Genomic DNA, 56,005 nt, shown 5'->3' with positions numbered 1-56,005 from the left:
TGTCCGCGCTCTCCTGCCGCATCGTCTGCACCGCCCCCGATAGCGATCCGACGCGGGTGAGTGCGGCGTTGAGTCCGGGGGCCGCGATGTCGACATCGACGTCGTCAGGCGAGGCTGAGTACACACCGGTCGTGACCGGAGCGACGAGACGATCGCGCACCCTGGCTCCCATGCGCGACGACACCAGTCTGCCGAGGCTCTGACTGTGGCCGATCGTCAGCGGCGGGCGAACGCGATCCAGGTACGCACGCCATGCGCCCGACCACCCGATGATGCGGCGGACGTCCTCCTGGAACGGATTGCCGGGGATTCCGAGAATCCCGCCGACGGGCAGCGGTGCCGCGCCGATGCCGGGGATGCCAGCGAGCCAGGCGCTCCCTGCCGCGGGCGCGACGATGCGGTCGGCGAGGCCGAGCTCCTCGATCAGAGCGCGCACACGGCCGCCCCTCGTCGCGTAGCTCTCCGCGCCGGCATCCAGCACCACGCCGTCGAGCTCAGCGCGACGGATGGCGCCGCCGACGGCATCCGTCGCCTCGAGCAGGGTGACGCGCATGCCGACCTTGACGCACTCCCGGGCAGCGATCAGGCCGCCGATGCCCCCGCCGATGACGACGATGTGCCTCTCCGCCGCCCTCGCGGCGAGGTCGGCCGGTTCGGCGCGGGGCGTCTCACTGTTCGCTGGCTTCGACGTCATGCGTCAATCCTTCCATCCGCCGGGGAAACGGCTTCCAGCATTCGGCCGGACAAACCCGTCACGCCTCGGTCTGCACCGCGGATTCCCGCCCGGCGCCGCGCTTGCGCACCTCACGGAGCACGATCTGCTCGGGGCACACGGTCGACAGGAAGTCGCCTACGGAGAGGGCCAGCCGCTCGCCGACGAGGGAGTACAGGATGCGATTGGCATCACGACGCTCGCTCACGAGACCCGCCTGACGGAGAACGCCGAGGTGCCGCGAGATCGTCGGCCCGCTCGACGAGAACCGCGAGGCTATCTCACCCGCTGCGAGCTCGCCCTCTTTCAGATCCTGCAGGATCTGGCGCCTCGTCGGGTGCGCCAGAGCCGCGAAGACGTCCGACGCACTATCTGTCATGGGTGCAATCTAGCACTGACGCTATATTGCATCCTCGTGAAGCTCGGCCGTGAAGCGCCCTGGGACTCAGATCGAATGGACCAGCTCGACGATACGGGTGAGCTGATCGGGGTCCGCCTCGGGCGGCACGCCGTGCCCGAGGTTGACGATGTGTCCCCTGGCGGCACGCCCGCGCTCGACGACGTCGCGCACATGCGCCTCGAGCACCGGCCACGGAGCGGACAGCAGTGCCGGATCGATGTTGCCCTGCACCGAGACGTCGGGGCCGAGGATCGCGGCGGCCTCGTCGAGCGGCATCCGCCAGTCGACACCGACGCCGTCGGCGATGCCGTCCAGGCGCATGTCGGCGAGGAAGGGCCCGGTGCCCACGCCGAAGTGGATGCTCGGCACGCCGATGGCATCGAGGGCGACACGCGAATGCGGTGCCACGTACGCGCGATAGTCGGCGGTGCTCAGCGACCCGGCCCAGGAGTCGAACAACTGCACGACGGATGCTCCGGCATCCCGCTGGATCTCGAGGAACCGGCGTGAGACCTGCGCGAGCCAGCCCGCGAGGCGGTTCCACGACTCCGGATCGGCGTGCATCATGGCCCGCGCCCGCAGGTGTTCCTTCGACGGGCCGCCTTCGACGAGGTACGCGGCGAGAGTGAAGGGAGCACCCGCGAATCCGATCAGGGGGGTGTCGCCGAGCTCGGCCGTGACGATGCCGACGGCCTCGGCGATCGCGGTGCCGTCGAGCGACAGCGGGTCGATCGCTGTGATGCGATCGACATCGGCGGCAGACCGCACGGGGTCGGCGAACACGGGGCCGCGTCCGGGCTCGATCTCGACGTCCACCCCGGCGAGACGCAGCGGGATGACGATGTCACTGAAGAACACGGCGGCGTCCACGCCGTGACGACGCACGGGCTGCAGCGTGATCTCGGCCGCGAGATCGGGAGTCAGGCAGGCGTCCAGCATGCGCGTGCCGACGCGTAGCTCGCGGTACTCGGGCAGCGACCTGCCGGCCTGGCGCATGAACCACACGGGAGCATGTTCGGGGCGGGGGCCGGTGAGGGCGCGCAGCAGCGGAGCGTCGGAGAGGACCATGCGACCATCCTCCCATCCGCCGCCGGGCCGACCTGCATGAAGCCTCAGGTAGAATCGTCATGTGCTGCTGGTTGTCACGGCGAGTCACAAGACCGCCTCCTTCGAATTGCTCGAACGCCTGAGCCGCACCCCCGATGACGTCGCCTCCACGGTCGTGGACATGGCGTCCTGCGTGCAGGGTGCGGTCGTTCTTGCTACCTGCAACCGCTTCGAGGCCTACGTCGAGATGGACGAGCCCGTCACGGCAGCGGGTGCGATCGGTGTCGAGGCGGTGCTCGAGGCTGTCGAAGCATCGACCGGCATCCGCGCGTCTGAACTCGACGGCGCCTACGAGGTGCACTCCGGTCGTCGAGTGGCGGAGCACCTCTTCTCCGTCGCATCGGGACTCGAATCCGTCGTCTCCGGCGAAGGCGAGATCGCCGGTCAGGTGCGTCGCGCCCTCAAGTCCGCGCGCAAGGAGGGCACCACCTCGCCCGAGCTCGAGCGGCTTTTCCAGCGCGCGAGCCAGGCGCAGCGCAAGGTCAAGAACGTCACAGCCCTCGGCCGGGCCGGCCGCTCGCTCGTGCGCCTCGCCCTCGAACTCGCTGACAGCCGCATCGCCGACTGGTCGACGGAGCGCGTGCTGCTCGTCGGCACCGGTGCCTACGCAGCGGTCACCCTCGCGACACTGCGCGAACGGGGAGCCGTCAACATCTCGGTGTACTCACCCTCGGGCCGCGCCGAGAAGTTCGCCGCGAAGCACGGCATCCGCCCGGTCGCCGCAGAGGACTACGCGCGCGTCGCCTCGCGCTCGAGCCTGCTGATCACCTGCACGACGGCGACCGCTCCTGTGCTGACACCTGAGCACCTGCAGGCGCCGACCGGCATCGCACCCGAGGGATGCCCCGTCGCGTCGCACAGCCAGATGGTCGTCGACCTGGGCATGCCGCGCAACGTCGACCCCGCCGTCGCAGCGCTCGAAGGCGTCGCGCTGCTCGACCTCGAGACCATCAGCCTGCACGCACCGCTCGAAGAGCTGCAGGCGACGGATGCCGCACGCACCGTGGTGCGCGAAGCAGCTGACACGTTCCACGTCGTCGGCAGCCGACAGAGCGTCACGCCGTCGGTCGTCGCCCTGCGGTCGCATATGTTCGCGCTGCTCGAGGCCGAGATCGGCCGCGCTCGCGCACGCGGCGATGACGACGGCAGGGTCGAGCAGGCGCTTCGCCACCTGACCGGCGTGCTGCTGCACGTGCCGACCACCCGCGCCCACGAACTGGCCGCCGCCGGCCGCGCGGACGATTTCGCAACTGCGCTCTCGACGCTGTACGGCATCGAGCCGGTCGAGTCCGCGCTGTCGTCCGATACCGACGGCGCCGCTACCGCCTGAGCAGCGCTCCTTCTGCACGGGAGCCCTCTGCGGTGGTCTTTCCACAGCACTCGGGAGAAGCACGGCGGTCGCCCCGGCGGCCACTTCGATGCTTCATATCGTCGAACCCCTGACAGCGTCGATCACGCGGCGCAGACTGGGGGGATGCTCGTGGATCCGAACCTGATCGGCATCATCGTCGCCCTCTTCGGCGTCACCGCCACCGTGCTCGGCGGCGTCTCTCGGATGCTTGCAAAGCAGGCCAAAGGGCTCGAAGTACGGTTCGACAGGATCGACGATCGATTCGACAGGGTCGATGAACGGTTCGCGAGGGTCGAAGGCGACATCGCGGAGCTCCGCACCGAACTCAAGACCGACATCGCCGAACTCCGCACCGAACTCAAGGGCGACATCGCCGAACTCCGGTCGGAACTCAAGCAGGACATCTACGACGTCAAGACAGAGCTCAAGGCCGATATCGCCGATGTCCGAGTCTCGGTCGCGCGTCTCGAGGGCCCCCTTCCCAAGCTCCAGCGCATCTGACTCCGGCATCGGAGCGAGTCGGTGCCAGACTGGATGCATGGCCCTTCACATCACCGGAGACACCGCCGCAGACGCGCTGCTCACCGACAATCCGCTGGCCCTGCTGGTCGGGATGCTGCTCGATCAGCAGGTTCCGATGGAGACGGCCTTCGCCGGTCCTCTGAAGATCGAGCAGCGCACAGGCGCGTCCGACGCCACCACGATCGCGGCCATGGACCCGGACGAGTTCCTCGAGGCGTTCAAGACGACGCCCGCCGTGCACCGGTTCCCGGGTTCGATGGCGGCACGCGTGCAGACCCTGTGCCAGGAGATCGTCGATCAGTGGGACGGAGACGCCTCGGCGATCTGGACCGACGGTGATCCGTCGGGCGCCGAAGTCCTGAAGCGACTCAAGGCCCTTCCCGGCTTCGGCGAACAGAAGGCGAAGATCTTCCTGGCTCTGCTCGGCAAGCAGTACGGCTTCACCGGCGCGGGATGGCGGGAGGCCGCCGGCGACTACGGCACCGAGGGTTCGTACCGCAGCGTCGCCGACATCGTCTCGCCAGAATCGCTCACCAGAGTACGAGAGCACAAGAAGGCCATGAAAGCTGCGGCGAAGGCGAACGCATGAAGCCCACGGGCGATGACGTCGCAGGTCTCATCGCCCGCTCCACTCCGGCGGTCCGCCGCCGGGATGCCGAGACGCTGACCGCGATCATGCAGGAGATCACGGGCCGCGACCCTCAGACCTGGGGCACGATCATCGGATTCGGAAGCTGCCACTACCGGTACCCGACCGGCACCGAGGGCGACAGCGGCCTGCTCGGCTTCGCCCCGCGCAAAGCGGCGACCACCATCTATCTGTTCGACGGCGTCGATGCGCACTCGGGCGCGCTCGAGAACCTCGGCCCGCACAGCACCGGCGTCGGATGCCTCTACATCAAGGACCTGGAACAGATCGACCTCGACGTGCTCCGCGGCATCCTCGAGCGCTCGCTCGCCTGGGTAGAGGCGGGCGGCACCGATCAGGTGCAGCTGACCGTCACCGGCTGACGCGAGAGGACCGCCGTCCTCTCGGACAGCGGGCCTCTCGTTCTGGTGGTCCGCGCGTCAGGCGCCCTTGAGACGCTCGGCCAGGTACTCGTGCAGATCGTCGATCGAGACGCGCTCCTGCGCCATCGTGTCGCGGTCGCGCACGGTGACCGCACGGTCGTCGAGCGAGTCGAAGTCGATCGTGACGCAGAACGGTGTGCCGATCTCGTCCTGACGGCGGTAGCGACGGCCGATCGCGCCCGCGTCGTCGAAGTCGACGGCCCACGAGCTGCGCAGCGTGTCAGCGACCTCGCGCGCCAGCGGCGACAGGCGCTCGTTGCGGCTCAGCGGCAATACGGCGGCTTTGACAGGGGCGAGACGCGGGTCGAGCTTGAGCACGGTGCGCACATCGGTGCCGCCCTTGGCGTTCGGCACCTCTTCTTCGCGATACGCATCCACGAGGAACGCCATCATGGCGCGAGTGAGGCCGAACGAGGGCTCGATCACGTAGGGCGTGTAACGGTCGCCGGTGGCCTGGTCGAAGTAGGTCAGGCTCTGGCCCGAGGCTTCGCTGTGGCTCGACAGGTCGTAATCGGTGCGGTTCGCGACGCCCATGAGCTCACCCCACTCCTTGCCCGTGAACCCGAAGCGGTACTCGACGTCGATGGTGCCGGCCGAATAGTGCGCGCGGTCATCTTCGGGAACGTCGAACTGGCGCATGTTCTCGGGGTCGATGCCCAGATCGATGAACCAGTTCCAGCACGCCTCGACCCAGTGGTCGAACCACTCCTGAGCCTCTGCGGGCGGCGTGAAGAACTCGATCTCCATCTGCTCGAACTCACGGGTGCGGAAGATGAAGTTTCCGGGCGTGATCTCGTTGCGGAACGCCTTGCCGACCTGGCCGATGCCGAACGGCGGCTTCTTGCGGCTGGCGGTGAGCACGTTCGAGAAGTTCACGAAGATGCCCTGAGCCGTCTCGGGGCGCAGGAAGTGCAGCCCGGACTCGTCGTCGACGACTCCCAGGTAGGTCTTGACGAGACCCGAGAACGACTTGGGCTCGGTGTACTGTCCCTTCGTGCCGCAGTTCGGGCACGGCACATCGGCGAGGCCGTTCTCCGCCTTGCGGCCCTTGCGCGCCTCGAAGTCCTCGATCAGGTTGTCGGCACGGAAGCGCTTGTGGCAGCTGAGGCACTCGACCAGCGGATCGGTGAAGGTCGCGACGTGACCGGACGCCTCCCACACGCGCTTGGGCAGGATGATGCTCGAGTCGAGGCCGACCATATCGCCGCGGCCGCGCACGAACGTCTGCCACCACTGGCGGCGGATGTTCTCCTTGAGCTCGGTGCCGAGGGGCCCGTAATCCCACGCGGACCGCGAACCGCCGTAGATCTCACCCGCCTGGAAGACGAACCCGCGGTGGCGGGCAAGGGCGATGACCTTGTCTAGACGGGACTGTTCGGCCACGGTGGCTCCAATGGTCGGCGGTGGGAAAGCCCGTGATCACGGGCACCTCAATCTTATCCGCGACCGCTTCGCGTCAGGACCCCGGCGAGGCCAGGTGTGCGGCGCTCAGGCCGTGAAGAGGTAGCCCTTCTCGACATCGAACCCCGAGAGAGCGAGGCCGCTGCCCAGCAGCCCCTCCATCTGCGCGCGCAGCCGCGTACGCCACTCGTGCGCCGCCTCCGGATCCTCGATGCGCATGGTCTCGATGTCCGAAGGGATCTCCAGCGTCTCGACGATCGCGTCGGATGCCGGTGGCTTCGCGATGTCGGCGAGAGCCCACTCGACGTCGAGTCGGTCGCTCTCGTCCCCGGCATCCCCGCCGCCGAAGATGCCGTAGCGGTTGACGGAGTATCCGGTGACACGTGCGCCGAGAACGGTGAGGAAGAAGTGCGCGTTGCGGGCGACGAGCGGATCGAACGTCCAGGTGATGCGGCCGACATCGCGCGAGAACGCCCACTGGCGCTGGTGCTCCTTGAGCTCGCGCCCCCACCCGCGTCCGCGGTAGTCGGGCAGCAGTGCCGTGATGTGCGAGTGCATCGCCCGGCGTCCGGGTGCGCCGAAGAACGCGATCGACGCGCCCACCATCCGCTCTTCGCCGCTCTCGGCGTCGAAGAGGCCGACGACGTAGTTGCCGGATTGCTGCAGGGCGCGCAGCGTGCCGGCGTCGATCACGCGCTCGGGGCCCCGGATGGAGTCGAGCAGGCCCTGCGCGTCGATAATGAGTTCAACGGTGTCCAGATCACGGATGGTTCGCACGCCCCCAGTCTGCCCCTCCGGTCGCCGTTTTCGGAATCGAGCGACGCGAACGGTCTGGGAACCATGCCGCGAGCGGGCGTACCGTGGAGGGATGTCAACCAGCGATACGACCGCCGAGAAGTCCGACACCAGGTTCTTCGGGCAGCCCTGGGCGCTCGTCCACATCTTCGGTGTCGAGATGTGGGAGCGCTTCAGCTTCTACGGCATGCAGGGAATCCTGCTGATCTACCTGTACTTCTCGGTCACCGAGGGTGGCCTCGGACTCTCGCAGGCCGTCGCCGGCGGCATCGTCGGCGCCTATGGAGGGTCGGTCTACCTCTCGACCATCCTCGGCGCGTGGATCGCCGACCGGATGCTGGGGTCGGAGCGAGTGCTGTTCATCAGTGCGATCGTGATCGTCGGCGGGCACGTCGCCCTGGCCCTGCTTCCCGGGTTCATCGGAGTCGGCGTCGGGCTCGTGCTCGTCGCCCTCGGATCCGGTGGCCTCAAGGCGAACGCCACGTCGGTCGTCGGAACCCTCTACAGCGCCGACGACACCCGCCGGGATGCCGGATTCTCGCTGTTCTACCTCGGCATCAACCTCGGGGCCTTCCTGGGCCCGATCCTCACCGGCATCCTGCAGTCGTCGCTCGGATTCCACTATGGCTTCGGCCTCGCCGCGATCGGGATGACGCTGGGGCTGGTGCAGTACTCCTTCGGCCGCAAGGCGCTGCCGGACGAGGCGCGCCGCGTGCCGAACCCGCTCCCCCGGTCGCGCTATCCGCTGGTCGCGATCGTCGCGGTCGCAGCCGTCGCGCTCATCGCGGTGCTGGTGCTCATCGGCGTGATCCAGGCCGACAACCTGGCGGACATCGTCATCATCGGAACCATCATCGCGACGGTCGCGTACTTCGCCGTCATCCTCAGCAGTCGGCGGATCGACGGCACCGAGCGCTCCCGCGTGTGGGGATTCCTGCCGCTCTTCATCACGAGCGTCGCGTTCTGGTCGCTGTACCAGCAGCAGTTCACCGTGCTCACGGTCTATTCCGACGAGCGCCTCGACCGCAACATCTTCGGATTCGAGATGCCCGTCTCGTGGGTCCAGTCGATCAACCCCGTGTTCATCATCATCCTCTCCGGCGTCTTCGCGGCGATCTGGACGCGCCTCGGCCCGCGTCAGCCCTCCACCCCGGTGAAGTTCGCACTGGGAGCGATCATCATGGGTGCGGCGTTCCTGCTCTTCCTGCCGTTCGCAGGCGGCGGCGCCAACTCCACGCCCCTGCTCGCGATCGTCGGCATCCTCTTCGTGTTCACCGTGGCCGAGCTGCTCATCTCTCCCGTGGGGCTGTCGGTCACGACGAAGCTCGCGCCGAAGGTGTTCCACACCCAGATGGTGGCGCTGTTCTTCCTGTCGATCGCACTCGGCACCGCGATCTCGGGCTGGCTCGTGCAGTTCTACGACCCGAAGAACGAGGTGCCGTACTTCTCGATCCTCGGCGCGATAGCGATCGTGGTCGGCCTCGGCCTGCTGTTCGCCGTCAAGCCGGTGCTGCGACTGATGAAGGGCGTGAGCTGACGATCGCATCGTCCTCGCGCCTCCGGTGTCGCAGACGCCGATAGCCTGAAGCGATGGGAGAGAACGAAGATCGCGCGCGCAGAAGACTCTCCCGAACACCACCCAAGTGGGCCATCGTCGCCGTCCTGGCCTTCGCGGGCCTCTGCTCGTCGTTCATGTTCACGCTCGTCGTGCCCCTGCAGGCCGAGCTGCCGCGCCTGCTGAACGCGTCTCGCGAGGACACCACCTGGGTCGTCACGATCACGCTGCTCGTCGCCGCCGTCGCCACTCCGATCTCGGGCCGGCTCGGCGACATGTACGGCAAGCGCCGAGTGGTGATCGTGCTGCTCGGGCTGCTCATTCTCGGCTCCCTGATCGCCGCACTGTCGGGCTCGATCATCGGAGTCATCATCGGTCGAGCGCTCCAAGGCGCGGTGACGGGTGTGGTGCCGCTCGGCATCGCGATCATGCGCGACGTGCTGCCTCCCGAACGCCTGGGCACGGCCGTCGCCCTGATGAGCGCGACCATGGGCGTCGGAGGCGCGATCGGGATGCCGGTCGCCGCGCTGCTGGCCGTGAACGCGGACTGGCACTGGCTGTTCTGGCTCGCCGCGGCTCTCGGCGTCGTGGGTCTCGCACTGGTGCTGCTCGTGATCCCCGAGGATGTGCTGCGGTTCCCCGGACGCCTCGATGTGCTCGGCGCCATCGGACTCGCGATCGGACTCACCGGCATCCTGCTGTTCGTGTCTCGCGGTGCCGAGTGGGGCTGGACGGCACCGCTGACCCTCACCTGCATCATCGGCGGCGTGGGCGTGCTGCTCGTCTGGGGCTGGTATCAGCTGCGGACGAACGATCCGCTCCTCGATCTGCGGGTCGCCGCGCGCCCCGCCGTGCTCTTCACCAACATCGCCGCGATCGGGATGGGCTTCGCGCTGTTCGCGTCGAACGTGACGTTCCCGCAGCTGCTCGAGGGCCCCGCGGCCTCGGGTGCGGGCTTCGGGCTCGACATGGTCTCGGCGTCGCTGATCATCATGCCCGCCGGCCTCGTGATGATGGTGATCTCACCCTTGTCGGGATGGCTCGAGCGCACCGTCGGACCTCGTCCGCTGTTCACCGTCGGCGCGGGAGCCATCGTGCTCGCCTACGTCTTCGTGCTCCTGTGGTCGAGCGAGGTGTGGCACATCCTGGTGGGCAACCTGCTGATCGGCGTCGGCATCGGCTTCACATTCGCCGCCATGCCGATGATCATCATGCGGTCGGTGCCCGCGAACGAGACCGGCGCCTCGAACGGACTCAACGCCCTCTTCCGCTCGGTCGGCACGTCGAGCGCGTCTGCCGTGATGGGCGGCGTGCTGGCCGCGATGAGCATCGACGTCGGCGGGGTATCCGTGCCGACGAGGGCGGCGTTCGACGTGTGCTTCTGGCTCGCGATCGCCGCCGGAATCGTCGCTCTCGTCCTGTCGCTGTTCATCCCCCGCCAGCGCTCGTCCGAGCAGCACCCCTCGCTGCCGGGCTGACCGCGCACGCACACCGCGCTCGCCGGCGCCCGCAGTCCACGAACGGTCGGGTCAGAACGCCCGCGGATCGGGATCCGTCGGCGATGGCGTCCGCAGCCGATCAGGGGCGGGCCAGGAGAGCACGTACTGCTGCGTGGCGGGACGAGTGATGTCGCCGAAGTCGTCGACCTTCACCACGATGCGCCCCGATCTCCCCTCGCCATCGGGCGTGACCTCGACGATGCGCACGCGCAGGGGGCGCTCGGCCTCGCCCTCGAGCATCCACGGGTCGGCGAGCCACGCGATCCCGTGGTCCTCCAGGGCCGCCTCGGCGTCGAGCCACTCCGTCGGCCCGGACACCGCGCGCCCGAGCACATCGATCGCGACCCAGGCCTCGACTTCCGGATGGATCCAACCGAGCAGTTCTCCGTCATCACGACGATGCGGGGTCCAGTCTGTACGGGGCATTGCTCGATGCTAACCGCGGCCGACGTCGCGTCGGGCGTGGAATGCGATCAGTGGGTGTACTCCATGAGCTCGACCCCGAGGACGCGGAAGGCGTCGTGCGCGCGGAGTCGGTGCGCGATCGACAGATCGTCGAAGCAGACGATCAGGGAGTAGGCCACACCCGCGCGCGGCCCGGCGAGCACTCCCGCTTCGGCACGCACGCCGCGGTCGCGGCCGGTCTTGTTGATGAACAGCAGGCCGTGCGCGTCGTGGTCGTGTGCGAACGGGTCGAGGCCGGTCGCGGATGCCACCAGGCTCAGATCCTGATTGAGGCTCAGCCACTCGGACACCTGAGCGCTCACCGACGCCCCCACCACCTGGGAATTCACGAGCGCCGAGAAGAGACCCGCGAACTCGCGTGCAGAGCCCACGGCGACGTGCGGAGCATCATCGGGGCCTCGCTCGTCACGGAATCGGTCGAGAACGGCGGTGCGGCGCAGTCCGAGAGCCTCGATGCGCTCGCGCACCCGGTCGTGGCCGACCCGCTGCAGCAGAGCGTTGACCGCGATGGGGTCGCCGGCCGTGGCCGCGAGCACGGCGAGGTCTTCGAGTGGGAGGGCGGGCGCGTGCAGGTGGCGCCAGAGCCCCGGCGTCGACACCGGATCGACGGCGGTGCGCTCGACGATCTCGAGCGGATCGAGTGTGCCCGCCTCGAACGCGGCCGCCACCTCGATCAGCAGGGGCACGACACCGAGTCCGGCGACCGGCATGGTCACATGGTCGTCGCCCGCGAGGACGTGCGTGTGGTTGTCGAGATCGACGACATGCACCGATACCTGGGCCCCGGCATCCGCCAGCTGTTCGAGCGCCCGCAAGGTCGAGGTGAACGACCTGCGCCCTGCGGCAGCACGGCGCGGCAAGCGTCGGCTGGTCCGCTGAGAGCGGCGCAGCGAGGCCAGTGGCGGGCCGTCGGCAGGCTCGGAAGCACCCACGCGTGATCCTTAACAGGGGGGTTGGATTGGCGGGATGCTGCGGTGTCCATCCGCCGCAGCACGGATATCGTAACCCCGCCAGGTGAGGATGCCCTACATACTCCGGTATACGGTCATCAGAACGTCATCCGGCAGACAGCAGGGCACCCCGACCCGGCGCGATCGCCGAGGCCGGAGCGCTCACCAGATGGTCACGCGCGAGTCCTGCGGCAGCCACAGCGCATCGGTCTCGGTCACGTCGAACGCCTCGTAGAACGCATCGATGTTGCGGACGATCTGGTTGCACCGGAACTCGTTCGGAGAGTGCGGATCGATCGTGAGCAGGCGCAGCGTCTCGGCGTCGCGGCTCTTCTGCTGCCAGACCTGCGCCCACGACAGCAGGAGGCGCTGCACGCCGGTGTAGCCGTCGATGACCGGCGCCTCGGCGCCGTCGAGTGCGATCTCATACGCCTTGAGCGCGATGCCGAGACCGCCCAGGTCGCCGATGTTCTCACCGATCGTCAGCGCGCCGTTGACGTGGTGCTCGGCGGCGAGTCCCTCAGGCACGAGTTCGTCGTACTGCGCGATGAGGGCCTTGGTGCGCTGCTCGAACGCGGAGCGATCGGCATCCGTCCACCAGTCCTCGAGCTTGCCGTCACCGTCGTAACGGCTGCCCTGGTCGTCGAATCCGTGACCGATCTCGTGACCGATGACCGCGCCGATGCCGCCGTAGTTGGCGGCCGCGTCGCGCGACGCGTCGAAGAACGGGTACTGCAGGATCGCCGCCGGGAACACGATCTCGTTCATCGAGGGGTTGTAGTAGGCGTTGACCATCTGCGGCGGCATGTGCCATTCGTCACGGTCGATCGGCTTGCCGACCTTCGCGACGTTGCGGTCGTGCTCGAAGATCGCCGCACGGCGCACGTTGCCGAACAGGTCGGCGCGGTCGATCTCGAGGCTCGAGTAGTCGCGCCACACGGCAGGGTGCCCGATCTTCGGCGTGAAGGAGTCGAGCTTGGCGAGTGCGCGTTCGCGGGTCTCGGCCGTCATCCATTCGAGGTCGGTGATGCTCTGCCGGTAGGCCTCGATGAGGTTGCCGACGAGCTCATCCATCGCGGCCTTCGCCGTCGGCGGGTAGTGCCGCTCGACGTAGACCTTGCCGATCGCCTCGCTCAGCGCGCTCTCGGTCACCGAGACACCGCGCTTCCAGCGCTCGCGGATCGAGGGGACGCCGGTGAGCTCGGTGCCGTAGAACGAGAAGTTCTCCTGCACGAAGTCGTCGGTCAGATACGGAGCCGCGGCATGCACGACCTGGGCGCGCAGCCAGGCCTTCCACTCGTCGAGACGCTCGGCGGTCAGCAGCGACCCGAGGCCTTCGAGGAAGCTCGGCTGCGAGACCACGACCTCGGCGAACGCCTCGGGGTGGCCGGGAGCGACGGCATCGCGCCACGGCTCGAGGTCGACACCGGCGAGCTCCTGGATCTCGGCCCAGGTCTTCAGGTTGTACGTGGCGACGGCATCGCGGCTGCGCACGTTGTCCCAGTGGTGCCCGGCGAGCTCGGTCTCGAGGGCGATCGAGCGGTCGGCGGTGCCCGCGGCATCCGCGACTCCGGCGAGCGCGAGCAGTCGCTCGAGGTGCGCGCGGTACGCCGCCCGGGTCTCGGCGAAGGTGTCGAGCCGGAAGTAGCTCTCGTCCGGCAGCGACAGGCCCGACTGCACGACCACCGGGAGGTAGCGCTCCGGGTTGCCCGGGTCGCCGTCGACGTAGAACCCGATCAGGTGCGCCCGGCCGTCGCGATCGTAGGCGCCGACCGTGCGCAGGAACGCGGGGATGCCGTCGATCGCGTCGATCTCGGCGAGCGTCTCGGCGAGGGGCGTCGCCCCGGCCGCGGCGATGCGCTCGGTGTCCATGAAGCTGGCGAACAGGTCGCCGATCTTGCGGGCGAGAGTGCCGGGCTCGGCATCCTGCGACTCCTCGATGATCGCCCTGACGTCCTTCTCCGCCTGCTCGGCCAGCAGATGGAAGGACCCCCACCGCGCCTTGTCGCCGGGGATCTCGGTGCGGGAGAGCCAGGCGCCGTTGACATGGCGGTAGAGGTCGTCCTGCGGGCGGATGTCGGAGCTGAACTCGGAGGTCTCAAGGCCAGAGGGGAGCACGTCGGTCATGCCGACCAGCCTATGCGTCGCTCCGACATTCGGGGGGATGGGTCACGCCCTGCGCCGGAGGCCGAACCGTCGTCGCCGGGGCCGCTCCGGCGTCTCCGCAGCACGCGCCGCGAAGCGCGCCGCGCGTCGCTCGGCCCACGCCGCCACCTCGGCGTCGATGTCGCGTGGACTCGTCACGACAGGCGGACCGCCCTGCAGCTGGCGTCGGGCCTCGAGCACCCGACCGTTGAAGTCCTCGAGCACCGACCGCACGTCGGCCTCGCGACCGAGCAGGTCGAGCTGGTCGTCGAGCTCGCGATCCTCGGTGCGCAACAGGATCGCCGGCGGACCGAGACCCGTCAGGTTCTCCTGCTCGATCTTGCGTCGGATCCACCAGTCGGGGTCGTGGTGCGTTCCGAGTCCCTCGAGGGGCTTGCCCGCACCGGGGAGATCGTCGAAATCGCCCCGGCGGATCGCGACCTGGATCGCCGTCTCGATGAAGGCGGCTCGATCCGTCGCTGCGGCGATGCCCGGCTCTGCACCGGACTCGCTGTCGTCCTCGCCGTCCCCCCGGCTTCGCTGCCGCGCACGGTACCGCGCCGCGGCCTCCCGTGGATCCGTCATGATGCACCTCCGTCGCATCCTGGTCCTTCCAGGGTACGACCGCACCGGATCCGGAGGGCGGAGCGGGCGTGCTGCACCGCCTGCTGTCCGCGCCAGCCCATAGGCTCGGAGGATGACCGAGCGCACTCTCAACCGCGAGATCCTGCGCCTCGCCGTCCCCGCGCTCGGCGCCCTGATCGCAGAACCGGCGTTCCTCATCGTCGACGCGGCGCTGGTCGGACATCTCGGCACGACGCCGCTCGCGGGCCTGGGCATCGCGGGTGCGGTGCTGCAGACGATCGTCGGACTCATGGTCTTCCTCGCCTACTCGACGACCCCGGCGGTGGCCCGACTGTTCGGCGCCGGCAGACCGGGCGAGGCCGTCTCGGTCGGGATCAACGGCATGTGGCTCGCCCTCGCGATCGGGGCCGTGCTCGCCGCCGCAGGCGCGGCATCCTCCCCCTGGCTGGTCTCGCTGTTCGGCGCGAGCGACGCCGTGGCCGCCGATGCCAACGCCTATCTCGTCGTCTCGATGTGGGGGCTCCCGGCCATGCTCATCGTGTTCGCCGCGACCGGGCTGCTGCGCGGGATGCAGGACACCATGACTCCCCTGTGGATCGCCGGCCTCGGGTTCGGGGCCAACGCGCTGCTCAACGTGGTGTTCATCTACGGGCTGGGCTGGGGCATCGCCGGCTCGGCGGCCGGCACGGTCGTCGCCCAGTGGGGCATGGTCGGCGCATACGTCCTCGTGATCCGGCGGCTCGCGGCGAGGCATGACGCATCGTTGAAAGCCCGACGAGACGGCATGGGCAGCACAGCGCGCTCGGGCGGCTGGCTGTTCTTGCGCACCGTGAGCCTGCGCGTCGCTCTGCTCGCGACGGTCGCCGTCGCCACCGGCATCGGCACCGAGGAGCTCGCCGGATGGCAGATCGTCTTCACGATCTTCTCGGCGGCGGCATTCGCGCTCGACGCGCTGGCGATCGCCGCACAGGCGCTGATCGGCAAAGAGCTCGGTGCCGGCGACGAGCGACAGGTGCATCGGGTGCTGAAACGCACCGTGGCCTGGGGCGCGTGGTTCGGCGTCGTGGTCGGGGCTGTCATCGCTGCACTCTCCGGAGTCCTCGGGGTCGTGTTCACCGGCGACGCCGAGATCGCGGCGCTCGTGCAGCCGGCGCTGCTGATCCTCGCGCTCGCGCAGCCGATCGCCGGGGTGGTGTTCGTGCTCGACGGAGTGCTGATGGGGGCGAACGACGCGCGCTACCTCGCGATCGCCGGCGGGATCAATCTCGTGCCGTTCCTGCCGGCACTCTGGATCATCGCCGCGAGCGGAGTCGATGCGTCAGCGTGCCTCATCTGGCTCGCCATCGCCTTCTTCGGCATCTACCTGCTCGCTCGGCTGGGCACTCTCGGCTGGCGCGTGCGCTCGGGTCGCTGGGTCACCGCCGGCGTCTAGCACTGCACGATCGCCGCGACTCCGGACGTCTACACGTATCCCGGAATCTCGGGAACTGAGGATGCCGCGAGGGATCAGGCGTTCTCGAGCTCGGCGATCACGATCTTCTTCATGTGCATGAGCGCCTGAATCTGCTCTGGCCTCTGCTGGAGCAGATCCAGACCGGCCGGCACGACCTGCCAGCTCACTCCGAACCTGTCCTTGCACCAGCCGCAGGCCTCCGACTCCGGCACGGCCGAGAGGGCTTGCCAGTAGTGGTCGATCTCGGCCTGATCCTCGCACCCGATCACGAAGGAGATCGACTCGTTGAACGCGAACTCGGGGCCTCCGTCGAGGCAGCCGAACGGCGAGCCGTTCAGGGTGAAGTCGCCGTTGAGGACCTTGCCGCTCATGCCCTCGAAATGTCGATCGAGCGATTCGTCGGGGTACAGGACCACCTGGTCGATCGACGAGTTCGGGAACACCGAGACGTAGTACTCCATCGCCTCCTGCGCCCGCCCGTCGAACCAGAGAAACGGGCGGAGGGAACTGATCGCTGCCATGTCGACCTCCTCAGATCGGCACTCACGCTACGCCCGAGCAGGCATCGTGTCGAGAGGGTCCGACGCCGCCGTCAGCCCGCATGCCTCCGGCACCACTCGTACATGATCACCGCGGCGGCCGCGCTCGCGTTGATCGACCGGGTCGAGCCGTACTGCGTGATCTCGATGTGGGTGGATGCCGCGGCGAGCGCGGCATCCGAGAGACCCGGTCCCTCCTGACCGAACAGCAGCACGCAGCTCTGCGGCAGATCCGCGCGGTCGACGGGCACTGCGCCCTCGACGTTGTCGACGGCGACGATCGGCAGGCCTTCGGCGGTCGCCCAGGCGGTGAAGGCCTCGACGTCCTCATGGTGCACGACGTGCTGATAGCGGTCGGTGACCATGGCGCCCCGCTTGTTCCACCGGCGCCGGCCGATGATGTGCACGGTGTCGGCGAGGAACGCGTTGGCGCTGCGCACGATCGAGCCGATGTTCATGTCGTGCTGCCAGTTCTCGATGGCCACGTGGAACGGATGCCGCTTGGTGTCGAGGTCGGCGACGATCGCGTCCATCCGCCAGTAGCGGTAGCGATCGATCACGTTGCGCGTGTCTCCGACGGCCAGCAGCTCGGGGTCGTACTGCTCCCCCGCAGGCCACTCGACCTCGCCGCCGGGCCAGGGTCCGACCCCGTATCCGGGCTGGGCCGACGATCCGCCTGTCTCCGCTGCATCCGCGGGCGCCTGCTCATCCATCCAGCCAGGCTATCCGGCGCATCCGCAACAGCGATTTAGGTACACCGAAATATCCGCTAAGATTTCGGCATGCCGAAAAATGCTGTCGTCGAGAAGGGGCCGACGCCCACCCGCGCCACCGCGCCCCGCAGCCTCTGGCTCCTCGGACCCGCGCTGGTCGCCGGTGTCGCGTATCTCGATCCGGGCAACGTCGCGAGCAACATGACCGCCGGCGCGCAGTACGGGTACCTGCTGGTCTGGGTCGTGGTGGCGGGCAACGTGATGGCCTGGCTGATCCAGTACCTGTCGGCGAAGCTCGGCGTCGTCACGGGGCAGAGCCTCCCCGAGGTGCTGGGTGCGCGCCTCACGAAGCCGTGGGCCCGTAGGGCCTACTGGCTGCAGGCCGAGCTCGTCGCGATGGCGACAGATCTGGCCGAGGTCATCGGCGGCGCGGTCGCCCTCTACCTGCTGTTCGACATCCCGCTGCTGCTCGGAGGGATCATCACCGGCGCCGTGTCGATGGTCCTGCTGACGGTGCAGAGCCGCCGCGGCGCTCGGCCCTTCGAGTTCGTGATCATCGGGCTCATGGTGATCATCGCGGTCGGCTTCGTCGCCGGGCTCTTCATCGCACCGCCGGATGCCGCGAGCATCGTCGGTGGCCTGGTGCCCCGTTTCGAGGGCACCGGATCGGTGCTCCTCGCCGCCTCCATCCTCGGCGCGACGATCATGCCGCACGCGATCTACGCGCACTCCTCGCTCACTCGCGATCGGTTCGGTGCCGCCGCGGCGCACGGGCCGACGGAGACTGCGCGAACCGAGACCTCGCGCATCCGTCGCCTGCTCACGGCGACCCGCTGGGACGTCTCGATCGCGATGGTGATCGCGGGCACCGTCAACCTCGGCATCCTGCTGCTCGCGGCCGCCAACCTGGCCGGTGTCGAGGGGACGGATTCGCTCGAAGGCGCCCATGCCGCGCTCGCGGCGGGACTCGGGCCTGTCGTCGCGACCTTCTTCGCGGTCGGGCTGCTGGCCTCCGGTCTCGCCTCGACATCCGTCGGTGCATACGCGGGAGCGGAGATCATGCACGGCCTGTTGCACGTGCGCATCCCGCTTCTCGCGCGTCGACTCGTGACCCTGATCCCCGCGCTGGTGATCCTCGGCATCGGCTTCGATCCCACGCTGGCGCTGGTGCTCAGCCAGGTCGTCCTCTCATTCGGCATCCCGTTCGCGCTGATCCCCCTCGTCGCGCTCACCGCGCAGCGTCGCACGCTCGGCGTCTGGGCGAATCGCACCTGGACGACGGCGGCGGGCATCGTGGCATCCGTTCTGCTCATCGCGCTCAATGGCGCCCTGCTCTGGTTGGTGCTGACGGGCGCCTGAGCGACCGGCCTCGCGCGCGCAGCACGACCCTTGCGCGCAGAACCGCCCCGAGCCGGCACGGGAAGAGTCGACTCGGGGCGGCGTCCTGTCACCGCGCCGTCAGCGAGAGCGGAGAGTCTCGGTCCACTGCGAGGTCGCGCCGTCGGCGATGCGCCATCCGGGCTCGGGGACGGCGACGACGGTCACTTCTCCCGTCACCTTCACCTTGCCGCCCCGCGCCTCGACCCTCTCGCCGTTCACGTAGTAGCTGATGCCTGTCACGTTCTTCGGCACCTTCACCTCGTCGCGGGAGGTGCCCGGCTTGTCGGTGAAGGTCGGAGCCTTCGGAGTCGTCGGCGCGGTCACCACCGGCACCTGCGACCAGTCGATGTCGCTCGCCAGGTAGTACGAGGTGTACGCGGGCTGGTTGTAGGTGGTCTGCTGACGCGCGGTCTCGGCCCGGTACTGCACGTCGTGCATCAGGGTCGTGAGCTTGTGCGCCGTCGGCTCGGTCGTCGTGAAGAACCGCAGCGCGCTCGAGTCCACGGTGCGCACGAGCAGCTCCTCACGCCAGTCCCCCAGCACATCGGCGACGAGCGACGGGTTGCCTTTCGTGCCGTTGTTCGTGAGCGTTCCGGTCGCGGTGACGAGCGTCCCGCGGGTCCAGTCGTCGATGGTCGGCGTCTGGGCGCCGCTGCCGTTCACGAGCTGCGTCGTCAGGTCGCCCGCCCAGCGGATCGACATGTTGGTGCCTGGCGTCTCCGGCTGCAGCACCTCGCCGGTCGCGCTCAGGAGTCCGCTGCCCTCGGTGCCGCCTGGCATGCTCGACCACACCTCGATACCCGGCACGTCGGGACGCACGTCGCCGATCATGGCGCGACCGGTGTCGCGACCCGAGTACGCCCCGAACAGGGACTCTCCCGTCGCGGCATCACGCATCACCGACCCGTACGGTGCGCTCGTCGCACCCTCGTGGGCCGTCCAGATCTCGAGGCCGGGGCGGCTGGGGTCGATATCGGTCACGTGCATGGCGTCGCCATGGCCCAGGCGCACGGTCGCCCCGGGATCGGCGCTGCCCTCGGGGAGCACGTCGAACGAGCTGTACAGCAGGCTGCCGTCGTCGTCGATCGTCGCCGATCCGTAGACGAGCTCCTGCTTACCGTCGGCATCCACGTCGGCGAAGCTCAGCGAGTGATCGCCCTGCGTCGTGATCGTGCCGAACTCGGGGTCGGTGCCGTCCCGGCCGTGCGGGGAGTCGTTGAACGGGTTCGTCATCGGCACGTGGCCGCTGTCGACGTCCCACCGCTCCGTGAGGCGCTTGCCGTCCCAGTCGAAGGCCGTGACGGTCGTGCGCGTGTAGTACCCGCGAGCGAAGACGGCCGACGGATGCTGCCCGTCGAGGTATCCGACGCCGGCGAGGAAGCGGTCGACGCGGTTCGCCGGCTCGATGCGCGACATCGCGTAGTCACCCCACAGCAGTCCGTCGTCTCCTCGCTCGGTCGGATACGGGATGGTCTGCAGCTCCTTGCCGGTCGCGCTGTCGAAGACCGTGAGGTACTCGGGTCCGTCGACGATGAAGCCCTCGAACTCCCGCAGCAGGTTGCGCGCGCTGCGGCTCGGCGCGTACACGTCGATGAAGGTGGTCGCCAGTTCCTGCGCGGCCTCCGGCGAGAGCGGGTAGTCGTGCGTCACGGGCATGCCCCACGCCTCTTCGAGAGTGGCCGGCCACTGGCCCGACACGACCTCCTCGCGGTCACTCCAACCGAGGAACATCTCGACCAGACGCTGCTCGTAGTCCGCGGCACTCACGCGGTAGTCGTCGTCGTTCGAGTACCCGGCCTTGCGGTCGTCCTTGGGGAGAGTGATGTACGACTCGCTCGCGACCGAGCCGTCGTCGGCATACTGCACCGACTTCGTGCCGGGCGCCGTCTTCAGCATGGTCTCGGACCGGCCGTCGCCGTCGAAGTCGTAGACGAGGAACTGCGTGTAGTGCGCTCCGGCGCGGATGTTCACGCCGAGGTCCAGGCGATTCAGCAGCGTTCCGTCGAGCTCGTAGGTGTCGAGATAAACCGGCCCGGTGTAGCCGCGCTGCGAGACGTCCTTCGAGTTCGAGGGGTCCCACTTCACGACGTACTCGTACTGCCCGTCGCCGTCGACGTCGCCGACGGAGACATCGTTCGCCGAGTAGGTGTAGGCCTCGCCCTTCGGCGTCACCCCGTCGGCCGGCTTCTGCAGGGACAGGTCGTGGTGACCGTCGGCCCAGGCGGTGACGGATGCCGACGCGGATGCCGTCAGCTCGATGCCGCTCACGATCGGGACGACGGAGTACTCCGAGGTGGCGGAGCCGCCGGCATCCGCGTAGTTCGTGCTGTCGGTGACCGTGGCGACCTTCGCCCCGTCGCGATAGACGGCGAAGTCGGGGCCGGCGAGGCCGGTCTCGGTCGCGCCCGTCGTCTCGGTCGCAAGGAGTCGCCAACTGAGGAAGACGCCCTCGGCGGTCGAGACGGCGACGAGTCCGCGGTCGAGCGACTCGAGTTGCGGTGCCGGGGTGCCGTGATCGTGGCGACCCGCGGCCGGGGCTGCGGGTGACGCCGCTGCCGCGCTCTGCGCACCACCCGCGACGAGGCAGCCGGCGGCGGCCACCGCCACGACGGCGCGGAATGATCGGTGTCGGATGTTCATCATCGAAATCCATCTCTGGGCCTGCAGCCCGCTCGGATAGCGTTTTCCCGTGCCCGGTCGAAGCTACCCGCCGCGCTCCTCTCGCGTCAAGGAATCGGGCCCGATTGACACGATTCACAGCGTCCACGGCGCCCTCGCCAGGCGATTAGGCTCGAAGGATGTCTGCCGAACCCGCGCGCCGCACCGTCCGCATCCTCACGTGGACCGGCATCGCGACCGGCGTGATCGGAGGCCTCCTCGTCGCCTTCCCGACCGTGCTTCCGTTCGGCGGCCCGTGGGTGCAGCTGGCGCTGGGCATCGCGACGCTGGTGCTGGCCTTCCGCGCCCGCAAGATCGGCATCGCCGAGATCGAGGGGTTCGACGGCCGCCTCTCGCTCTTCGCCGCTCTGCTCGGCTTCCTCATCGTGTTCTTCGCCGGCCAGGTCGCCTTCGGCATCCTCGTCGACGTCGCGAACCCCTGATCTAGGCTGGACGAGTGGCATCCCCCGCAGCAGACGACTACCTGAAGACCGTCTACGCGCACACCGAGTGGCAGGACGCGCCGATCACCCCGTCGGTGCTCGCGGCGAAGCTCGGCATCGCTCCGTCTTCGGTGACCGAGATGGTCAAGAAGCTCGCCGCCGCGGGCCTCGTCTCGCACGTGCCCTACGGTGCGGTTCGGCTGACCGATGCCGGCACGCAGCGCGCCCTGGCCATGGTGCGACGCCACCGCCTGATCGAGACCTGGCTGGTGCAGGAGTTCGGCTACGGCTGGGACGAGGTGCACGACGAGGCCGAAGTGCTCGAGCACACGATCAGCGACCGCCTTCTCGAGGGCATCGACGCACGCCTCGGCCGGCCACGATTCGACCCGCACGGCGACGCGATCCCGGATGCCGCGGGCGTCGTCGAACGCGAGCCCTTCATCCTTCTCGCCGACGCGCCGGTGGGTCACGTCGGCCGCGTGCTGCGCGTCGACGACCGCGACCCCGAGCTGCTGCGCGCCCTCGAGGCGGCTGGCGTCGCCGTCGCGGCGAGCATCACGACCACGGACCGGGGCATCGAGCTAGACGGCGTCGAGACCACGCTTCCTGACGGCGCCGCAGAGGTGGTCTGGCTCAGCGCCTGACAGCCTCGCCACAACCTGACACCTGCCCGTAATCGCCGCCCCATAAGCTGTGCACATGGCACACCGCGACAACATCGAATGCTGGCTGACCGACATGGACGGCGTGCTCGTGCATGAGAACGACGCCATTCCCGGCGCGTCCGAGCTGCTCGCCGGGTGGGAGCAGAACGACATCCCGTACCTCGTGCTGACGAACAACTCGATCTTCACGGCACGAGACCTGTCGGCCCGCCTCCGCGCCAGCGGACTCGTCGTGCCCGAGGAACGGATCTGGACCTCGGCGCTGGCCACCGCGGACTTCCTCGCGCAGCAGCTGCCGGGCGGTTCAGCTTTCGTGATCGGCGAGGCGGGCATCCTCACGGCCCTGCACGAGGCCGGGTTCATCATGACCGAGACGAATCCCGACTTCGTGGTCGTCGGCGAGACTCGCAACTACTCGTTCGAGGCGATCACCAAGGCGATCCGACTCATCATCAAGGGCGCGCGCTTCATCGTGACGAACCCCGATGCGACGGGCCCCTCGGCCGACGGAGTCATGCCGGCGACCGGCGCGATCGCGGCGCTCATCACCAAGGCGACGGGCAAGGAGCCGTATGTCGTCGGCAAGCCGAATCCGATGATGTTCCGCTCGGCGCTCAACAAGATCGGCGCGCACTCGAAGAAGACCGGCATGATCGGCGACCGGATGGACACCGACATCATCGCCGGCATCGAGGCGGGGCTGCACACCGTGCTCGTGATGACCGGCATCAGCGACGAGGCCGAGGTCGAGAAGTATCCGTTCCGGCCCGACGAGATCGTCGACTCGGTCGCCGACCTGCTGCCCACCGTCACCGAGTCGATTCCGACGCTCGACGAGGACTGACGTGGGCGCGCTCGACGAAGGAGAGCGGGTCGTCGCAGCGGATGCGTCCGCGTGGCGCGCCTGGCTCGAGGAGCATCATGAGCGCATCGCGGGAGTCTGGCTGCTGAGCGTTCGCGGCAACCGGGGCGGAGGTGTCGGATACGACGATGCCGTGCGTCAGGCTCTGTGCTTCGGATGGATCGACGGTCCGGTGCGCACCTTCGACGACCAGACGGTGGGCCAGTGGTTCTCACCCCGACGACGTGGCAGCGGATGGGCAGCGACGAACAAGGCGAGACTGATCGACCTCGAGGCCGCCGGACAGCTCGCACCGGCCGGCATCCGGGTGCTCGAGTCCGCGAAGGCAGACGGGTCGTGGACCTTGCTCGACGGCCCGGAAGCCGGGATCGAGCCGCCCGAACTGACGGAGGCGCTGGATGCCGTGCCCGCCGCGCGGGCCCACTGGGACGCCTTTCCGAAGTCGGTCAAGAAGTTCGGCCTGACGCACATCGCGATGGCGAAGCGTGCCGAGACGCGGTCCGCTCGGATCGCCAAGATCGTGGCGGATGCCGCGGAGGGGAAACGCCCATGAACCAGTCCGACCTGCTGTTCCTGGTGATCTTCCTGATCCTCCTCAGCACGCTGACCGTGTGGGTGGTGCAGTTCTTCCGCTCACGACGTCGTGGAGGCGGCGGGGGCGATGGGCGCGCCGGCTGGTGGGAAGGCCCCTGGGACGACGACGACCGCAAGCGCTGAGCGCCCCGATCCCTCGGTCAGCGCAGCGTCAGGCTGCGCACTCTATCCACCGGCTCCGGCATCCGCAGCGGACCCGCACCGGGTGTGATGGTGCCGAGGATTCGGGCTTCCCGCGCTCCGGTGCCGCCGGGCGTCACGGCCGCGACGCCATGCAACGTGCACCATCCGATCAGCGCGAACAGGATCGCCTCCTTGCTGTCGACCGGGGCACCGAGCTCGTCGGCGAGCACCACCTCGATGTCGGGGAGCGCCTCACGCAGCCCCTGCATGATGAGCGGGTTGTGGCACCCGCCACCCGAGACAGCCAGGAAGCGGATGCCGGCGGTGCGGATGTCGTGTGCGACGGTGCGGACCGTGAGCTCGGTGAGCGTGCGGATCAGGTCGGCCGGCGCGATGCCGGGTCGCATGCGGTCGACGTGCGCACGCACATAGTCGAGGTGAAAATGCTCCTTGCCCGTGCTCTTGGGCGCGGGCAGGGCGTAGTACGGGTCGGCGAGCAGCTCGGCGAGCAGCACGTCGTCGACGGTGCCGGTGCGAGCGATCGCGGCATCCGCGTCGTAGCCTCGGTCGTTCAGCCCCTCGGCGACGACCACCGCGTCGACCAGTGCATTCGCCGGGCCGATGTCGTAGGCCGACAGACCGTCGGGACCGACCACGGTCACGTTCGCGATGCCGCCGAGGTTCACCGCCGCCGAGACTCCCGCCCGACCGCGCAGCAGCAGCTCATCGAGGAACGACACGAGCGGTGCACCGTGGCCGCCCGCAGTGATGTCACGGATGCGCACGTCCGACACCACGGGTGCGCCGACCCGCTCGGCGATCCACGCCGGCTGCCCGATCTGCAGGGTGCCGAGCGCGTGGCCGTCGGCGACCCAGTGGAAGACGGTCTGGCCGTGCGTGCACACGGCATCCACTCCCCCGACGACGTCGGATGCCGTGGCGGCGACCTCGGCGAAGGCCTGGCCGATCAGGGTGTCGAGCTCGCAGACCTCGGCGAACGTCGTGGGCGCCGGAGGCAGCGCCGCGACGAGTCGGGCCCGCAGGTCGGGGGCGTACGGCACGCTGTCTTCGTGCAGCACCGTGCCGCGCAGCGCTCCGTCGCTCTCTGCGAAGTCCACGACCGTGACGTCGATGCCGTCGTGTGAGGTGCCCGAGAGCAGTCCGAGTACGCGCATGCGTGTTCCTTCCGTCGCCTGCTACGAGCGTAGGCCGGTTTTGTTAGGGGGGCGAACGGAAAGCATCGATCTTTTCTGCACGATCATCTTCTGGACCGCGTTCTCCCCCGTGCCCGAAGGATGACCCGCACCGCCGACGGCCCCGGTCGTCGCCCGCGTAGCATTCTGCGAGACCCCACCCTCCACCCCCAGAATGGGAGCATGTTCGTGTCCGTCGAGATCATCACGATCGTCATCAGCGCCGTCGGCCTCCTGCTGACTCTGGGCGGCACCATGTTCGCGGGCTTCGCCTGGTGCATCCGCCGATCCGACTCCCTCCGCACCGATCTCGTCGGCGTCGAGACGTCGCTCGGTGCGCGTATCGACGGAGTGGAACAGAGGCTCACGGCACGCATCGACGGAGTCGAAGAGAAACTCACCGCACGCATCGACGGGGTCGAACAGAGGCTCACCGCACGCATCGACGGAGTCGCCGCCGACGTCACCGAACTCAAGGTCGCGGTGGCCCGACTCGAAGGGCCGCAGCGTCACCTGATCGTCGCGGGGCGCTGATTCCCCGGTGACCGGCAGGTCAGCGTAGGACGAGCGCCGCGGCGCCGATGAGCGGCCCCTCGTCGCCGAGTCCCGAGCGCACGACCCGGGTACGCCGCGAGTACTCGTGCGCGGCACTGGCCGTGAGCGCCTGCTGCACGAGGTCGATGTAGTCGGCGGACACGCGAGAGAACCCGCCGCCGATCGCGACCATGTCGAGGTCGACGAGGGTCGCGGCATCCGCGAGCGCTTCTCCGACCGCCTTCGCCGACCGCTCGATGGCCGCGCGGGCGACGGCGTCGCCCGCGGCGGCATCCCGAGCCAGGTCCTCGCCGGTGGCTCCGGTCCAGCCCTGTTGCTGAGCCCAGGCGGCGCTCGCGGGCCCCGAGGCGATCTCCTCGAGGGTGAGCCCGCCTTCGCGACGCACCTGTCCGAGATGCCCGGCATTGCCGGTGGCTCCGGGAATGTACGCGCCGTTGACGACGAACCCTCCGCCGACGCCGGTCGAGACGACGATCGACAGCGAGGCGCCGGCATCCTGCGTGGCGCCGAGCCAGGATTCCGCCAGGGCGAGCGCGCCACCGTCATGGCCGAGGACGGTCGGAACCTCGCGGCCGAGCGCAGCGGATGCCGCCGAGCGCACCGACTCCGCAAGACCGAAGCCCCGCGCGAGCGGCATGTTCACCGGCATGATCGCTCCGGCGGCACGGTCGATGGGTCCGGCGCTTCCGGCACCGGCGCCCACGAGGTCGGCATCCGCCGGCACAGCGGCCAGAGCGTGGGTCACGATCGAGATCACCGCGTCGTTCAGCGACTCGAGCGTCGCCTGGCGCCCGGTCGCCTGTCGCGAGCGGCTGCCGCCGACGAGCACACCGTGCTCGTCCACGAGCGCGGCCTCCATCTTGGTGCCGCCGACGTCGACGGCCAGCGCATAGCGGGTCACTGGGGGTCGAGTCCGAGGTCGTCGAGGTCGAAGGCGGCACGCCATTCGAGGCCCTCGGCTTCGATCGCGGCCTGGGCGCCCGTCTTGCGGTCGACGATCACGGCGACGGCGACGATCTCGGCCCCTTCCTTGCGCAGCGCCTCGACGGCCTTGAGCGCGGACTGCCCGGTGGTCGAGGTGTCTTCGAGCACGACGACGCGCTTGCCGGCGACGTCTGCACCCTCGATCTGGCGACCGCGACCGTGGTCCTTCGGCTCCTTGCGCACGACGAACGCGTCGAGCGGCTTGTCGGCGGCGACCGAGGCGTGCAGCACCGAGTTCGCGATGGGGTCGGCGCCGAGGGTCAGGCCGCCGACTGCCACGACGTCGAGGTCGCCGATGAGGTCGAGCATGATGCGACCGATCGCCGGTGCCGCGCGGTGGTCGAGCGTGAGCTTGCGCATGTCGACGTAGTACGTCGCCTTCTTGCCGCTCGAGAGCGTGAAGTCTCCGTGGAACACCGCCTCGTCCTTGATCAGGTCGAGAAGGGTCTGGCGGTCTGCGTCGAGTGCGGTCACGGCATCCAGTGTAGGAGGCAAGGCCTAGGCTTGACGCATGCGCTTGGCCACCTGGAACGTCAACTCCATCCGCACCCGTGTCACCCGCACCGTCGAGTTCGCCGTCCGAGAGGACATCGACGTGCTGGCGATGCAGGAGATCAAGTGCAAACCCGAGCAGTTCCCCTACGGGCCGTTCGAAGAGGCCGGCTACCACGTCGAGGTCCACGGCCTGAATCAATGGAACGGCGTCGCGATCGCCAGCCGCCTGCCGATCACCGACGTCCGCACGTCTTTCGACGGCATGCCGGGCTTCGCCAAGGGACACGAGGGACCGGATGCACCGCTCGAAGCACGTGCGCTCGGCGTGCTCGTCGACGGTGTGCGCGTGTGGAGCCTGTACGTGCCGAACGGCCGCTCGCTCGACGACCCGCACTACGCCTACAAGCTGCACTGGCTCGAGGAGCTGAAGAAGTCCACGGCGGCAGAGCTCTCGGCGAACCCCGAACTGCCGCTCGCTCTGGTGGGCGACTTCAACATCATCCCGTTCGACGCCGACAACGGCGACCCCGACATCGTCGAGGGCGTCTCGACGCACGTCTCGCCGCAGGAGCGTCAGGCCTTCTTCGCTCTCGCCGACGCGGGCCTGACCGATGTCGTCCGCCCACTGCTTCCCGAGGGCTATACCTACTGGGACTACCAGCGTCTGAAGTTCCCTCGCAACGAGGGCATCCGCATCGACTTCATCCTCGGCTCGAAGACACTCGCCGAGGCGGTCACCGGAGCGTCGATCCACCGCGAAGAGCGCAAGGGCGAGCAGCCCAGTGACCACGTCCCCGTGGTCGTCGAGGTCGACCTCGGCGGGGCCGAGGAAGACGACGACCTGCCGATGATCTTCTCCTGAGACTGTGACCGTCCGCCTGATCGCGACCGATCTCGACGGGACACTGCTCGACTCCTCGGCATCGGTCACGCGGCGCACCCGCGCGGCCCTCGACGCGGCGCGCGCCCGTGGCATCCACGTCGTCCCGGTGACCGCTCGCCAGCCGATAGGTCTACGCGCGCTCGCGGACGGCGCGGGCTTCGACGGCTGGGCGCTGTGCAGCAACGGCGCCTACGCGACGCATCTCGTCGATGGACGGATGCTGTTCGCGGAAGAGCTTCCGGCAGAGACGATCCGCACCCTGGCCGAGGCGCTGCGCGCCAGCATCCCCGGACTGCTGTTCGCGAGCGTGCGTGAGGGCGGCGAGACGTTCGTCGCGCAGCACGGCTATGCCGAGATCGCCGATCTCGCCGACCACAAGCGCGATCCACGCACGATGGGCGGCGTCGAGCTCGATCATGTGCTGGCCGCACCCAGCCTCAAGCTCGTGATCCGGCACCCAGAACTCACCCCGACGGCGTTGTTCGACGCGCTGCGCGACCTCGGGCTGACCGGTTTCGAGGCGACGCTCTCAGGCGCCCCGTTCGTCGAGGTCATGGCCGAGGGCGTGACCAAAGCCACCGGGCTCGCGCGCCTCTGCGAGCACCTCGAGATCGACCGCCGCGATGTGATCGCTTTCGGCGACGCCCTCAACGACGTCGAGATGCTGCGCTGGGCCGGCCACGGTGTGGCGATGGCCGGCGCGACGGACGTCGTGCAGGACGCCGCGGATGAGACGACCACCTCGAACGACGACGACGGGGTGGCGAGGGTGATCGAGCGGGTGCTCTGCGCCCGCTGAGCCAGCGGACAGTGAGAACCCGGCCCCTTCCGCAGGAGTCACCGGGTCCTCGTCGCCAACGCCGTCAGCTGCGCACGCGCCGACGACGCACGAGCAACAGGCCGGCGAACAGCAGGCCGGCCGCCATCATCGACGCGAACGCGGGCACATCGGCACCGGTGTTCGCCAGCGTGTCGCCACGAGCCGCGACCGCGCCCGCACCCGCACCCGCTGCCGTCGTGGTCGGAACCGCCGCGATCGGTGCTTCGGGGGCCGGTGCCTGGGTCACCTGCAGAGCGACGCTCGCCACCACCTCCGACTGCGCGTTCAGCGCCACGAGCGTGTGCGCTCCCGGAGGCGTGTTCGCGGGAATACGGAAAGTACCGGTGAGCGCGCCGTTCGCGTCGGCGGTCAGGGTTCCCAGAGCCACCGGAGTCGAGCGCAACTCGAACGCGATCGTCGCGCCAGGGGTGAACCCGGTACCCGAGACGTCGATGTCACCGCCGGCGCGGGTGGACGCGATCGAGACAGTCAGCTCGGGCTCCGGTTCGGGCTCGGGCTCGGGTTCCGGTTCAGTGATCGGCACGAGAGTGAAGTCGATGCCGTCCACTGTCGTGGAGGCGACTGCCGTGACGGGGGTCGCGAGCTCCGCCGTCTCGACGCCGTCGTAGAACTGGGGCCTCGCCGTCGTCGGGCTGTCGTTGTAGAAGATCGCAGATGCCTTGAGGATGTACGTCCCGGCAGGGATGTTGAGTGTGTACGCCCCGGTCTGCCGATCGGCGATCACATACCCGACACGTTCGCTGCCGTCCCACGCTTCGACGAGCATCTCCCGGTCTTCCGAGCTCGCCATCGTGACCGTGCCGGCGATGGTCGCCGCTGCATCGAGCTGTGCGTCGACACCCGTGACGTCGTCGCCGGCCGCGACCACCACAGAGGTGGCGTCCTCGGGGACGGCGGCGTCGTCCCAATACTCGTCGAGCAGGCCGGAATCGAAGGCGTCGAAACTCACCAGGTAGGTCCCCGGCGCGACGGCGACGCGAAAACTGCCGTCACTGCCGACGAATGCGAACCGCATGTCTCGGTCGATGCCGCTGACCGTGACAGAAGCGTTGACGGGAGAACCGTCGGCGGTCTTCGTCACGGTGCCGCTGATGTAACCGACGCGTTCGAGTGCGGCATCCACATTCGTCACCGTCTGCTTCTCGACGATCGTGATGAGCGTCGCGGCGTCCCAGCCGTACGCGTCGTCCCAGAACTCCCACGCCAGGTCGGGGTCAGGCGACCCGAAATACAGGCGGTAGGAGCCGCCAGGAAGACCGCCGAGGTGGTACTCGCCGGACGCGTCGGCCTGGGTCGATGCGACGATCTCGTTGTTGTCCGAGAGTGCCGAGACAGTGGCGCCCGCGACCGCTGAGCCGTCCTGCGCCCGGGTGACGATGCCCTCGATGGCGCCGCCGGTGCTCAGCGACGCGTCGATGTCGGCGACCGACGCACCGCCGGCAATGACGACAGGAGTGGCGGCCGAGGAATCTGTGACTCCATCCCAGTGCTCGCGCATGAGGTCCGTCCCGCCTCCGGCCCAGAACGACACGACGTAGGAGTCGTCCGCGAGTCCACGAAGGGTGTAGTCGCCGTTCTCGTCCGTGAGGGCCGTCGGTGTCACCCACGCGTGCCCGCTCACCGACACGCTCACGCCGGAGATCGGAGCCCCGTTGTCTTCGCGTGTCACGGTGCCGCTGATCGTTCCGGTTCCCTGAGGCGCCGGCGGCGGTGGCGGGAACAGTGCCGGAGGCGGCATCAGTGCAGGGGCGAGTGCTGGCGCAGGTGCGAGTGCAGGCGCGTCCTCGACGACCGCCGGCGCGGGTGCGGCGTCACTGAGTGTTGCATCGGCGGCGGCACTCTCGAGCGGGGCGGCGTCGCCCTCGAGCGGGTCGGCGACGACCTCGAGCGGGTCGGCTGCGATGTCGTCGGTCGTCGCGATCACCTCGCCTGTGGTCGCCCCGGGATCGATCGTCGGATCGTCCTCCACAGCTCCCGCTGCGGTCGCTCCCCCGAGTGCGAGTGCGATCGCCGCCACCCCACCCAGAACTGCATGAATCAGAGCGCGTCGTTGCGCCATAGCTCCACCCTCCGACGGAAGTCGAGCACGCCGTGAACGGGACCCTGCGCTGGACCTCGGAACCGCGGCCGTTCCGGCCACGTTGAGTTGAAGCTATCGGATCGCCACGCAGGAGGAAAGAAGCGGGCGATATACCGTTTCAGTCCTCGAAGGTGCCGACCTCGGGCACCCGATCCGTCCGCCCGTAGCGCAGCAGCAGCACTCCGCTGTCGTCGGCGACCGGCGCCTCGAGCAGCCGCAGCACCGCCGGCTCAGCGCCGTCGTCGAAGACCTTCTTGCCCGTGCCGAGGAGGATCGGATACACCCATAGGTTGAGCTCGTCGAACAGACCCTCGGCCAGCAGCGAGTGCGCGAGGTCGATGCTACCGATCACGTGCACCTCGTCGTGCCGCTCGCGCATCGCGGCGATCTCCGCGGCGAGATCGTCACCGACGCGCTCGCTGCCCTTCCATGACAGATCGAGGTCGGCATCCCGTGTCGCCACATACTTCGGGACCCGATCGAAGAGCCTGCCGATCTCCCCCGACGGACCGTCGGTGTGATGCGGCCAATACGCGGCGAAGATGCCGTATGTGCGGCGCCCGAGCAGCAGCGCATCGAGCCCCTGCATCCCCCGCTGCACCTGGGGCCCCATCCCCGACGACGGATACCCCGCCTGCCAACCGCTGAACTCGAAGCCTCCGGACGGATCCTCGTCGATGCCGCCCGGCCCCTGTGCGACGCCGTCGAGCGTCATGAAGAGGTCGATCAGAATGCGTCCGGTCATCAGAGTGCTCCTTCGCACGAGAGGGCGGCGATGTTCACAGTATGCGCTCGTTCTGCTCGGCGGGTGCCGGCACCTCCGCGCCCCAGCGGCCGAGAGCCTCGATCGCCTCCCGCAATGCGACGCCTCGCTCGGTGAGGGCATAGGCGCGCGTGTTGTGCCGCAGGGGCAGTCGCCGCAACACTCCGGCCGCTTCGAGCTCGCGCAGACGTGTCGCGAGGATGTTCGTCGGAGCTCCGAGCTCACGCTGGAGATCGCCGTATCTCTGCGGCCCGTCGAGCAGCTTCTCGACGATGAGCAGGGCCCAGCGGGCACCGACGACGTCGAGGGCTGCGGCGAGGTCGCTCACGCGCCCGGATCGGCGTCCGGCTTCATCCAGAACGGCGAGTAGTGATAGCCGTCCGGATCGTCGAACTGGCGCTGATACATGAAGGGGTAGTCGTCGGTGTCGCCGATCCGACCGCCGGCGGCAGCCGCGCGGTCGACGAGCTCGTCGACCGCCTCACGACTGTCGAGGTCGAACGAGACAGTGACCTTCGAGGGGGTGTCAGGGCCGCCGATCACGTCTTCCGTGCCGCCGACGCTCGCATACATCTCGCGGCTGCCGAGCATCACGTACTGCTCGGGCGCGATCATGAAGCACGACACATTGTGATCGGACATCTCGGCATTGAGGGTCCAGCCGAGAGCGGTGTAGAACGCGGTGGCCCGGTCGACGCTCTCGACGGGGCAGGTGATGAAGAGGCTCATGCGCCAACACTTGCAAAATACAAGTGACGCGTCAAGGGCTTCTGCGGTCCCGCCGCAATCCCACCAGCGCGAGCACTCCGGCTCCGGCCGTGAGCGCGGCCACCGCCGCGAGACCGACGCCGGGGACGGATGCCGTCGCCACGGCGCCCGCCACGAGAGGACCACCCGCATCTCCCAGCTCGCGTCCGAGTTCGGCGCTGCCCATCGTGCGGCCCATCCGCTCCGGCGGGGTCGATGCGGCCAGGTGCGAGAACGCGATCGGCGTCGCGACCCCGACGCCGATGCCGACCAGCAGCGCGGTGACGACGAGCGCGGCCGGAGTCTGCGTGACCGCGGCGAGCGCGATGCCGGCCGCGATCAGCGCCAGGCCGCCGACGGCGCCTGTGCGCACCGAGATGCGCCCGCGGTCATGCGCGGCGCCCACGAACGGCTGAGCCACGCTCGACGCGATCGCGAGCACGGTCACGATGGCCATGCTCCAGACGATGTCGAGCCCGGCCTGCCGCCCGAGCAGCGGGAGGAATCCGACGGCGACCGCCAGGGCGCCGGTCGTCGCCGCCAGCACCAGGGTCGGGACGAGGAATCCGGGCGCGATCAGCTCTCGACCGAGATCGACGAGCGTGACTCGCTTGCGGGGCAGCACGGCGACCCGTGGCACCGCTGCAGCGACCCACAGTGCAGCGCCGAGACCGAGCACGGCGAGCGCCCAGAACAGCGCGGGCAGGCCGCCCCAGACCACGAGCACGGCGCCGATCAGCGGACCGAGCGCGTAGCCGAGACTCTTCCACGAGCCGTAGCGACCGAAGTACTTCCCGCGGGTGGCATCGTCGGTGAGCCGGGCGACGGCAGCCGACGACGACGGCGAGAAGGCTGATGCCGCCGCCCCCTGCCCGAATCGACCGATGACGAGTCCGAGCATGCCGGGAACCACGGCGCCGACGACCGAGAACGCCGAGAACGCGAGGAGGCCGCCGATGATGACAGGGCGCACGCCCACCCGGTCGCTCAGCGCGCCGAACAGCGGCTTGAGCAGCACCTCGGCGAGGTCGTAGAGCGCGAGGGTGAGCCCGAACGCGAGCAGCGTCCACCCGATGTCCTCGGTCTCCGCGCCCAGTGCCGCCGCGATGCCGTGGGCCCCGAAAGCGGTGGTGAATCCGGCGAGGTACAGCGGGGCGAGGCGGGGCTTCGCGGTGTGCGGAGTCGAGGTCACCCTCGATTCTCGCAGGATCGCGTGTCTGCACGTCACCACGGCCCCGCCACGATCCCCCGTGCGGGGGATGCCGCCGCATCCGCCCCGGCTCTACGGTAAGAGGATGTCTGCAGCGCCGTTCACCCGCATCCCCAGCGTCCGCGAGCAGCGCAGCGACCTCGTGCTCGCGGCGGTCATGTTCGTCGGCGCCGTCCTCAGCGCCGCTCTCTCGACCGTGGCCGACATCTACGGCGACACCCGGGCAGAACCGTGGACGGCTCTCGTCTACGCGGTCGCGGTCACCGCACCGCTGGCCGTGCGTCGGCGCTGGCCGGCCCCGGTCGCGATCGCCGTGTCGCTGGCATACTTCCTCGCCATCTCTTTCCAGGTGCCCGAGATCTATGTCGGCAACATCGCCATGTTCGTGTCGCTCTATACGGTCGGCGCCTGGATGAACAACCGCCGGGCCGCGATGATCGTGCGCGTCGGCATCATCCTCGGCATGTTCGTCTGGCTGATCATCACGATGTACCGCGAAGCCATCGAAGAGGCGGCGAAGGCCGAGGTCGCGGCGGGACTCCTGTCTCCGTACCTCGCGTTCATGCTCATCCAGCTGCTGCTGAACGTGCTGTACTTCGGCGGCGCCTACTACTTCGGCGAGCGCTCCTGGCACGCCGCACGCGAACGCGCGGTGCTCGAGCAGCGCACGGCCGAACTCGAGCAGGAGCGCGAGGTGACCGCGGCGCAGGCCGTCGCCCTCGACCGCGTGCGCATCGCCCGAGAGCTGCATGACGTGGTCGCCCATCACGTGTCGGTCATGGGCGTGCAGGCGGGCGCCGCTCGTCTCGTGATCGATCAGGACCCTGCGAAGACCACGAGCATCCTCAGCGGCATCGAGGACTCCGCGCGCGATGCGATCCACGAGCTGCGGCAGTTGCTCGAGACGCTGCGCACACCCGGTGGCGAGACGGCGGATGCCGCGTCGACCGTGACGCTCGACGACATCCGCTCGTTGGTCGACGCGTCGTCGGAGGCGGGACTGCCCACCGACTATGCGGTGATCGGCACCCCGAGGCCCGTGCCCTCGGTCGTGTCCGTGAACCTGTATCGCATCACCCAGGAGTCGCTCACGAATGCTCGGCGTCATGCCGGCGTCGGCGCGACCGCCGATGTGCGCGTGCGCTACGACGATGACGGGGTCGAGGTCGAGATCGTCAACACCGGTCGCGCCGTGGCCGTGCTTCGCCCCGGACTCGGTCAGCTGGGCATGCGCGAGCGCGCCGCGGCATCCGGTGGCACGCTCGATGTCGCTCCTCGCGCGGCGGGAGGTCTGCGGGTGCGGGCTCGAGTTCCGCTGACCGGCGCCGGCGGCGCGCAGGCCGCGTCGCCGATCGAGACGGGTGTCTCCTCATGAGCGGGTCCGACGCACCCATCCGCGTTCTGCTCGTCGACGATCACGCGATGCTGCGAGCCGGATTCCGGACGATCCTCGACACGCAACCCGACATCACGGTGGTCGGCGAGGCGGCGACCGGCGCCGACGCCGTGGCGCAGGCATCCGCTCTGCGCCCCGACGTCATCACGATGGACGTGCAGATGCCCGACATGGACGGCATCGAGGCCACTCGGCGGATCGTCGCCGACCCGGCGGTCGGAGCGGCCATCGCGATCGTCACGACGTTCGATCGCGACGACTACCTCTATCAGGCGCTCGACGCCGGTGCGAGTGGCTTCCTGCTCAAGAACGCCGGCGCCGAGGATCTCATCGCCGCGGTGCGGGCCCTCGCCGCGGGCGACGGGATGCTGGCACCCGAGGTCACACGACGCGTACTGGCTCGGTTCACGACGGCCCCCGGACCGGCGACCGCACCGGCATCCGCCTCCGTGCCGTCGCAGGTCGCAGCGACCGTGCTCGCCGACCCGCTCACCGACCGTGAGGCGGAGGTGCTCGTGCTGCTGGCCGATGCGCGCAGCAACGCCGAGATCGCGAGCGCCCTGTTCATCGGAGAGGCGACGGTGAAGACGCACGTGTCGCGCATCCTGCAGAAGCTCGGCGCGCGCGACCGCGTGCAGGCCGTCGTCCTCGCGCACCGGATGGGATTGGCGTGACCTCGACACGCGATAGCCTCTGACGCATGCCGACCGCCGCGCCCCTCTCCCGACCGATCCTGGCCGGGGTGGTCACCGCGCTGGTCGGGTTCACGAGCTCGTTCGCCGTGGTGCTCACGGGCCTCAGCGCCGTCGGAGCGACCCCCGAGCAGGCCGCCAGCGGGCTGCTCGCGGTCAGCCTCACGATGGGGCTCGCCTGCGTCGTCCTCGCCTGGCGATATCGGATGCCGATCACCGTCGCCTGGTCGACTCCCGGCGCCGCCCTCCTCGCCGCCACCGGAGCAGTCGACGGCGGATGGTCGGCAGCCGTCGGCGCGTTCCTCGTCACGGCCGCGCTCATCCTGCTCACGGCGCTGTGGCCCGCTCTCGGCACCCTGATCGCCCGCATCCCTCCGTCCATCGCGCAGGCCATGCTCGCCGGAGTGCTCCTGCCCCTCTGTCTCGCACCGATCACCGGACTCGTGGCGAATCCGTGGGGCGTGGTTCCCGTGGTGATCACGTGGTTGGTCTTCGCGCGTCTCGCGCCGCGGTGGGCCGTGCCGCTCGCCTTCGTCGCGGCAGCAGTCGTGGTGTCCGTCTCGTTGGTGCAGGAGAGCACCGCAGTGGATGCCGGACTCCTCGTCCCCCGGATCGAGCTGACCGCCCCCACGTTCACGGTCGGCGCTCTGGTCGGGGTGGCGCTGCCGCTGTTCATCGTGACGATGGCCTCGCAGAACGTGCCGGGCATCGCCATCATGCGCAGCTTCGGCTACGAGGTCCCCTGGCGTCCGGCGATGCTCGTCACGGGTGTCGGCACCGCGATCGGCGCGACGGCAGGCGGCCATGCGATCAACCTCGCGGCGATCAGCGCGGCCCTCGCCGCTTCACCCGACGCCGATCCCGACCCACGGCGTCGGTGGGTCGCCGGTGTCTCGACCGGCGTCTCGTACCTCGTGCTCGGCGGCTTCTCGGCAGCGTTCGCCGCACTGGTGCTGCTCGCTCCCGACGCAGTCATCCCGGCTGTCGCGGGGCTCGCGCTGTTCGCCGCCTTCGGGTCGTCGGTGCAGCAGGCGATCGACGACCCCGGCGAGCGCATCCCCGCCGTGGTGACCTTCCTGGTGGCGGCATCCGGCATCGCGGTGCTGGGCGTCAGCGCCGCATTCTGGGCTCTCGTGGCCGGACTCCTCGTGCGCACCGCTCTGCACGCCGGCCGTCGCTGACGCTGCGGAGAAGGCGCTCGGCTACCGTGGACGCGTGACAGTTCCCACGCCTGCTCCTGTGCCGTCGGCCGGTGCTCCCGCCGGGTCCTTCGACGCCCGCGCCCTGCTCGATCCGGTGAATTCCGCCGAGGTCGACGCGTTCGCACGCGCCCAGCGCACCGCTCACCCCACGTCGGCCGCACGGATCATCGCCTGGGTCGGCGTCGGATTCGCGCTGCTCTGCGTCGTCCCCATCTTCGGGATCATAATCCTCGGCCTCGGCTATGCGGTCGGTCAGGAGGCGGGGGTCGCCGTCGCCGCGCTCATCGGGCTCATGCTTCTCGCCGGCATCGTCGTCGGCGTCGTGATGCTCGTGCGCCGCAGCATCCGCATGCGCAACATCACTCGCTTCCGCCTCGCGCGATTCGCCCGGGCCAACGCCATGAGCTATCTCGACCGCATCGACGAGCCGCCCCTGCCCGGCATGATCTTCTCGTCGGGCTCGAGTCGGATGTCGACCGACGTGCTGCGCGGCGTGGAGCCGCGTTTCGTCGAGTTCGGCAACTACCAGTACACGACCAGCAACGGCAAGCAGTCGACGACGCATCGCTGGGGATACGTCGCGGTCAAACTCGACGTGCCCCTGCCGAACATCGTGCTCGACGCGCTCGGGAACAACACGCTCGGCAGCACGCTCGCTGGCGCCTTCAGAAGCGACCAGCGCCTCTCGCTCGAGGGCGACTTCGACCGCTACTTCTCGCTCTACTGCCCGACGGGCTATGAGGTCGATGCGCTCTACCTGTTCACCCCCGATGTGATGACGCGCTTCATCGACCACGCCGCGCAGCTCGACGTGGAGATCGTCGACGACTGGCTGTTCCTCTATGCACGACGCGATGTCTCGACCCTCGACCCGGCCACCTGGGCGTGGCTGTTCGGAGCCGTCGGGGCGCTTCTCACGAAGCTCGACCAGTGGGCGCGCTGGCGCGATGACCGGCTGCGGCTCACGCAGCATCCGGGATCCCCGGCAGCACTGCAGGGTCCAGGGCAGATTCCAGGGCAGCATCCGGGCCCCTATCCGGGAGCTCCCGCCCTGCCGTTCGCTGCGCCCGCAGGGCTGCTCACTCCCCCGCCGCCGGGCGTCGCCCTGCCCGGCCAGCGCCTCCGGCGACGCAGCCCCTGGCTGATCGTCGGGATCATCGTCGGCGTCATGTTCGTCGTGACCATGACCCCGTTCGCGCTCGGGATCCTCTCGGTGCTCTTTCTGCGCTGACGCGGGCTCTCCCCCGCACGGCGGACCGCCGTCGCCTCCCGCGCTGCGCAACTCCACCCGCAGATCCGCCACGTGGGGGATGCCGCGGTCCCGCACCGCGCCATAGCGTGAAGGCATGACCACAGGAAAGCTCGTACTCACCGGCATCACCAAGAGCTACGGCTCTCGGCGCGTGCTCGACGACGTCTCATTCGAGGTGGCGCCGGGGCGCCTCACCGGGTTCGTCGGCGGCAACGGCGCCGGCAAGACCACGACCATGCGCATCGTCCTCGGGCTGCTCGGCTCCGACGGGGGCACCGTCGCACTCGACGGTCGGCCGCTGTCGAGCACCGACCGGCGCCACTTCGGCTACATGCCCGAAGAGCGCGGCCTCTACCCGAAGATGAAGGTGCTCGAGCAGATCGTCTACCTCGCCCGTCTGCACGGCTTCAGCAAGGCGGATGCCGAGTCGCGCGCGACCGCGCTGCTCACCGAGCTGGGACTCGGCGAGCGCCTGGGAGACACGATCGAGTCGCTGTCGCTCGGCAACCAGCAGCGCGCGCAGATCGCCGCCGCCCTCGTGCACGACCCCGAGGTGCTCATCCTCGACGAGCCGTTCTCAGGCCTCGACCCGCTCGCGGTCGACGTCGTCGCATCGGTGCTCCAGGCGAGCGCCGCCAAGGGAGCGTCGATCCTGTTCTCCTCGCACCAGCTCGATGTGGTCGAGCGGCTCTGCGACGACCTGGTGATCCTCGCCGGCGGCACGATCCGCGCGGCGGGCTCGCGCGACGGGCTGCGCGCTCAGCACGCCGGCGACCGCTACGAGCTGGTCTCCGCCGGGGATGCCGGCTGGCTGCGCGCCGAGCCCGGCGTGACCGTGATCGATTTCGAGGGCGGCTACGCCCTGTTCGACGCCGAAGACGCCGACACCGCGCAGCGCGTGCTGCGCACCGCCGTCGAACGCGGAGACGTCGCGAGCTTCGCCCCCAAGCATCCGTCCCTCGCCCAGATCTTCAAGGAGGTCATCCAGTGAGCACCTCGAACACCACCGGGTCTGCAGGCTCGCCCTCGCAGGCATCGATGATCTGGCTCGTCGCCGAGCGGGAGATCGGGTCGAAGCTGCGCAGCAAGGCGTTCCTGATCTCCACCGGAATCCTGCTGCTGCTCGCCCTCGCCGGCATCGTGATCGGGGGCTTCGCGAGCAAGAACACCGATGCGATGCCCGTCGCAGTGACCTCCGAGACGGCATCCGAGGTGTCGGCTCTCCCCTCAGTCGAGATCACCGAGGTCGCCGACCAGGCCTCGGCCGAAGAGCTCGTGCGATCGGAGAAGGTCGACGCCGCGGTGCTCCCGGGCGACGGACCGACCGGGGTGACGATCATCGCTCTCAAGGACGCCCCGACCAGCCTCGTGTCGGCGCTGTCGCAGGCACCCGACATCGAGATCCTCGAACCGGCCACGACGAACCCGCTGCTGCGGTACTTCATCGCGATCGCGTTCGGAGTCGTCTTCATGGGTGCGGCGGCGACCTTCGGCGGCACCATCGCGCAGAGCGTCGTGGAGGAGAAGCAGACCCGCGTGGTCGAGATCCTGCTGTCGACCATCTCGGCCCGCACGCTGCTGGCGGGCAAGGTGATCGGCAACACGATCCTCGCGATGGGTCAGATCCTCGCCCTCGCCGCGGTCGCCACCATCGGTCTCATAGCGACGGGTCAACGCGAGGTGCTGTCCACCCTCGGCGCCCCGATCATCTGGTTCGCCGTGTTCTTCCTCTTCGGCTTCATCCTGCTGGCGGCTCTGTTCGCCGCTGCCGCATCGATGGTCTCGCGTCAGGAGGACATCGGCTCGACCACCACCCCGATCACGATGCTGATCATGGCGCCGTACATCCTGGTCATCTTCTTCAACGACAACCCGCTGGTGCTGACGATCATGTCGTACGTGCCGTTCTCGGCTCCGGTCGGCATGCCGATGCGGCTGTTCGTCGGCGAGGCGCAGTGGTGGGAGCCGCTGCTCAGCCTCGTGATCCTGCTCGCCAGCTGCGTCGCGGCGATCATGATCGGCGCGAAGATCTACGAGAACTCGCTGCTGCGCATGGGGTCGCGGGTCAAGCTCGGCGAGGCGCTGCGCGGCTGAGGTCGCTCGGACATCCCTCCATCGACGAGGCCCCACCCCGCAGACGTCTGCAGGGTGGGGCCTCGTCGTTCAGACGGTCACAGTCCGGGATCAGATCAGGCCCTCCGACAGGGTCGTCGGGTTGCCGAACCGGTGGTTCGTGATCGAGACGGCCTGCTCGTGCAGGAACGGCAGCATCTCGACGCGACCCGCACCCGTCACGGCGTGCGACCAGACGGCGACATCAGGCGTGCCGCCGAGGGCCTCGAACAGAGCCGACGCATCGCCGCCGACCAGGCGCACGCGCTGCCAGGTGTGCTCGGCCTTCGCCGCGGCCTTCGCGTAGCGCTTGACCCAGGCGGCGTCGTTCTCGATCTTCGGAGTCACGCCCTGCGCGCGCAGCGCCTTCTCGACGCGAGACGGCAGAGCGGATGCCGACACCGTGAACGGGCTGCCGCTGCGCAGCGCAGAGGCGATCACGCGGATGCCGTCGGCGAGCGACGCCGCCTCGGCGATGCGCACGTCGACGGCGACCGGGCGGTACCGGAACACGTTGCGCTCGACACCGAGACCGGACTTGTCGCTCACGGCGCCGAACTCGTCGACCCAGGCACGCTCGTCGGACGCGGCGGCGCGATGCAGCCACTCGATCTCGACGGCGCCGAGGTCTGCACCCGCAGCGGCGAGCACGGCCTCGACGGCCGAGTTCACGGCGGCGCCGGGCGCTGCGGCGGGAAGTTCGGCCGGGGCCCACTCTCCGAGGCCGAACAGGTAGTTCGGGCCACCGGCCTTCGCGCCGGCACCGACCGCGGAGCGCTTCCAGCCGCCGAACGGCTGACGCTGCACGATCGCGCCGGTGATGCCGCGGTTGACGTAGAGGTTGCCGGCCTCGACCTGGTCGAGCCAGGTGGCGACCTCATCGGAGTCGAGCGAGTGGATGCCGGCGGTGAGGCCGTAGTCGACGGCATTCTGCAGACGGATCGCCTCGTCGAGGTCCTTCGCGCGCATGATGCCGAGCACGGGTCCGAAGAACTCCGTCAGGTGCGTGGTCGAACCCGGAGCGACGCCGATCTTGACGCCGGGAGTCCACTGACGCCCCTCGTCGTCGAGCTTCTTCGGCTCGACGAGCCAGCGCTCGCCCTTTTCGAGAGTCGTCAGCGCCGTGAGCAGCTTGCCGTTCGCCGGCTCGATGATCGGTCCCATCTGAGTCGCCGGGTCGTCGGGCAGGCCGACGCGCATCGAGGTGACGGCGTCGACCAGCTGACGCTCGAAGCGCTGCGAGTCGGCGACCGAGCCCACGAGGATCGCGAGCGATGCCGCCGAGCACTTCTGCCCCGCGTGGCCGAACGCACTGCGGGCGACGTCGGCGGCCGCGAGGTCGAGGTCGGCCGACGGCGTCACGATGATCGCGTTCTTGCCGCTGGTCTCGGCGAGCAGCGGCAGGTCGGAGCGGAACGAGCGGAACAGCTGCGCCGTCTCGTAGGCACCGGTGAGGATGACCCGGTCGACCTCGGGGCTGGCGACGAGACGCGTTCCGAGATCGCGGTTCGCGAGATCGACGAGGGCGAGCAGGTCACGCGGCACACCGGCCGCCCACAGCGCCTCGACCATGACCGCGCCGCAGCGCTGCGTGAGCTTGGCGGGCTTGATGATCACACCGGAGCCCGAGGCGAGGCCGGCGAGCACTCCACCGGCGGGGATCGCGACCGGGAAGTTCCACGGCGGCGTCACCACGGTGACCTTCGACGGGACGAACTCCGCACCCGAGACGTTCTCGAGGTCGAGGGCACGCTCGGCGTAGTAGTGCGCGAAGTCGATCGCCTCCGAGACCTCCGGGTCGGCCTCGGCGATGGTCTTGCCCGCCTCGTGGGCCATGATCTCGATCAGCTGGCCGCGACGGGCTGCGAGCTCGTCGCCCGCGCGGTGCAGCACGGCCGCACGCTCGGCGGCCGGCAGGGCGGCCCACCGCACGGCGGCGGCGGATGCGGCGGCGAAGATGCCGTCGAGCTCGTCGGTCGTCTCGACCTTGGCGAGAGCGATCGAGTCGAGACCCAGTGTCGACTCCAGCGACCGCGCCAGGATCTCGCGACCCCAGGTGCGGTTCGCGGTGATCGCCGGGTCGCTGTCGGGCTGGTTCTCGAAACCGGTGCTGACCTCACCACCGGCACCCGCGGCGGCCTCGGCCGCACGGTCCTGCACGCGGTTCGACGAGGGCACGGAGCGGTCGGCCTCGAGACCGGCCAGGGAGCGCTCGAAGCGCTCACGCTCACGAGTGAGCAGTGCGGGGTCCGATGCGAGCTCGAACACGGCCGACATGAAGTTCTCCGGGCTCGCGTTCTCCTCGAGGCGGCGCACGAGGTACGCGATGGCCACGTCGAACTCGGCCGGGTTCACCACGGGCGTGTAGAGCAGCAGCTGACCGACGTCCTTGCGGACGGCCTCGGCCTGACCCGTCGCCATGCCGAGGAGCATCTCGTACTCGACGGCATCCGTCACCCCGCGGGCCTGCGCCAGCAGCCAGGTGTACGCGATGTCGAAGAGGTTGTGTCCCGCGACGCCGATGCGCACGGCATCCAGTCGATCGGGCGTCATCGACCAGTCGAGCACCCGCTTGTAGTTCGTGTCGGAATCCTGCTTGGTGCCGTAGGTGGCGAGCGGCCAGCCGTGCACCGCCGAGTCGACGTGCTCCATGGCGAGGTTCGCGCCCTTGACGACGCGCACCTTGATCGGCGCACCGCCCTTCGCGCGGCGAGCCGAGGCCCACTCCTGGAGATGCTGCATCGCGCCGAGCGCATCGGGCAGGTAGGCCTGCAGCACGATCCCGGCCTCGAGGTTCTCGAGCCCGGGCTGGTCGAGGATGCTGGTGAACGCCGCGATCGTCAGGTCGAGGTCGCGGAACTCCTCCATGTCGAGGTTGATGAACTTGGTCTTGCCGGCGGCCTCCGAGGTCGCGGCGAGCTCGTACAGCGGGGTGAGCTTCTCGACGACGTCGGCCACGGCCTCGTCGAACGACCACATCGACAGCTGGCTGACGACGCTCGACACCTTGATCGACACGTAGTCCACGTCCTTGCGGGCGAGGAAGTCGTAGGTGCCCTGCAGGCGGCGGCCGGCCTCACGCTCGCCGAGCACCGCCTCGCCGAGGAGGTTGAGGTTCAGGCGGTTGCCGCTCTTGCGCAGCTTCGCGATCGCCGGGCCGAGCTTCGACGGCGTCGCGTCGAGCACGAGGTGCCCGACCATCGCGCGCAGCACGCGGCGCGAGATCGGCACGACGACGCCGGGCAGCTTCGGCGCCCAGAAGCCGCCGGTCTTGATCGCGGCGCGGAGGTAGCCGGGCAGCAGCGAGGGCGTGATGTCCGAGAGGTCGGCGAGAGCGCGGCCGGCGACACTGAGGTCTTCCGGGCGCATCACGCCGTCGACGAAGCCGACCGTGAAAGCGAGTCCGTTCGGGTCCTTGAGAACCTCGGAGAGACGCTGCGCTGCGGGCTCGACGGGGTGCGTCTCGCTCTCGGTGAGCCAACGCTGCACGAGGGCGGCGACCTCGTCGGTGCTCGGCGTGGTGTCGGGGGTGGTGGTGTCGGCGACGACAGTCATCGGGGTGAGCCTTCCAGGGGGATCGCACACCCGGGAACGTGTGCGGCTCGATCATTGTCAGCCTCGCCGGTAGGCTACGTCTATCAACCGATTCGGGACCATTCTGTTCAGCCGGAGTGAACGATGGGGACGACTCCGAAAGGCTCAGGATGCTCGACGTCAACCGACTGCGGATGCTGGTCGAACTGTCTCGTCGCGGCACGCTCTCGGCCGTCGCCGATGCGCTCTCGTACAGCAAGGCTTCGGTGTCGCAGCAGCTCAGCGCCCTCGAACGAGACGTCGGCGTCCCGCTGCTCCGCCGGGTGGGGCGCGGCGTGCAGTTCACCCCGCAGGGCACCGTGCTCGTGGCCGAGGCGATCGGCATCCTCGATCAGCTCGAACACGCCGAGGTGGCGGTCGCCGAGTCGCTCACCGAGGTGACCGGCACCGTGCACATCGCGGTCTTCCAATCGACGGCGCACTCCCTGCTCCCCGGGGCGCTCAACGCGCTGCGCGAGCAGCATCCGGCCCTGCGCGTGGAGGTCACCGAGAGCGATCCCGAGACCGGGCTCGTCGGCGTCTCGAGCCGCGACTTCGACCTGATCCTCGCCGAGCAGTACCCCGGTCGCACCCGCCCGATCCACGCCGATCTCGATCGCGTGGTGCTCGTGCACGACTCCATCACGCTGGCCAGGAAGCCGGGGACCCGGGATGCCGAGGACGCCGTCGCCGCGCTCTGGTCGACCAGGGATGCGCCGTGGGTGCTCGAACCCGCAGGCACGGCGTCGCGAGCCTGGGCCGAGCAGCTGTGCCGCACCGCCGGCTTCGAGCCCGACGTGCGCTTCGAGGTCGCCGATCTCACGGCGCACGTGCGTCTGATCCGCGCCGGTCTCGCCGTCGGACTCCTTCCCGAGCTCGTGTGGGCCGGCGAGGCACCGACCGTCGCGCTCACGCCGCTGCCCGATGAGCCACGTCGGGAGATCTTCTCCTCCGCTCGTCGGGTATCGGCCGCAGCGCCGTCGATCCGTGCGGTGCGGCGAGCTCTCGCCTCCGCCGCATCCCGCAACCTGCTGGACTGAGCGCGGATCGTCCCCCGACGTCATCTCGCGTCATCGGGAATATGCGTTCACATACATCTGTTGAGACCCTCGTACCCGGACGAAGGAGTCCGATCGACTCCTTTTCGAAAGGCACTTCCGTGAGCACTCCCGTGATCGACCGCACCGCCCCCACCGAGCACCCCGTGCTCGACGTCCTCGCCGGGCGCTGGAGCCCCCGCGCCTACGACGCCGAGACCACGATCGACGACGCCAAGCTGAACGCCGCCCTCGAGGCCGCACGCTGGTCGCCGTCGGCCTACAACCTGCAGCCGTGGCGGTTCATCGTCGCTCGCCGCGGCACCGCACTGTTCGACCAGGTCGTCGACTCGCTGGTCGAGTTCAACCAGCTCTGGGCCTCGAAGGCCTCGGCGCTCGTCGTCGCGATCGCCGAGACCGAGTCCGAAGAGGGCAAGGCGATCAGCCACGCGGTCTACGACCTCGGCCAGGCCGTCGCGCACTTCTCGGTGCAGGCCCACCACGAGGGTCTTCTCGTGCACCAGATGAGCGGCTTCGACCCCGAGGTCATCCGCGAGTTCGCCGACCTGTCGCCGCGATTCTCCGCCCTCACCGTCATCGCTGTCGGTGAGCTCGGTGACGCCGCCGGTCTTCCTGAAGGACTCCAGCAGGGCGAGGTCGCCCCGCGCGTGCGTCGCCCGATCGACGAGACCGTCATCCTCAGCGCCTGACGCATCGCCCACGGGCGACACACAAGAGGGGCGGATGCCATGGCATGGCATCCGCCCCTCTTGTCATGCCCGGGGGTGACCGAGGCACATGGCCGGGTCCTACTCGTCGAGCAGCTCGGCGTCGATCACATCGTCGTCGTCGGATCCGAGATCGGGCTCGGGCTCGGGTGACGTCGACGTGAGCATGAGCCCGCTGCCGTCGACCGCGACGTCGACCCTGACCAGGTCGCCGTCGTGCACGCCGCCCGAGAGCAACGCCGTGGCCAGCTTGTTCTGCACCTCGGTCTGGATGAGACGCCGCAGCGGCCGGGCGCCGAACATCGGGTCGTAGCCGCGCTCGGCGAGCCACGACCGCGCGTCGGGCGTGACCGCCAGAGTGAGTCGCCGATCGCGCAGGCGGTCGTGCAGCTGGTCGATCGACAGCTCGACGATCTGCGCCAGGTCGTCCTGACTGAGCGCGGAGAACATCACGATGTCGTCGAGACGGTTGAGGAACTCGGGCCGGAACGCCTGGTGCACGAGCGCCATCACCTGCTCGCGCTTCTCATCGGGCGACAGCGTCGGATCGATGAGGATCGGCGAACCGAGGTTCGAGGTGAGGATCAGGATGACGTTCGAGAAGTCGACCGTGCGGCCCTGTCCGTCGGTCAGTCGACCGTCGTCGAGAACCTGCAGCAGCACGTCGAAGACCTCGGGGTGCGCCTTCTCGACCTCGTCGAGCAGTACGACGCTGTAGGGACGCCGTCGCACCGCCTCGGTCAGCTGACCGCCCTGCTCATAGCCCACGTACCCGGGAGGGGCTCCGACGAGCCGGGAGACGGAGTGCTTCTCGCCGTACTCCGACATGTCGATGCGCACCATGGCGCGCTCGTCGTCGAACAGGAAGTCGGCCAGGGCCTTCGCCAGCTCGGTCTTTCCGACACCGGTCGGGCCGAGGAACAGGAACGATCCGGTCGGGCGACCGGGGTCGCTGATGCCCGCACGCGAGCGCCGCACGGCATCGGAGACGGCCTTCACGGCATCCTTCTGTCCGATCAGGCGCTTGCCGAGCTCGGATTCGAGGTGCAGCAGTCGCTCGCTCTCACCCTGCAGCAGTCGCCCGACGGGGATGCCGGTCCATGCGGCGATCACGGCGGCGATGTCCTCGTCGGTGACCTGCTCATTGACCATGCGACCCTCGGTCGACACCGTCGCCTCGGCCTGCTCGGCCTCGGCGATGTCGCGTTCGAGGCGCTTGATCGTCTCGTACTCGAGCTTCGAGGCGCGCGTGTAGTCGGCCTCCCGCATCGCGAGGTCGCGCTGGGTGATCGCATCGTCGAGCTGCTTCTTCAGGTCGCCGACGCGGTTGAGGCCCTGGCGCTCGCGCGCCCAGCGGGCTTCGAGCTCGGCGAGCTGCGCCTCCATGCCCACGAGCTGCTCGCGGAGGGCCGCGAGTCGCTCTTTCGACGCGGCGTCCTTCTCGCGCTTGAGGGCCAGCTCTTCGAGCTTCATGCGGTCGACCTGACGCTTCAGCTGGTCGATCTCGACCGGCGACGAATCGATCTCCATCTTGAGCCGCGACATCGACTCGTCGATCAGGTCGATCGCCTTGTCGGGAAGCTGCCTGGCCGGCAGGTACCGGTTCGACAGTGCCGCGGCGGCGACCAGCGCGCTGTCGGCGATCGTCACCCCGTGATGCGCTTCGTAGCGGCCCTTGAGCCCCCGGAGGATCGCGATGGTGTCCTCGACCGTGGGCTCACCGACGTAGACCTGCTGGAAGCGACGCTCGAGAGCGGCGTCCTTCTCGATGAACTCCCGATACTCGTTGAGAGTCGTCGCGCCGATCAGACGCAGCTCGCCCCTGGCCAGCATCGGCTTGAGCATGTTCGACGCCGCGACCGAGCCTTCGCCGCCGCCCGCGCCCATGAGCACGTGCAGCTCGTCGATGAAGGTGATGATCTGCCCGTCGGATTCGGTGATCTCCTTGAGGACGCTCTTCAGCCGCTCCTCGAACTGGCCGCGGTACATCGCCCCGGCGACGAGGGCCGAGATGTCGAGCGACACGAGCTCCTTGTCCTTGAGCGACTCGGCGACGTCACCCGCCACGATGCGCTGGGCGAGCCCCTCGACGACGGCCGTCTTGCCGACGCCGGGCTCGCCGATCAGCACGGGGTTGTTCTTCGTGCGACGGGTGAGCACCTGGCTGACTCGACGGATCTCGCTGTCTCGCCCGATCACCGGGTCGAGCTTGCCCTGTCGGGCACGGTCGGTCAGATTGATACCGAACTGCTGGAGGGCGGACTGCTGGTCATCGTTCTGGGGACTGCTCTGCGGGCTTGGCATGTGTTCCTCCTGGGGAGACTCCTTCGGGTCGGCATCCACAAAGTTGAGTGGATGTGACTCAAGTTTAGCGCATTCTGCGCGCGGCATCCAGGATCACGCGGGCGACCTCGCGCTTCGATCCCGCGGCGGATGCCACGACCTCACCTTCCGCCCCGACGATCTCGACCGCGTTGTCGCGCTTCTCGAAGCCGTGATCGGCGTTCGCGAGGTTCACCGCGAGCAGGTCGACGCCCTTGCGCTCGCGCTTGCGGCGAGCGCGCTCGCGACGTTCGTCCGCGTCCTCCGAGGTCTCGGCCGCGAAGGCGACGATGGTCTGCCCCTGCGGCGCACGGCCGTCGGCGCGGGATGCCGCGAGCGCGGCGACCACGTCCTCGTTCTCGACCAGGTCGAGGTGCGTGAGCACGCCCTGCTCCTTCGTGAGCTTGTGCTCCGACACCGTCGCGGGGCGGTAGTCGGCGACGGCGGCGGCCATGATGACGATGTCGGCAGCCCCGGCGGCATCCTTCATCGCGTCGGCGAGCTCGGCCGCGGTCCCGACCGGGACGACCCTGACGGACGGATGCCGGGCATCGGCCAGCACATCGGCTGAGATGTTGGCGGCGACCAGCGTGACGTTCGCGCCGCGGGCTGCGGCGTCCACCGCGAGCGCGATGCCCTGTCGGCCGCTCGACCGGTTGCCGAGGAAGCGCACGGGATCGATCGGCTCCCTGGTGCCGCCCGCGGACACGACCACACCCAGCCCGCCGAGGTCACGCGGCGCGAGGAGCGCGACGGCCGCCTCGAAGATCTGCTCCGGCTCCGACATGCGGCCGGGCCCGCTGTCGCCCCCGGCGAGCTCGCCGTCGGACGGGCCGACCAGATGCACTCCGCGCGACCTCAGGGTCGCGATGTTCGCCTGCGTGGCGGCGTTGCGCCACATCTCGGCGTGCATGGCCGGCGCGATGAGCACCGGAGCCTCGGTCGCGAGCAGCGTGGTGCCGAGCAGATCGTCCGCGATGCCCGCGGTGATCTTCGCGATCGAGTTCGCCGTCGCGGGGGCGACGATCACCAGGTCGGCGTTCTGGCCCAGTGCGACATGACGCACCCGCGCGACGTCGTCATGCACGCTCGTCGTGACCGGATGCCGGCTCAGAGCCTCCCACGTCGGGGTGCCGACGAATCGCAGGGCGTCCTCGGTCGGAACGACGGTCACCTCGTGTCCGGCCTTCGTCAGCAGACGCACCAGGTGCACTGTCTTGTATGCGGCGATGCCACCCGTAACCCCGACGACGATGTTCACGGTTCGATTCTGCCCCAGCATCCGACGTCGCGGGCCCGGGACTGCGACGCGCTTCTAGACTGGATCCTGTGTGCACCGTGGTGATCGATGTGACCGGATCCGAGACCGCGCGACTGCTCGCAGTGCGCGATGAAGACCCGCAACGGGAGTGGGATGCCCTCGGCGAATGGTGGCCGGACGCCTACCCCGGGGTCTCGGGCATCCGCGACCGGCGTGCCGGTGGCGCGTGGCTCGCAGTGAATGCGGCAGACAGACGACTCGCAGTGCTGCTGAACCGCGCCGACGTCGTGGATCTCGCGGCAGACGTCGCCGTCTCTCGCGGTTCGCTCGCCCTCGAATCGGTCATGGGGCGGTCCCCGGTGGCTCCGCTTCCCATGCACGGCTTCAACCTGCTCGAGGTTCGGCCGGAGGGAGCGCGCGTGCTGAGCTGGGACGGCGCGGAGCTGCGCGAGACACCGCTCGGCGATGGCATCCACATGATCGCGCACGACGACCTCGACGACCTCGGCACTCCCCGGATCGCGGCGTGGCTGCCGGAGTTCCGGGCGCTCGGGCCCGCGGCCGACAGCGGCGACTGGACCGGCGAGTGGACGACGCTGCTCGCCTCGTCGGCACGGTTGGACCCGGAGGACGATCGGGCGATCATCCGCGACAACCGTCCGCACGGCTACCCGACCCAGTCGCTGCTGTACTGCACCGCCGCGGTCACCCCCGACGGGGTCGACGTCGACTATCGCGCGCTTCCCAGCCCCGGCCACTGGGACCACTGAGCAGCGTGCGTCGCTGAGCGCAACGTGGCTCGCGCCGGGCCGCGTGCGTCGCTGAGCGCCGCGTGCGTCGCGCGGTGCCGCGCTCAGGCCGCAGACGACTCGCCGTCGTCGGCGCACGAGAAGCGCGCACGGTAGGCCGTCGGGGTGGTGCCGAGCACCCGCGAGAAGTTCTGCCGCAGCACGGCAGCCGACCCGAAGCCGCACTCGTCGGCGATCTGCTCGAGCGACAGATCGCTGCGCTCGAGCATCCGCTGGGCGTGCAGCACACGCTGCCGCGCCAGCCAGGCCGCCGGAGTCGCGCCGTACTCCGCCTTGAACCGTCGGGCGAACGTGCGGGGAGACATGAGCGCGCGGGCCGCGAGCTGGTCGACGCCGAGATCGTCGCGGAGGTGCGCGACGGCCCAGTCCGCGACGGCGGCGAGCGAATCGTTCTGCGCGACGGGGATCGGACGGTCGATGAACTGCGCCTGGCCTCCGTCGCGCTGCGGCGGCACGACCATGCGACGGGCGATGCGGTTGGTGAGCTCGGCCCCGAGCTCGATCCGCAGCAGGTGCAGGCAGGCGTCGATGCCCGCCGCCGTGCCTGCGCTCGTGATGATGCGGTCGTCCTGCACGAAGAGCACGTCGGGGTCGATGTCGATCTCGGGATACATCTCGGCCATCACGTCGGAGTACATCCAGTGCGTGGTCGCCCGACGCCCGTCGAGCACTCCGGCGGCGGCGAGGATGAAGGATCCGCTGCAGATCGTCAGCACCCAGGCGCCGCGCGCGACCGCGTCGCGGGCGACCTCGAGGAGCAGCGGGTCGATCTGCGTCCAGTACTCCCGGGGAACCGGACACAGGATGACGAGGTCCGCTTCGTAGGCGAACGACAGGTCGTGCTCGACGTTGATCGAGAAGCCGAGCTTCGACTGCACGACACCGGGGTGCGGAGCGACGACCCGGAAGTCGAAGTTCGGGACCCCGTCGTTCGACCGGTCCAGTCCGAACGCCTCGCAGGCGAGGCCGAACTCGAACGGCGCGAATCCGTCTTGGACGACGCAGGCGACGGTCTTCATCATGGCGCTCTCCCGGTTTGGCAGTTTTCCTACGTGCAGAGTCTATTCTGCCACTCGTGGCAGATCAACAGTGATCGTAGCGTTTCTGCCATGTTCCTCATCATCGCACTCATAGCCCTCGCCGTGTGGGCTCTCGTGTCCACGGTCATCGAACTCCGCCGCGACGGATACCGACGCGTTCCCACCGACTGGTCCCGCGTCGCCGATCGAGACGCGCTCGACCGAGCGGAGACCGGGCGCGTCTATCGCTGAACCGGAGCGGAATCTCCCAGCGCGCCGGCATGCGCGGCTACGCTCGTGTGCATGAGCGAGCCCCAGCAGCCTCCCGCGCAGCCACACGGAACTCCCCCGGACTACGCGGGCTCGCACTATCCGGCGCAGCCGGTACCGCAGCCGGTACCGCAGCCGACACCGCAGCCGACACCGCAGCCGACGCAACCGCAGCACGCGCCGCACGACGGCCAGCCGCACGCCGGACAGCCCTACCCCGGACAGCAGCATGCCGGACAGCCCTATGCCGGACAGCCGTACCCGGGCGAGCAGCGTCCGTCCCAGCCCGGAGCCGGCCTCGGGCGCACCGCCTTCCTCCTCGCTCTGGTCTCATTCGCGATCGGGCTTGTCGTCACGCTGTCGTACCCTCTGATGTTCCGGATGACGGGCGACCCCTTCGCGATCGGCGCGTTCTCGGCGATCGGCAACGGACTCGTGCTGGTCGTCGCCGTCGTCGGACTCATCCTCGGCCTGATGTCGGTGCGACGACCGGGGCCGAAGATCCTCGCCGGCATCGCGATCGGCGTCACCGCATCGCAGCTCGTCGGAATCGTCATCTCGTGGGTGTCGAATCTCTTCTACGCGCTTCCCTTCTGACCGTCCGGAGAATCGATGAGCGACCAGCAGCAGAACCCAGACGCCCCCCAGGATTCGGGCAGGCCGTACACGCAGCCGGGCCAGCCGTACGCGCAACCCGGCCAGCCCTACGGACAGCCCGCCCAGCCCTACGGACAGCCCGCCCAGCCCTACGGAGTCGCGACGCCGCCGTACGCATCAGGGCAGACAGCACCGCGGCCCGGGAGCCTCGGTCGCACCGCGTTGATCGTGGCGGTGAGCGCCGCGGCCGTGGGGCTCTTCTTCCAGATCATCACCCCGTTCATGTACATGAGCGTCGGCTACCAGTTCGTCGATCTGCTGTCGAACCTCGTGAATCTCATCGTGCTGGCCGGCGCGGGTGCCGGTCTGGTGCTGGGACTCATCACGCTTCGGCGCCCGGCACCTCACCTGCTCGCGGCGATCGCGATCGGCGTGGGCGGCAGCGCCGTCGTCGGCACCCTCGTCTCGTGGGTGTCGAACCTGTTCTACTACTTCGGGTTCTGAGTGCGAGACTCGGCCGCGAGCACGCGGTCGTAGACCTCGATCATCGCGGCGGTGCGCGACGACTGACGGAACGACTCCGAGACTTCGCGCATGGGCTGAGGAGCGGTGCCGGCAGCGATGTCGGATGCCGCGCGGCGCAGCGTCTCGACGAGACCCGCCCGTCGCTGGTCCTCGGTGCCTGACGCACCCGGGACAGCCCAGAGACCGCCACCCAGTTCTGCGGCGATGTCGGGGTCGCTGATCACAGACGGCGTGCCGAGCGTCGCCGCCTCGAACGGCGTCATCCCCTGCGTCTCGAAGCCGATCGAGGTCTGCACGAGCGCGTCAGCGGCGGCGATTCGCGCCAGCGTGTCGGGATAGCTGAGCTTGCCGGCGAATCGGACCGTCGGCAGGTCCTCGACGATCTTCTCGGCCGCGGCTCGCTGGGCGCCTCCGCCGATGATCTCGAGATCGGCATCGACCCCCGATTCGACGAAGGCCTCGAGGAAGGGGAGCAGTCGCTTCTCGGGGCTCATGCGCCCGAGCCAGACGAAACGGGGGCGCCCCGGTTCACGCTCGCCGGGCGCGGCGGCGAGGGTCGCGTCGCGGATGTCGTCGTCGATGCCGTTCCACACCACATCGACCGGACTGAATACCCCATGCTCTTCGAGGCGTCGGGCGAAGTGGGTCGACGGGGCTGTCACCGCTGACGCGCCGCCGGCGATTCCACGCAGGAACGCCCAGCCGTCACTGCCGCCGATCGTCGGCACCACCCCCGCGAGCGCCCGGCGCCGCCAGATGTTCAACGCAGAGAGCACCGGCCCATGCAGCGGGGTGACCGCGGCGATCCCCACGTCCACGCGGTTGTGCATGGTGTGCACGACGGGAATGCCGTGTCGAGCCGCATATCGGTGCCCGATGAACGCACCCCAGAAGTCCGCCTGGACATGCACGAGATCAACGGGCGGTCGATGCGTCAGCGCCCGATCGAGGAAGCGATCCGTGCGGCGTCCGGGCCAGCTCATCGAATACTCGCGGTCGACGGTGATCGGCACCGACGGCAGGTCGAGGTTCGAGGGATCGATGCCGCCTGCAGCCCGCGATCCGTGCATCTTCGGTGCCACGACGGTCACGGTGTGGCCCGCGCGCTCGAGGAACTCGCGCTGCAGCCGCATCGACACCTGCGCCCCGCCGAGCGAGTCGAGGTGCTGATCGCCGAAGAAGACGATGTGCATGGCGGGTGCCGTCACTCGGGCAGGGGCTCGTCGCGGTACAGCGCCTCGAAGGTGTCGAGCGTGCGGTTGATGTCGTGGATCGCGACGCCGTCGAGAGATGCCTGCTGCATACGGGCGTACTCCCCGGGTGACGCGGTCAGCACATCGGTGAGCCGCGCAGCCAGGGCATCGGCATTGCCCGGTTCGAACAGGTAGCCGTTCTCGCCGTCGTGCACGAGGTGCGGCAGTGCGACGGCATCCGCCGCGACGATCGGGAGCGCTGAGGCCATGGCTTCCATCGTCGCGATCGACTGCAGCTCGGCGATCGAGGCGATCGTGAAGACCGAGGCACGCGAGAGCAGCGCCCGCAGTTCCTCATCGCTGGTGCGTCCGTGGAACGTCACGCGGTCGGCGAGGCCGAGCTGGTGCGAGAGATTCTCGAGCTGCTTGCGCTGGTCCCCGCCGCCGACGATGTCGAACGTGGCGTGCAGTGCGGGGTCGAGCTTCGTCATCGCCTGCAGGATGACCTCGACCTGCTTCTCGGCGGTCAGTCGGCCGACGAAGATGATGCGATTCGCGTCACGGGGCGCGACGACCGGCGTGTACTGGGTGCGGTCGATGCCGCAGCTGACGGGAATGACGTTCTCGACGGCGACGGTGCGCTCGAGGAAGTCGGCTGCTCGACGCGTCGGCGTCGTGATCGCGCGGGTCAGTGCGAAGGTGCGCTTCGCGTCTCCCCACGCCCACCGCAGCACGAGATCGTCGATGAACTTCGGCATCGTGGTGTGGTCGAGGATGTTCTCGGCCATCACATGGTTCGTCGCGATCACCGGGATGCCCCGCTCGTGGGCGATGCGCGAGAGGCCGCGACCGATCACGATGTGCGACTGGATGTGCACGACGTCGGGCTGCACGTCGTCGATGATCTTGCGGGCGTAGTGCTTCACGCGCCACGGCCAGACGAAGCGCAGCCAGTCGTGCGGAGCCCAGCGCACCGAGGGCAGTCGGTGAAGAGTCATCGGCTCGCCCTCGATGACCTCCGTCCGCGCGGGCGTGCGGCGGTAGACCAGGTTCGGGGCGACGACATGCACGTCGTGGCCGCGCTGCACGAGACCGGCGGCGAGGCGCTCGGCGAAGCGCGCGGCGCCGTTGATGTCGGGCGCGAAGGTGTCGCATCCGATCAGGATGCGCAGCGGACGGGGTCCCGTGTGGGGAGCGACGTCGGAAGCACTCGTCGGATCGGAGGTAGAGGAGGACATTCTGCCTTACGGTACGGCGGCCAGGGGAGCCCGATCGGGCGCTCGCCACTCTACCCGAGGGGCTTGTTCGAGCTGCTGAGGCATACCGGCATCCCTCAGCCTCACCCCCTACCGTGGAGGCATGCGACTGACTGCCGACGCCGACCCGCAACTGTGGATCCCCGTGACGGATTCGCTCGGATGGAGGGGTCGCCGGCACCGCAAGGCGGCGATCCGGATGCTGTTGGGGCAGGTGAACTCGGCGATCGGCGCCACGCAGCGTCCGGGTTCGCGGCTCGGCGCCTGGGCGATGAGCCAGGCGGCGCCGATGCTGATGCGCCGGGCGGACGGGCGCGTGCTCGTCTGGACCTGGAAGGCGGACCCTGAGCTGGTCGTGGCGATGGCGACCGCGCAGGCGCTGACTCCCGAAGTCCGGATCGCCCGCGCCTCGATGCCGATGGACTACGACGACACCCAGTCCTTCTCGAGCCGCTGGCTGGGCACGGGAGAGAAGCTCGTCGTGGCGATGCCGCCGTCCCCTGCATCTCCGCCGTTCGTCACCTACACCTGGGACACCGGCACGCACCTGGTGACGTTGACCGCGATGTGCAGCGACCGCGAACGCTTCGGCACGCTCGACGGTGCGCTCGATGACCTCGCGCGCAGCATCCGGGTCGCCGATGAGGTCACGGGCGGCGAATCTCCCGAGGTGCTCCGCCTCGGACCCGCCTGAGCTCGATTCTCCCGCCCGAGCGGCGGTTGCCAGAGTTCGATCGCGGGACCTTCCCCGGTCGTGGATGTGGGCGAAGGTGCCGCATTCGGCTGTTCTTCTCCGGTCAACGCCGTCAGGTCAGACCCGCATAGGGGCGGCTCGAACGTGCACGTTCCGCAGGAGACTGAGCCTCGGTGTGCGCCATCGCTGTTCGGGATCCCACCATCTCGGTCCTCGTACCTGCGGGACCCCGTCGTCCATGCGGATCTCCCACCCGGACGTGCCGAGGCTTCGGTGGTGCCACCAGCACAACGGGACCCCGTTATCCGTGTGAGTCGGACCACCC

Annotated in this window: 55 protein-coding genes (1 of these 55 cut by a window edge); 29 read left to right on the top strand and 26 right to left on the bottom strand. The window is 69.1% G+C overall.

The features are described 5' to 3' along the window. From QRN21_RS16875 to hemE, 3 genes are all read right to left on the bottom strand, one after another. Positions 1-694, bottom strand: partial view of a protoporphyrinogen/coproporphyrinogen oxidase gene (locus QRN21_RS16875; protein ID WP_285365387.1) — the 5' portion only. Its footprint begins 869 nt before the window's first position; 694 of the gene's 1,563 nt are visible here — the first part of the coding sequence; the start codon lies at positions 692-694; its stop codon lies beyond the left edge, outside the window. Positions 695-752: 58 nt separating this feature from the next. After that, positions 753-1,091 (bottom strand): metalloregulator ArsR/SmtB family transcription factor, encoded by a 339-nt coding sequence (locus tag QRN21_RS16870; protein ID WP_285365386.1) that lies wholly within the window; start codon positions 1,089-1,091, stop codon positions 753-755. A 66-nt stretch (positions 1,092-1,157) separates the two neighbouring features. Next, on the bottom strand, positions 1,158-2,180 hold the full coding sequence (gene hemE / locus QRN21_RS16865) for a uroporphyrinogen decarboxylase (RefSeq protein ID WP_053098000.1): 1,023 nt from the start codon (positions 2,178-2,180) through the stop codon (positions 1,158-1,160). 61 nt (positions 2,181-2,241) lie between these two features. Here hemE and QRN21_RS16860 point away from each other — a divergent pair, with 61 nt between their 5' ends. The 4 genes from QRN21_RS16860 to QRN21_RS16845 all read left to right on the top strand — a co-directional run bounded on the left by QRN21_RS16860 (position 2,242) and on the right by QRN21_RS16845 (position 5,103). After that, a complete protein-coding gene (locus QRN21_RS16860) occupies positions 2,242-3,549 on the top strand; it encodes a glutamyl-tRNA reductase (protein WP_230101054.1) in 1,308 nt (435 codons plus the stop codon). Between the two features lie 144 nt (positions 3,550-3,693). Next, complete coding sequence (locus QRN21_RS16855; RefSeq protein ID WP_285365384.1) at positions 3,694-4,071, top strand: hypothetical protein; 378 nt, start codon at positions 3,694-3,696, stop codon at positions 4,069-4,071. Positions 4,072-4,108: 37 nt separating this feature from the next. Beyond that, positions 4,109-4,681: an HhH-GPD-type base excision DNA repair protein gene (locus QRN21_RS16850; RefSeq protein WP_053098003.1), complete on the top strand. Its 573-nt coding sequence runs from the start codon at positions 4,109-4,111 to the stop codon at positions 4,679-4,681. Then, positions 4,678-5,103 carry a DUF1801 domain-containing protein gene (locus QRN21_RS16845; protein WP_053098004.1) on the top strand — a complete coding sequence of 142 codons (426 nt, stop codon included), beginning with the start codon at positions 4,678-4,680 and terminating at the stop codon, positions 5,101-5,103. Before QRN21_RS16850 ends, QRN21_RS16845 begins: the two co-directional genes overlap by 4 nt. 57 nt (positions 5,104-5,160) lie before the next feature. Here the strand turns inward: QRN21_RS16845 and QRN21_RS16840 are convergent, their stop codons facing one another. After that, the gene (locus QRN21_RS16840) at positions 5,161-6,546 is read right to left on the bottom strand and encodes a glycine--tRNA ligase (RefSeq protein ID WP_053098005.1); all 1,386 of its coding nucleotides are present in this window, start codon (positions 6,544-6,546) and stop codon (positions 5,161-5,163) included. A gap of 105 nt (positions 6,547-6,651) precedes the next feature. Continuing rightward, the gene (locus QRN21_RS16835; RefSeq protein WP_053098006.1) at positions 6,652-7,341 is read right to left on the bottom strand and encodes a GNAT family N-acetyltransferase; all 690 of its coding nucleotides are present in this window, start codon (positions 7,339-7,341) and stop codon (positions 6,652-6,654) included. Between the two features lie 91 nt (positions 7,342-7,432). On the opposite strand from QRN21_RS16835, the gene QRN21_RS16830 reads away from it, so the two are divergent. Both QRN21_RS16830 and QRN21_RS16825 read left to right on the top strand, forming a co-directional pair. After that, positions 7,433-8,896, top strand: coding sequence for a peptide MFS transporter (locus QRN21_RS16830; protein WP_187250630.1), 1,464 nt, complete (start codon positions 7,433-7,435; stop codon positions 8,894-8,896). A 53-nt stretch (positions 8,897-8,949) separates the two neighbouring features. Beyond that, positions 8,950-10,392, top strand: a complete 1,443-nt coding sequence (locus QRN21_RS16825) for an MFS transporter (protein ID WP_187250629.1) — start codon at positions 8,950-8,952, stop codon at positions 10,390-10,392. Positions 10,393-10,443: 51 nt separating this feature from the next. Here QRN21_RS16825 and QRN21_RS16820 read toward each other — a convergent pair whose 3' ends face one another. The 4 genes from QRN21_RS16820 to QRN21_RS16805 all read right to left on the bottom strand — a co-directional run bounded on the left by QRN21_RS16820 (position 10,444) and on the right by QRN21_RS16805 (position 14,558). Further along, the gene (locus tag QRN21_RS16820) at positions 10,444-10,839 is read right to left on the bottom strand and encodes a hypothetical protein (protein WP_285365381.1); all 396 of its coding nucleotides are present in this window, start codon (positions 10,837-10,839) and stop codon (positions 10,444-10,446) included. 47 nt (positions 10,840-10,886) lie between these two features. Next, on the bottom strand, positions 10,887-11,810 hold the full coding sequence (locus tag QRN21_RS16815; protein WP_285365380.1) for a serine hydrolase: 924 nt from the start codon (positions 11,808-11,810) through the stop codon (positions 10,887-10,889). A 180-nt stretch (positions 11,811-11,990) separates the two neighbouring features. After that, positions 11,991-13,955 carry a M13 family metallopeptidase gene (locus QRN21_RS16810; RefSeq protein ID WP_056280422.1) on the bottom strand — a complete coding sequence of 655 codons (1,965 nt, stop codon included), beginning with the start codon at positions 13,953-13,955 and terminating at the stop codon, positions 11,991-11,993. A gap of 42 nt (positions 13,956-13,997) precedes the next feature. Beyond that, positions 13,998-14,558, bottom strand: coding sequence for a DnaJ family domain-containing protein (locus QRN21_RS16805; RefSeq protein WP_072592016.1), 561 nt, complete (start codon positions 14,556-14,558; stop codon positions 13,998-14,000). Between the two features lie 112 nt (positions 14,559-14,670). On the opposite strand from QRN21_RS16805, the gene QRN21_RS16800 reads away from it, so the two are divergent. Continuing rightward, positions 14,671-15,990: an MATE family efflux transporter gene (locus tag QRN21_RS16800; protein ID WP_285365378.1), complete on the top strand. Its 1,320-nt coding sequence runs from the start codon at positions 14,671-14,673 to the stop codon at positions 15,988-15,990. Positions 15,991-16,064: 74 nt separating this feature from the next. On the opposite strand, the gene QRN21_RS16795 is transcribed toward QRN21_RS16800, so the two are convergent. Together QRN21_RS16795 and QRN21_RS16790 are read right to left on the bottom strand one after the other, a co-directional pair. Further along, positions 16,065-16,532: a VOC family protein gene (locus QRN21_RS16795; protein WP_285365376.1), complete on the bottom strand. Its 468-nt coding sequence runs from the start codon at positions 16,530-16,532 to the stop codon at positions 16,065-16,067. A gap of 71 nt (positions 16,533-16,603) precedes the next feature. Further along, positions 16,604-17,263, bottom strand: a complete 660-nt coding sequence (locus QRN21_RS16790; protein ID WP_285365374.1) for a TrmH family RNA methyltransferase — start codon at positions 17,261-17,263, stop codon at positions 16,604-16,606. A gap of 69 nt (positions 17,264-17,332) precedes the next feature. Between QRN21_RS16790 and QRN21_RS16785 the strand changes: the two genes are divergently transcribed. After that, positions 17,333-18,622: an Nramp family divalent metal transporter gene (locus QRN21_RS16785; RefSeq protein WP_056280409.1), complete on the top strand. Its 1,290-nt coding sequence runs from the start codon at positions 17,333-17,335 to the stop codon at positions 18,620-18,622. Between the two features lie 99 nt (positions 18,623-18,721). Here QRN21_RS16785 and QRN21_RS16780 read toward each other — a convergent pair whose 3' ends face one another. Continuing rightward, positions 18,722-21,283, bottom strand: coding sequence for a rhamnogalacturonan lyase (locus QRN21_RS16780; protein WP_285365372.1), 2,562 nt, complete (start codon positions 21,281-21,283; stop codon positions 18,722-18,724). 158 nt (positions 21,284-21,441) lie between these two features. Between QRN21_RS16780 and QRN21_RS16775 the strand changes: the two genes are divergently transcribed. The 5 genes from QRN21_RS16775 to QRN21_RS16755 are packed head-to-tail and all read left to right on the top strand — an operon-like array spanning position 21,442 to position 23,991. Continuing rightward, positions 21,442-21,744 (top strand): hypothetical protein, encoded by a 303-nt coding sequence (locus tag QRN21_RS16775; RefSeq protein WP_053098017.1) that lies wholly within the window; start codon positions 21,442-21,444, stop codon positions 21,742-21,744. A gap of 14 nt (positions 21,745-21,758) precedes the next feature. After that, complete coding sequence (locus QRN21_RS16770) at positions 21,759-22,391, top strand: metal-dependent transcriptional regulator (RefSeq protein WP_230101043.1); 633 nt, start codon at positions 21,759-21,761, stop codon at positions 22,389-22,391. A 55-nt stretch (positions 22,392-22,446) separates the two neighbouring features. Next, on the top strand, positions 22,447-23,256 hold the full coding sequence (locus QRN21_RS16765; protein ID WP_053098019.1) for an HAD-IIA family hydrolase: 810 nt from the start codon (positions 22,447-22,449) through the stop codon (positions 23,254-23,256). Between the two features lies 1 nt (position 23,257). Then, positions 23,258-23,827: a YdeI/OmpD-associated family protein gene (locus QRN21_RS16760; protein WP_285365369.1), complete on the top strand. Its 570-nt coding sequence runs from the start codon at positions 23,258-23,260 to the stop codon at positions 23,825-23,827. Then, the gene (locus QRN21_RS16755; RefSeq protein ID WP_171821950.1) at positions 23,824-23,991 is read left to right on the top strand and encodes a hypothetical protein; all 168 of its coding nucleotides are present in this window, start codon (positions 23,824-23,826) and stop codon (positions 23,989-23,991) included. The genes QRN21_RS16760 and QRN21_RS16755 overlap by 4 nt, the downstream gene beginning before the upstream one ends. A 17-nt stretch (positions 23,992-24,008) precedes the next feature. Here QRN21_RS16755 and QRN21_RS16750 read toward each other — a convergent pair whose 3' ends face one another. Beyond that, positions 24,009-25,166 (bottom strand): anhydro-N-acetylmuramic acid kinase, encoded by a 1,158-nt coding sequence (locus QRN21_RS16750; protein WP_072592020.1) that lies wholly within the window; start codon positions 25,164-25,166, stop codon positions 24,009-24,011. Between the two features lie 201 nt (positions 25,167-25,367). Here QRN21_RS16750 and QRN21_RS16745 point away from each other — a divergent pair, with 201 nt between their 5' ends. Further along, positions 25,368-25,718 (top strand): hypothetical protein, encoded by a 351-nt coding sequence (locus tag QRN21_RS16745; protein WP_285365367.1) that lies wholly within the window; start codon positions 25,368-25,370, stop codon positions 25,716-25,718. Between the two features lie 19 nt (positions 25,719-25,737). Here the strand turns inward: QRN21_RS16745 and QRN21_RS16740 are convergent, their stop codons facing one another. Further along, on the bottom strand, positions 25,738-26,640 hold the full coding sequence (locus QRN21_RS16740) for an ROK family protein (protein ID WP_056280396.1): 903 nt from the start codon (positions 26,638-26,640) through the stop codon (positions 25,738-25,740). Further along, entirely contained in the window at positions 26,637-27,197 is a 561-nt protein-coding gene (gene pyrE / locus QRN21_RS16735) for an orotate phosphoribosyltransferase (RefSeq protein ID WP_053098023.1), read from the bottom strand. Before pyrE ends, QRN21_RS16740 begins: the two co-directional genes overlap by 4 nt. Before the next feature lie 37 nt (positions 27,198-27,234). Here pyrE and QRN21_RS16730 point away from each other — a divergent pair, with 37 nt between their 5' ends. Beyond that, positions 27,235-28,080 carry an exodeoxyribonuclease III gene (locus QRN21_RS16730; RefSeq protein ID WP_285365366.1) on the top strand — a complete coding sequence of 282 codons (846 nt, stop codon included), beginning with the start codon at positions 27,235-27,237 and terminating at the stop codon, positions 28,078-28,080. A gap of 4 nt (positions 28,081-28,084) precedes the next feature. After that, a complete protein-coding gene (locus QRN21_RS16725) occupies positions 28,085-28,900 on the top strand; it encodes a Cof-type HAD-IIB family hydrolase (RefSeq protein WP_285365365.1) in 816 nt (271 codons plus the stop codon). 64 nt (positions 28,901-28,964) lie between these two features. Here the strand turns inward: QRN21_RS16725 and QRN21_RS16720 are convergent, their stop codons facing one another. The 5 genes from QRN21_RS16720 to QRN21_RS16700 form a co-directional block, all read right to left on the bottom strand. Continuing rightward, positions 28,965-31,001 carry a carboxypeptidase regulatory-like domain-containing protein gene (locus QRN21_RS16720; protein WP_285365363.1) on the bottom strand — a complete coding sequence of 679 codons (2,037 nt, stop codon included), beginning with the start codon at positions 30,999-31,001 and terminating at the stop codon, positions 28,965-28,967. A 139-nt stretch (positions 31,002-31,140) separates the two neighbouring features. Next, positions 31,141-31,767 carry a dihydrofolate reductase family protein gene (locus tag QRN21_RS16715; protein WP_285365361.1) on the bottom strand — a complete coding sequence of 209 codons (627 nt, stop codon included), beginning with the start codon at positions 31,765-31,767 and terminating at the stop codon, positions 31,141-31,143. 34 nt (positions 31,768-31,801) lie between these two features. Next, positions 31,802-32,113, bottom strand: coding sequence for a winged helix-turn-helix transcriptional regulator (locus QRN21_RS16710; protein ID WP_056280383.1), 312 nt, complete (start codon positions 32,111-32,113; stop codon positions 31,802-31,804). Beyond that, positions 32,110-32,514: a VOC family protein gene (locus tag QRN21_RS16705; RefSeq protein ID WP_053098028.1), complete on the bottom strand. Its 405-nt coding sequence runs from the start codon at positions 32,512-32,514 to the stop codon at positions 32,110-32,112. The genes QRN21_RS16710 and QRN21_RS16705 overlap by 4 nt, the downstream gene beginning before the upstream one ends. Before the next feature lie 31 nt (positions 32,515-32,545). Continuing rightward, entirely contained in the window at positions 32,546-33,724 is a 1,179-nt protein-coding gene (locus QRN21_RS16700) for an MFS transporter (protein WP_285365356.1), read from the bottom strand. 103 nt (positions 33,725-33,827) lie between these two features. On the opposite strand from QRN21_RS16700, the gene QRN21_RS16695 reads away from it, so the two are divergent. From QRN21_RS16695 to QRN21_RS16670, 6 genes are all read left to right on the top strand, one after another. Then, the gene (locus tag QRN21_RS16695; RefSeq protein ID WP_187250614.1) at positions 33,828-35,117 is read left to right on the top strand and encodes a sensor histidine kinase; all 1,290 of its coding nucleotides are present in this window, start codon (positions 33,828-33,830) and stop codon (positions 35,115-35,117) included. Continuing rightward, the gene (locus tag QRN21_RS16690; protein ID WP_056280377.1) at positions 35,114-35,812 is read left to right on the top strand and encodes a response regulator; all 699 of its coding nucleotides are present in this window, start codon (positions 35,114-35,116) and stop codon (positions 35,810-35,812) included. Before QRN21_RS16695 ends, QRN21_RS16690 begins: the two co-directional genes overlap by 4 nt. Before the next feature lie 26 nt (positions 35,813-35,838). Next, on the top strand, positions 35,839-37,011 hold the full coding sequence (locus QRN21_RS16685) for a benzoate/H(+) symporter BenE family transporter (RefSeq protein ID WP_285365354.1): 1,173 nt from the start codon (positions 35,839-35,841) through the stop codon (positions 37,009-37,011). A gap of 34 nt (positions 37,012-37,045) precedes the next feature. Continuing rightward, a complete protein-coding gene (locus QRN21_RS16680) occupies positions 37,046-38,263 on the top strand; it encodes a hypothetical protein (RefSeq protein ID WP_285365353.1) in 1,218 nt (405 codons plus the stop codon). Between the two features lie 115 nt (positions 38,264-38,378). Then, on the top strand, positions 38,379-39,275 hold the full coding sequence (locus QRN21_RS16675) for an ABC transporter ATP-binding protein (RefSeq protein WP_053098032.1): 897 nt from the start codon (positions 38,379-38,381) through the stop codon (positions 39,273-39,275). A gap of 47 nt (positions 39,276-39,322) precedes the next feature. Continuing rightward, positions 39,323-40,378 carry an ABC transporter permease gene (locus QRN21_RS16670; protein ID WP_285365392.1) on the top strand — a complete coding sequence of 352 codons (1,056 nt, stop codon included), beginning with the start codon at positions 39,323-39,325 and terminating at the stop codon, positions 40,376-40,378. Positions 40,379-40,468: 90 nt separating this feature from the next. Here the strand turns inward: QRN21_RS16670 and QRN21_RS16665 are convergent, their stop codons facing one another. Beyond that, positions 40,469-43,951, bottom strand: coding sequence for a proline dehydrogenase family protein (locus QRN21_RS16665; RefSeq protein ID WP_285365352.1), 3,483 nt, complete (start codon positions 43,949-43,951; stop codon positions 40,469-40,471). Positions 43,952-44,100: 149 nt separating this feature from the next. On the opposite strand from QRN21_RS16665, the gene QRN21_RS16660 reads away from it, so the two are divergent. After that, complete coding sequence (locus QRN21_RS16660; protein WP_053098034.1) at positions 44,101-45,009, top strand: LysR substrate-binding domain-containing protein; 909 nt, start codon at positions 44,101-44,103, stop codon at positions 45,007-45,009. 119 nt (positions 45,010-45,128) lie between these two features. After that, positions 45,129-45,716: a nitroreductase family protein gene (locus QRN21_RS16655; RefSeq protein ID WP_053098035.1), complete on the top strand. Its 588-nt coding sequence runs from the start codon at positions 45,129-45,131 to the stop codon at positions 45,714-45,716. Positions 45,717-45,815: 99 nt separating this feature from the next. On the opposite strand, the gene QRN21_RS16650 is transcribed toward QRN21_RS16655, so the two are convergent. Further along, positions 45,816-48,038 carry an ATP-dependent Clp protease ATP-binding subunit gene (locus tag QRN21_RS16650; RefSeq protein WP_230101032.1) on the bottom strand — a complete coding sequence of 741 codons (2,223 nt, stop codon included), beginning with the start codon at positions 48,036-48,038 and terminating at the stop codon, positions 45,816-45,818. A 64-nt stretch (positions 48,039-48,102) separates the two neighbouring features. Beyond that, the gene (gene coaBC / locus QRN21_RS16645; protein WP_502883111.1) at positions 48,103-49,338 is read right to left on the bottom strand and encodes a bifunctional phosphopantothenoylcysteine decarboxylase/phosphopantothenate--cysteine ligase CoaBC; all 1,236 of its coding nucleotides are present in this window, start codon (positions 49,336-49,338) and stop codon (positions 48,103-48,105) included. Between the two features lie 47 nt (positions 49,339-49,385). Between coaBC and QRN21_RS16640 the strand changes: the two genes are divergently transcribed. Further along, the gene (locus QRN21_RS16640; protein WP_285365347.1) at positions 49,386-50,087 is read left to right on the top strand and encodes an NRDE family protein; all 702 of its coding nucleotides are present in this window, start codon (positions 49,386-49,388) and stop codon (positions 50,085-50,087) included. Between the two features lie 83 nt (positions 50,088-50,170). Here QRN21_RS16640 and QRN21_RS16635 read toward each other — a convergent pair whose 3' ends face one another. After that, entirely contained in the window at positions 50,171-51,145 is a 975-nt protein-coding gene (locus tag QRN21_RS16635; RefSeq protein ID WP_285365391.1) for a GlxA family transcriptional regulator, read from the bottom strand. A 90-nt stretch (positions 51,146-51,235) separates the two neighbouring features. Here QRN21_RS16635 and QRN21_RS16630 point away from each other — a divergent pair, with 90 nt between their 5' ends. From QRN21_RS16630 to QRN21_RS16620, 3 genes are read left to right on the top strand one after another with little or no spacing between them, the layout of a single operon-like run. Continuing rightward, positions 51,236-51,397 carry a hypothetical protein gene (locus tag QRN21_RS16630; RefSeq protein ID WP_171821952.1) on the top strand — a complete coding sequence of 54 codons (162 nt, stop codon included), beginning with the start codon at positions 51,236-51,238 and terminating at the stop codon, positions 51,395-51,397. A gap of 51 nt (positions 51,398-51,448) precedes the next feature. Further along, on the top strand, positions 51,449-52,012 hold the full coding sequence (locus QRN21_RS16625) for a hypothetical protein (RefSeq protein ID WP_285365345.1): 564 nt from the start codon (positions 51,449-51,451) through the stop codon (positions 52,010-52,012). A 15-nt stretch (positions 52,013-52,027) separates the two neighbouring features. Then, on the top strand, positions 52,028-52,516 hold the full coding sequence (locus tag QRN21_RS16620) for a hypothetical protein (RefSeq protein WP_285365344.1): 489 nt from the start codon (positions 52,028-52,030) through the stop codon (positions 52,514-52,516). On the opposite strand, the gene QRN21_RS16615 is transcribed toward QRN21_RS16620, so the two are convergent. Both QRN21_RS16615 and QRN21_RS16610 read right to left on the bottom strand, forming a co-directional pair. Next, on the bottom strand, positions 52,501-53,745 hold the full coding sequence (locus tag QRN21_RS16615) for a glycosyltransferase family 4 protein (RefSeq protein WP_350223958.1): 1,245 nt from the start codon (positions 53,743-53,745) through the stop codon (positions 52,501-52,503). The two genes, QRN21_RS16620 and QRN21_RS16615, sit on opposite strands and share 16 nt — an antisense overlap. After that, positions 53,742-54,968 (bottom strand): glycosyltransferase, encoded by a 1,227-nt coding sequence (locus QRN21_RS16610; protein ID WP_053098039.1) that lies wholly within the window; start codon positions 54,966-54,968, stop codon positions 53,742-53,744. The genes QRN21_RS16615 and QRN21_RS16610 overlap by 4 nt, the downstream gene beginning before the upstream one ends. Positions 54,969-55,089: 121 nt before the next feature. Here QRN21_RS16610 and QRN21_RS16605 point away from each other — a divergent pair, with 121 nt between their 5' ends. Continuing rightward, complete coding sequence (locus QRN21_RS16605) at positions 55,090-55,680, top strand: hypothetical protein (protein ID WP_053098040.1); 591 nt, start codon at positions 55,090-55,092, stop codon at positions 55,678-55,680. Positions 55,681-56,005: the final 325 nt, after the last annotated feature.

The sequence above is a fragment of the Microbacterium sp. LMC-P-041 genome (assembly GCF_030209555.1).
Taxonomy (GTDB): Bacteria; Actinomycetota; Actinomycetes; order Actinomycetales; family Microbacteriaceae; genus Microbacterium.
This window is presented reverse-complemented; position numbering and strand designations above follow the sequence as displayed.

Bases quoted from the DNA above. Each gene is read 5' to 3' on its own strand.
- QRN21_RS16755 (WP_171821950.1), top strand. From the start codon at position 23,824: ATGAACCAGTCCGACCTGCTGTTCCTGGTGATCTTCCTGATCCTCCTC.
- QRN21_RS16775 (WP_053098017.1), top strand. From the start codon at position 21,442: ATGTCTGCCGAACCCGCGCGCCGCACCGTCCGCATCCTCACGTGGACC.
- QRN21_RS16825 (WP_187250629.1), top strand. From the start codon at position 8,950: ATGGGAGAGAACGAAGATCGCGCGCGCAGAAGACTCTCCCGAACACCA.
- QRN21_RS16660 (WP_053098034.1), top strand. From the start codon at position 44,101: ATGCTCGACGTCAACCGACTGCGGATGCTGGTCGAACTGTCTCGTCGC.
- QRN21_RS16800 (WP_285365378.1), top strand. From the start codon at position 14,671: ATGACCGAGCGCACTCTCAACCGCGAGATCCTGCGCCTCGCCGTCCCC.
- QRN21_RS16715 (WP_285365361.1), bottom strand. From the start codon at position 31,767: ATGACCGGACGCATTCTGATCGACCTCTTCATGACGCTCGACGGCGTC.
- QRN21_RS16695 (WP_187250614.1), top strand. From the start codon at position 33,828: ATGTCTGCAGCGCCGTTCACCCGCATCCCCAGCGTCCGCGAGCAGCGC.
- QRN21_RS16830 (WP_187250630.1), top strand. From the start codon at position 7,433: ATGTCAACCAGCGATACGACCGCCGAGAAGTCCGACACCAGGTTCTTC.
- QRN21_RS16745 (WP_285365367.1), top strand. From the start codon at position 25,368: ATGTTCGTGTCCGTCGAGATCATCACGATCGTCATCAGCGCCGTCGGC.
- QRN21_RS16790 (WP_285365374.1), bottom strand. From the start codon at position 17,263: ATGGATGAGCAGGCGCCCGCGGATGCAGCGGAGACAGGCGGATCGTCG.
- QRN21_RS16805 (WP_072592016.1), bottom strand. From the start codon at position 14,558: ATGACGGATCCACGGGAGGCCGCGGCGCGGTACCGTGCGCGGCAGCGA.
- QRN21_RS16750 (WP_072592020.1), bottom strand. From the start codon at position 25,166: ATGCGCGTACTCGGACTGCTCTCGGGCACCTCACACGACGGCATCGAC.
- QRN21_RS16705 (WP_053098028.1), bottom strand. From the start codon at position 32,514: ATGAGCCTCTTCATCACCTGCCCCGTCGAGAGCGTCGACCGGGCCACC.
- QRN21_RS16650 (WP_230101032.1), bottom strand. From the start codon at position 48,038: ATGCCAAGCCCGCAGAGCAGTCCCCAGAACGATGACCAGCAGTCCGCC.
- QRN21_RS16870 (WP_285365386.1), bottom strand. From the start codon at position 1,091: ATGACAGATAGTGCGTCGGACGTCTTCGCGGCTCTGGCGCACCCGACG.
- QRN21_RS16820 (WP_285365381.1), bottom strand. From the start codon at position 10,839: ATGCCCCGTACAGACTGGACCCCGCATCGTCGTGATGACGGAGAACTG.
- QRN21_RS16635 (WP_285365391.1), bottom strand. From the start codon at position 51,145: ATGAAGACCGTCGCCTGCGTCGTCCAAGACGGATTCGCGCCGTTCGAG.
- QRN21_RS16855 (WP_285365384.1), top strand. From the start codon at position 3,694: ATGCTCGTGGATCCGAACCTGATCGGCATCATCGTCGCCCTCTTCGGC.
- QRN21_RS16620 (WP_285365344.1), top strand. From the start codon at position 52,028: ATGAGCGACCAGCAGCAGAACCCAGACGCCCCCCAGGATTCGGGCAGG.
- QRN21_RS16630 (WP_171821952.1), top strand. From the start codon at position 51,236: ATGTTCCTCATCATCGCACTCATAGCCCTCGCCGTGTGGGCTCTCGTG.
- QRN21_RS16780 (WP_285365372.1), bottom strand. From the start codon at position 21,283: ATGAACATCCGACACCGATCATTCCGCGCCGTCGTGGCGGTGGCCGCC.
- QRN21_RS16625 (WP_285365345.1), top strand. From the start codon at position 51,449: ATGAGCGAGCCCCAGCAGCCTCCCGCGCAGCCACACGGAACTCCCCCG.
- QRN21_RS16730 (WP_285365366.1), top strand. From the start codon at position 27,235: ATGCGCTTGGCCACCTGGAACGTCAACTCCATCCGCACCCGTGTCACC.
- QRN21_RS16765 (WP_053098019.1), top strand. From the start codon at position 22,447: ATGGCACACCGCGACAACATCGAATGCTGGCTGACCGACATGGACGGC.
- QRN21_RS16850 (WP_053098003.1), top strand. From the start codon at position 4,109: ATGGCCCTTCACATCACCGGAGACACCGCCGCAGACGCGCTGCTCACC.
- QRN21_RS16665 (WP_285365352.1), bottom strand. From the start codon at position 43,951: ATGACTGTCGTCGCCGACACCACCACCCCCGACACCACGCCGAGCACC.
- QRN21_RS16720 (WP_285365363.1), bottom strand. From the start codon at position 31,001: ATGGCGCAACGACGCGCTCTGATTCATGCAGTTCTGGGTGGGGTGGCG.
- QRN21_RS16670 (WP_285365392.1), top strand. From the start codon at position 39,323: ATGATCTGGCTCGTCGCCGAGCGGGAGATCGGGTCGAAGCTGCGCAGC.
- coaBC (WP_502883111.1), bottom strand. From the start codon at position 49,338: ATGCTGGGGCAGAATCGAACCGTGAACATCGTCGTCGGGGTTACGGGT.
- QRN21_RS16810 (WP_056280422.1), bottom strand. From the start codon at position 13,955: ATGACCGACGTGCTCCCCTCTGGCCTTGAGACCTCCGAGTTCAGCTCC.
- QRN21_RS16795 (WP_285365376.1), bottom strand. From the start codon at position 16,532: ATGGCAGCGATCAGTTCCCTCCGCCCGTTTCTCTGGTTCGACGGGCGG.
- QRN21_RS16675 (WP_053098032.1), top strand. From the start codon at position 38,379: ATGACCACAGGAAAGCTCGTACTCACCGGCATCACCAAGAGCTACGGC.
- QRN21_RS16610 (WP_053098039.1), bottom strand. From the start codon at position 54,968: ATGTCCTCCTCTACCTCCGATCCGACGAGTGCTTCCGACGTCGCTCCC.
- QRN21_RS16605 (WP_053098040.1), top strand. From the start codon at position 55,090: ATGCGACTGACTGCCGACGCCGACCCGCAACTGTGGATCCCCGTGACG.
- QRN21_RS16690 (WP_056280377.1), top strand. From the start codon at position 35,114: ATGAGCGGGTCCGACGCACCCATCCGCGTTCTGCTCGTCGACGATCAC.
- QRN21_RS16685 (WP_285365354.1), top strand. From the start codon at position 35,839: ATGCCGACCGCCGCGCCCCTCTCCCGACCGATCCTGGCCGGGGTGGTC.
- QRN21_RS16845 (WP_053098004.1), top strand. From the start codon at position 4,678: ATGAAGCCCACGGGCGATGACGTCGCAGGTCTCATCGCCCGCTCCACT.
- hemE (WP_053098000.1), bottom strand. From the start codon at position 2,180: ATGGTCCTCTCCGACGCTCCGCTGCTGCGCGCCCTCACCGGCCCCCGC.
- QRN21_RS16785 (WP_056280409.1), top strand. From the start codon at position 17,333: ATGCCGAAAAATGCTGTCGTCGAGAAGGGGCCGACGCCCACCCGCGCC.